Source organism: Streptomyces sp. NPDC044002, assembly GCF_056434525.1.
On the sequence record NZ_JBWKEZ010000050.1, the window covers coordinates 1 to 57,671 of the forward strand.

Annotated in this window: 44 protein-coding genes and 1 other RNA gene (1 of these 45 running past the window's edge); 25 read left to right on the forward strand and 20 right to left on the reverse strand. The window is 72.8% G+C overall.

Annotated features, from left to right (window positions below):
* Positions 1–47: 47 nt before the first annotated feature.
* The 6 genes from AC07A6_RS29730 to AC07A6_RS29755 are packed head-to-tail and all read right to left on the reverse strand — an operon-like array spanning position 48 to position 5,794.
* Positions 48–341 (reverse strand): hypothetical protein, encoded by a 294-nt coding sequence (locus tag AC07A6_RS29730; RefSeq protein WP_478779191.1) that lies wholly within the window; start codon positions 339–341, stop codon positions 48–50.
* Between the two features lie 40 nt (positions 342–381).
* Entirely contained in the window at positions 382–1,692 is a 1,311-nt protein-coding gene (locus AC07A6_RS29735; protein WP_478779192.1) for a DUF58 domain-containing protein, read from the reverse strand.
* Entirely contained in the window at positions 1,692–2,654 is a 963-nt protein-coding gene (locus AC07A6_RS29740) for an AAA family ATPase (protein WP_362471065.1), read from the reverse strand. Before AC07A6_RS29740 ends, AC07A6_RS29735 begins: the two co-directional genes overlap by 1 nt.
* Positions 2,651–3,850, reverse strand: coding sequence for a DUF4350 domain-containing protein (locus AC07A6_RS29745; protein ID WP_386274380.1), 1,200 nt, complete (start codon positions 3,848–3,850; stop codon positions 2,651–2,653). The genes AC07A6_RS29740 and AC07A6_RS29745 overlap by 4 nt, the downstream gene beginning before the upstream one ends.
* A complete protein-coding gene (locus AC07A6_RS29750; RefSeq protein ID WP_478779193.1) occupies positions 3,847–4,509 on the reverse strand; it encodes a DUF4129 domain-containing protein in 663 nt (220 codons plus the stop codon). The genes AC07A6_RS29745 and AC07A6_RS29750 overlap by 4 nt, the downstream gene beginning before the upstream one ends.
* A 7-nt stretch (positions 4,510–4,516) precedes the next feature.
* The gene (locus AC07A6_RS29755) at positions 4,517–5,794 is read right to left on the reverse strand and encodes a hypothetical protein (RefSeq protein WP_478779194.1); all 1,278 of its coding nucleotides are present in this window, start codon (positions 5,792–5,794) and stop codon (positions 4,517–4,519) included.
* Between the two features lie 251 nt (positions 5,795–6,045).
* On the opposite strand from AC07A6_RS29755, the gene mtrA reads away from it, so the two are divergent.
* The 6 genes from mtrA to AC07A6_RS29785 all read left to right on the forward strand — a co-directional run bounded on the left by mtrA (position 6,046) and on the right by AC07A6_RS29785 (position 13,401).
* Positions 6,046–6,735, forward strand: coding sequence for a two-component system response regulator MtrA (mtrA, locus tag AC07A6_RS29760; protein WP_007264442.1), 690 nt, complete (start codon positions 6,046–6,048; stop codon positions 6,733–6,735).
* A complete protein-coding gene (mtrB, locus tag AC07A6_RS29765) occupies positions 6,707–8,698 on the forward strand; it encodes an MtrAB system histidine kinase MtrB (protein ID WP_478779195.1) in 1,992 nt (663 codons plus the stop codon). Before mtrA ends, mtrB begins: the two co-directional genes overlap by 29 nt.
* A complete protein-coding gene (locus tag AC07A6_RS29770; protein WP_478779196.1) occupies positions 8,685–10,589 on the forward strand; it encodes an LpqB family beta-propeller domain-containing protein in 1,905 nt (634 codons plus the stop codon). The genes mtrB and AC07A6_RS29770 overlap by 14 nt, the downstream gene beginning before the upstream one ends.
* A gap of 83 nt (positions 10,590–10,672) precedes the next feature.
* Complete coding sequence (locus AC07A6_RS29775; protein WP_478779197.1) at positions 10,673–11,419, forward strand: ComF family protein; 747 nt, start codon at positions 10,673–10,675, stop codon at positions 11,417–11,419.
* 368 nt (positions 11,420–11,787) lie between these two features.
* On the forward strand, positions 11,788–12,483 hold the full coding sequence (hpf, locus tag AC07A6_RS29780; protein ID WP_185911387.1) for a ribosome hibernation-promoting factor, HPF/YfiA family: 696 nt from the start codon (positions 11,788–11,790) through the stop codon (positions 12,481–12,483).
* 186 nt (positions 12,484–12,669) lie between these two features.
* Entirely contained in the window at positions 12,670–13,401 is a 732-nt protein-coding gene (locus AC07A6_RS29785) for a response regulator (protein WP_042800977.1), read from the forward strand.
* A gap of 64 nt (positions 13,402–13,465) precedes the next feature.
* On the opposite strand, the gene AC07A6_RS29790 is transcribed toward AC07A6_RS29785, so the two are convergent.
* Both AC07A6_RS29790 and AC07A6_RS29795 read right to left on the reverse strand, forming a co-directional pair.
* Positions 13,466–14,632 carry a winged helix-turn-helix domain-containing protein gene (locus tag AC07A6_RS29790; RefSeq protein ID WP_478779198.1) on the reverse strand — a complete coding sequence of 389 codons (1,167 nt, stop codon included), beginning with the start codon at positions 14,630–14,632 and terminating at the stop codon, positions 13,466–13,468.
* 9 nt (positions 14,633–14,641) lie between these two features.
* Positions 14,642–15,232, reverse strand: coding sequence for a GNAT family N-acetyltransferase (locus AC07A6_RS29795; protein WP_362471044.1), 591 nt, complete (start codon positions 15,230–15,232; stop codon positions 14,642–14,644).
* A 226-nt stretch (positions 15,233–15,458) separates the two neighbouring features.
* Here AC07A6_RS29795 and secA point away from each other — a divergent pair, with 226 nt between their 5' ends.
* From secA to AC07A6_RS29825, 6 genes are all read left to right on the forward strand, one after another.
* Complete coding sequence (gene secA / locus AC07A6_RS29800; RefSeq protein ID WP_478779199.1) at positions 15,459–18,254, forward strand: preprotein translocase subunit SecA; 2,796 nt, start codon at positions 15,459–15,461, stop codon at positions 18,252–18,254.
* A 596-nt stretch (positions 18,255–18,850) separates the two neighbouring features.
* A complete protein-coding gene (gene cyaB / locus AC07A6_RS29805; protein WP_478779200.1) occupies positions 18,851–19,408 on the forward strand; it encodes a class IV adenylate cyclase in 558 nt (185 codons plus the stop codon).
* Positions 19,409–20,327: 919 nt separating this feature from the next.
* Positions 20,328–20,777 (forward strand): Rv3235 family protein, encoded by a 450-nt coding sequence (locus AC07A6_RS29810; protein WP_362471039.1) that lies wholly within the window; start codon positions 20,328–20,330, stop codon positions 20,775–20,777.
* 230 nt (positions 20,778–21,007) lie between these two features.
* On the forward strand, positions 21,008–21,508 hold the full coding sequence (locus AC07A6_RS29815; protein WP_385771181.1) for a DUF6912 family protein: 501 nt from the start codon (positions 21,008–21,010) through the stop codon (positions 21,506–21,508).
* On the forward strand, positions 21,505–22,209 hold the full coding sequence (locus AC07A6_RS29820) for an HAD family hydrolase (protein ID WP_362471033.1): 705 nt from the start codon (positions 21,505–21,507) through the stop codon (positions 22,207–22,209). The genes AC07A6_RS29815 and AC07A6_RS29820 overlap by 4 nt, the downstream gene beginning before the upstream one ends.
* A 365-nt stretch (positions 22,210–22,574) precedes the next feature.
* Positions 22,575–27,542, forward strand: a complete 4,968-nt coding sequence (locus AC07A6_RS29825) for an NAD-glutamate dehydrogenase (RefSeq protein WP_478779201.1) — start codon at positions 22,575–22,577, stop codon at positions 27,540–27,542.
* 141 nt (positions 27,543–27,683) lie between these two features.
* Here AC07A6_RS29825 and AC07A6_RS29830 read toward each other — a convergent pair whose 3' ends face one another.
* A complete protein-coding gene (locus AC07A6_RS29830; RefSeq protein WP_478779202.1) occupies positions 27,684–28,451 on the reverse strand; it encodes an ABC transporter ATP-binding protein in 768 nt (255 codons plus the stop codon).
* Positions 28,444–29,352, reverse strand: coding sequence for an ABC transporter permease (locus AC07A6_RS29835; RefSeq protein WP_478779203.1), 909 nt, complete (start codon positions 29,350–29,352; stop codon positions 28,444–28,446). The genes AC07A6_RS29830 and AC07A6_RS29835 overlap by 8 nt, the downstream gene beginning before the upstream one ends.
* A 160-nt stretch (positions 29,353–29,512) precedes the next feature.
* Here AC07A6_RS29835 and AC07A6_RS29840 point away from each other — a divergent pair, with 160 nt between their 5' ends.
* A complete protein-coding gene (locus AC07A6_RS29840) occupies positions 29,513–30,151 on the forward strand; it encodes a TetR/AcrR family transcriptional regulator (protein ID WP_362468336.1) in 639 nt (212 codons plus the stop codon).
* Positions 30,152–30,203: 52 nt separating this feature from the next.
* Here the strand turns inward: AC07A6_RS29840 and AC07A6_RS29845 are convergent, their stop codons facing one another.
* The 6 genes from AC07A6_RS29845 to AC07A6_RS29870 form a co-directional block, all read right to left on the reverse strand.
* Positions 30,204–31,397, reverse strand: coding sequence for a hypothetical protein (locus AC07A6_RS29845; RefSeq protein WP_386271735.1), 1,194 nt, complete (start codon positions 31,395–31,397; stop codon positions 30,204–30,206).
* A gap of 195 nt (positions 31,398–31,592) precedes the next feature.
* A complete protein-coding gene (locus AC07A6_RS29850; RefSeq protein ID WP_478779204.1) occupies positions 31,593–33,848 on the reverse strand; it encodes a bifunctional glycosyltransferase/CDP-glycerol:glycerophosphate glycerophosphotransferase in 2,256 nt (751 codons plus the stop codon).
* 134 nt (positions 33,849–33,982) lie between these two features.
* A complete protein-coding gene (locus AC07A6_RS29855) occupies positions 33,983–34,822 on the reverse strand; it encodes a carbohydrate ABC transporter permease (protein WP_478779205.1) in 840 nt (279 codons plus the stop codon).
* Positions 34,819–36,099 (reverse strand): carbohydrate ABC transporter permease, encoded by a 1,281-nt coding sequence (locus AC07A6_RS29860; protein WP_478779222.1) that lies wholly within the window; start codon positions 36,097–36,099, stop codon positions 34,819–34,821. Before AC07A6_RS29860 ends, AC07A6_RS29855 begins: the two co-directional genes overlap by 4 nt.
* A gap of 58 nt (positions 36,100–36,157) precedes the next feature.
* Positions 36,158–37,543: an ABC transporter substrate-binding protein gene (locus tag AC07A6_RS29865; RefSeq protein WP_478779206.1), complete on the reverse strand. Its 1,386-nt coding sequence runs from the start codon at positions 37,541–37,543 to the stop codon at positions 36,158–36,160.
* A 104-nt stretch (positions 37,544–37,647) separates the two neighbouring features.
* Positions 37,648–40,764 carry an FtsK/SpoIIIE domain-containing protein gene (locus tag AC07A6_RS29870; RefSeq protein WP_478779207.1) on the reverse strand — a complete coding sequence of 1,039 codons (3,117 nt, stop codon included), beginning with the start codon at positions 40,762–40,764 and terminating at the stop codon, positions 37,648–37,650.
* Positions 40,765–41,214: 450 nt separating this feature from the next.
* Between AC07A6_RS29870 and AC07A6_RS29875 the strand changes: the two genes are divergently transcribed.
* Together AC07A6_RS29875 and AC07A6_RS29880 are read left to right on the forward strand one after the other, a co-directional pair.
* Positions 41,215–43,005 (forward strand): serine/threonine-protein kinase, encoded by a 1,791-nt coding sequence (locus tag AC07A6_RS29875; protein ID WP_478779208.1) that lies wholly within the window; start codon positions 41,215–41,217, stop codon positions 43,003–43,005.
* Positions 43,006–43,197: 192 nt separating this feature from the next.
* Positions 43,198–44,463 carry a serine/threonine-protein kinase gene (locus AC07A6_RS29880; protein WP_478779209.1) on the forward strand — a complete coding sequence of 422 codons (1,266 nt, stop codon included), beginning with the start codon at positions 43,198–43,200 and terminating at the stop codon, positions 44,461–44,463.
* Positions 44,464–44,493: 30 nt separating this feature from the next.
* On the opposite strand, the gene AC07A6_RS29885 is transcribed toward AC07A6_RS29880, so the two are convergent.
* On the reverse strand, positions 44,494–45,540 hold the full coding sequence (locus AC07A6_RS29885) for an isopenicillin N synthase family dioxygenase (protein ID WP_478779210.1): 1,047 nt from the start codon (positions 45,538–45,540) through the stop codon (positions 44,494–44,496).
* Positions 45,541–45,857: 317 nt separating this feature from the next.
* On the opposite strand from AC07A6_RS29885, the gene prfB reads away from it, so the two are divergent.
* Complete coding sequence (prfB, locus tag AC07A6_RS29890; RefSeq protein WP_362468318.1) at positions 45,858–46,967, forward strand: peptide chain release factor 2; 1,110 nt, start codon at positions 45,858–45,860, stop codon at positions 46,965–46,967.
* A 120-nt stretch (positions 46,968–47,087) separates the two neighbouring features.
* Here prfB and AC07A6_RS29895 read toward each other — a convergent pair whose 3' ends face one another.
* A complete protein-coding gene (locus tag AC07A6_RS29895) occupies positions 47,088–47,276 on the reverse strand; it encodes a hypothetical protein (protein ID WP_362468316.1) in 189 nt (62 codons plus the stop codon).
* Positions 47,277–47,503: 227 nt separating this feature from the next.
* On the opposite strand from AC07A6_RS29895, the gene ftsE reads away from it, so the two are divergent.
* From ftsE to AC07A6_RS29925, 6 genes are all read left to right on the forward strand, one after another.
* Positions 47,504–48,193, forward strand: a complete 690-nt coding sequence (gene ftsE / locus AC07A6_RS29900) for a cell division ATP-binding protein FtsE (RefSeq protein ID WP_362468314.1) — start codon at positions 47,504–47,506, stop codon at positions 48,191–48,193.
* 17 nt (positions 48,194–48,210) lie between these two features.
* Positions 48,211–49,197 carry a permease-like cell division protein FtsX gene (gene ftsX / locus AC07A6_RS29905; protein WP_386271740.1) on the forward strand — a complete coding sequence of 329 codons (987 nt, stop codon included), beginning with the start codon at positions 48,211–48,213 and terminating at the stop codon, positions 49,195–49,197.
* A gap of 67 nt (positions 49,198–49,264) precedes the next feature.
* The gene (locus AC07A6_RS29910; protein WP_478779211.1) at positions 49,265–50,467 is read left to right on the forward strand and encodes a S41 family peptidase; all 1,203 of its coding nucleotides are present in this window, start codon (positions 49,265–49,267) and stop codon (positions 50,465–50,467) included.
* Positions 50,468–50,485: 18 nt separating this feature from the next.
* Positions 50,486–50,971, forward strand: a complete 486-nt coding sequence (gene smpB / locus AC07A6_RS29915; protein WP_362468308.1) for an SsrA-binding protein SmpB — start codon at positions 50,486–50,488, stop codon at positions 50,969–50,971.
* A gap of 84 nt (positions 50,972–51,055) precedes the next feature.
* Positions 51,056–51,444, forward strand: a transfer-messenger RNA (tmRNA) gene (ssrA, locus tag AC07A6_RS29920).
* Between the two features lie 131 nt (positions 51,445–51,575).
* Complete coding sequence (locus AC07A6_RS29925) at positions 51,576–51,926, forward strand: DUF6247 family protein (protein WP_362468305.1); 351 nt, start codon at positions 51,576–51,578, stop codon at positions 51,924–51,926.
* A gap of 260 nt (positions 51,927–52,186) precedes the next feature.
* Here AC07A6_RS29925 and AC07A6_RS29930 read toward each other — a convergent pair whose 3' ends face one another.
* Both AC07A6_RS29930 and AC07A6_RS29935 read right to left on the reverse strand, forming a co-directional pair.
* Positions 52,187–53,539: an SH3 domain-containing protein gene (locus tag AC07A6_RS29930; RefSeq protein WP_478779212.1), complete on the reverse strand. Its 1,353-nt coding sequence runs from the start codon at positions 53,537–53,539 to the stop codon at positions 52,187–52,189.
* A gap of 94 nt (positions 53,540–53,633) precedes the next feature.
* On the reverse strand, positions 53,634–54,956 hold the full coding sequence (locus AC07A6_RS29935) for an MFS transporter (RefSeq protein WP_478779213.1): 1,323 nt from the start codon (positions 54,954–54,956) through the stop codon (positions 53,634–53,636).
* 84 nt (positions 54,957–55,040) lie between these two features.
* Here AC07A6_RS29935 and AC07A6_RS29940 point away from each other — a divergent pair, with 84 nt between their 5' ends.
* The 3 genes from AC07A6_RS29940 to AC07A6_RS29950 all read left to right on the forward strand — a co-directional run.
* Positions 55,041–56,009, forward strand: coding sequence for a LysR family transcriptional regulator (locus AC07A6_RS29940; protein WP_362468299.1), 969 nt, complete (start codon positions 55,041–55,043; stop codon positions 56,007–56,009).
* Between the two features lie 105 nt (positions 56,010–56,114).
* Positions 56,115–57,494, forward strand: a complete 1,380-nt coding sequence (locus AC07A6_RS29945) for an MFS transporter (protein ID WP_478779214.1) — start codon at positions 56,115–56,117, stop codon at positions 57,492–57,494.
* A 149-nt stretch (positions 57,495–57,643) separates the two neighbouring features.
* A protein-coding gene (locus AC07A6_RS29950; protein ID WP_478779215.1) for a uroporphyrinogen-III synthase crosses the window boundary here: on the forward strand, positions 57,644–57,671 show its 5' end (the start). It continues 1,124 nt past the right edge of the window; only the first 28 of its 1,152 coding nucleotides appear in the window; its start codon is at positions 57,644–57,646; its stop codon lies off the right edge, out of view.

Consider the following 57,671-nt stretch of genomic DNA (forward strand, 5'->3'; position numbering starts at 1 on the left):
GGTACTGCAGGGGGGACCCTGTGGGAGAGTAGGACGCCGCCGAACAATCATTGTGGGAAAGCCCCGCACCTTCTGGTGCGGGGCTTTTCTGCGTTTACGGGCCGAACGGGCCGCAAAAGGCCCTGCTGCTTCACCAGTCGGCGGGGTAGGCCTTCAGGCTGCCCGTGTCGAGCGTCCACCGCGTTCAGGCCGTGTGGTGCCGTGGGGCTCACCATCGTGAGGAAGATCTGACCGTCGGTGGTCTGCACCTTCCACTGGTCTTCCTGGTGCTCGGCCAGTTCTGAGAGCTGCTCCGCGAAATCGTGCAGGCGGCGCATCTGCTCCGGAGTGAGGTCGGCCATGGTGTCCTCCTGGCGGGTGGCGGGTCCACCGTATCCAGGGTCAGAGACGGCCGGCGGCCTTCAGGGCGAGGTAGGTGTCCGCCAGGGCGGGGGCCAGGGTGTCGGGGGTGGCGTCGACGACGTGGACGCCGTGGCGGGTGAGCTGGTCCGCCGTGCGGCGGCGCTGGGACTGGGTCTGGGTGGCCGCGGCGGCCTCGTAGACGGAGTCCAGGGAGCCGCGGGCCGCGGCCATGGCGGCGATGTGGGGGTCGGCCACGGAGGCCAGGATGACCGTGTGGCGCTGCGTGAGCCGGGGGAGGAGCGGGAGGAGGCCCTCCTCGATGGGGGCCGCGTCCAGGCTCGTCAGGAGGACCACCAGGGAGCGGCGCGGGGCGCTGCGCAGGATGGTGGAGACCAGGGTGCGGGCGTCCGTCTCGACCAGTTCGGGTTCGAGGCCGGCCATGGCGTTGACGAAGGCCGGGAGGGTGTCGGCCGCCGAGCGGGCCTGGACCTGGGCGCGGGGGCGGCGGTCGTGGGCCAGGAGGTCGACGCGGTCGCCGGCGCGGGTGGCCAGGGCGGTCAGGAGCAGGGCCGCGTCCATGGCGGAGTCCAGGCGGGGGGCGTCGCCGACGCGGCCGGCCGAGGTGCGGCCGGTGTCGAGGCAGATCAGGATGTGGCGGTCGCGTTCGGGGCGCCAGGTGCGGACGGCGACCTTCTGCTGGCGGGCGGTGGCGCGCCAGTCGATGGAGCGGGTGTCGTCGCCGGGCACGTAGTCGCGGAGGCTGTCGAACTCGGTGCCCTCGCCGCGGGTCAGCAGGCTGGTGCGGCCGTCGAGTTCACGGAGCCGTGCGAGGCGGGACGGGAGGTGCTTGCGGCTGGTGAAGGGCGGCAGGACGCGGACCGTCCAGGGGACGTCGTGGTTGCCCTGGCGGGCGCAGAGGCCGAGCGGGCCGTACGAGCGGATGGTGACGAGCGCGGCCTTGCGGTCGCCGCGCCGGGTGGGGCGCAGGCGGGTCGTGACGCGGCGGCGTTCGCCGGCGGGGACGGTCAGGGTGTGGCGGGAGGCGTCCGTTTCGGTGCCGGGGTGCCAGCTGCTGGGGGGCCAGGCGTCGCGGATGCGGGCCCGCAGGGTGCGGGTGCCGGGGTTGGTGACGGTGAGGTCGACGTCGGCGGTGTCGCCGAGGCGGACTGCGGTGGCACCCGTTCGGGTGAGTTGCAGGCCGCGTACGGGGGCGGCGAGGGCGTAGTCGACCGCGCAGGCGAGGCCGATGGTGCCGTTGACGGCGAGGAGGCCCGTCCAGCTGGGTTCGAGGAGGCCTACGGGGAGGCTGCCGAGGGCCGCGAGCAGGGCGGCGCGTCCGGTGAGGGCCATCAGCGGGGGACGGGGACGTGGGTGAGGATCGCGGAGATGACGGAGTCGGCGGTGACGCCTTCCATCTCGGCTTCGGGGCGCAGCTGTACGCGGTGGCGCAGGGTGGGCAGGGCGAGGGCCTTGACGTCGTCGGGGGTGACGTAGTCGCGGCCGGTGAGCCAGGCCCAGGCGCGGGAGGTGGCGAGGAGGGCGGTCGCGCCGCGGGGGGAGACGCCGAGGGTGAGGGAGGGCGATTCGCGGGTGGCGCGGCAGAGGTCGACGACGTAGGCGGCGATCTCGGGGGAGACGGTGGTGTCCTCGACGGCCTTGCGGGCGGCTTCGAGTTCGCGGGCGCCGGCGACGGGGCGGATGCCGGCGGCGTGCAGGTCGCGGGGGTCGAAGCCGGCGGCGTGCCGGGTGAGGACGCCGATCTCGTCCTCGCGGGAGGGGAGGGGGACGGTCAGTTTGAGGAGGAAGCGGTCGAGCTGGGCTTCGGGGAGGGGGTAGGTGCCCTCGTACTCGACGGGGTTCATGGTGGCGGCGACGAGGAAGGGGTCGGGGAGCCGGCGCGGGGTGCCGTCGACGGTGACCTGGCGTTCCTCCATGGCTTCCAGGAGGGAGGACTGGGTCTTGGGGGGCGTGCGGTTGATCTCGTCGGCGAGGAGGAGGTTGGTGAAGACGGGGCCGTCCTGGAAGGAGAACTCGGCGGTGCGGGCGTCGTAGACGAGGGAGCCGGTGACGTCGCTCGGCATCAGGTCGGGGGTGAACTGGACGCGCTTGGTGTCGAGGTCGAGGGAGGCGGCGAGGGCGCGGACGAGGAGGGTCTTGGCGACTCCGGGGACGCCTTCGAGGAGGACGTGGCCGCGGCACAGGAGTGCGACGACGAGTCCGGTGACGGCGGAGTCCTGGCCGACCACGGCCTTGGAGATTTCGGTGCGGAGCGCTTCCAGGGAGGAGCGGGCGCTGTCCGTGGTGGCCGTCATGAGGTGCGGACCTCTCTTTCGAGGGCGTCGAGGTGGTCGGCGAGCGCGACGAGTGCCGCGTCGTCGGCTGGGGTGGTGCCGAAGAGGGTGGTGGCCGTGTCGGGTCCGGCGGCCCGGGGCCGTCGGGCGGCCACGGCGGGGACCAGGGTGGCGGGGTCGTGGGCCTGGGCGGGCGGTACGCCGACGAGTGCGGCGAGGCGTTCGCGGGCGGCGGCGCGCAGGACGGTGGCGGCGCGGTCGCGGGCGGAGGTCTTGCGGTAGAGGCGGGCGCGGCCCTCGGTGGTCTCGGAGGCGCGGATGGCGACGGGGAGGTTCTCGGTGACGAGGGGGCCGAGCCGGCGGGCGCGCCAGAGGGCGGCGAGGGCGGCGGCGGCGAAGAGCTGGAGCAGGGCCCAGAGCCAGCCGGAGGGGAGGAGGTCGAGGAGGCTCTTCTGGTCGGCGGGGGTGTCGGCGGGCATGTCCGCGAGGGTGGGGAGGTACCAGACGAGGTCGGGGCGGGAGCCGAGGAGCTGGAGGGCGAGGGAGGCGTTGCCCTCCTCGGCGAGGTGTTCGTTGAGGAGGAAGCGCTCGGAGCCGAGGAGGACGGTGTCGCCGCCCTTGGTGGTGCTGGGGAGTACGAGGACGGTGGGGTGGCCGTCGCTGGGGTAGCAGGCGGTGGCTCCGGGGTGGGTGGTGGTGTAGCGGAGGCCGTCGCCGGTGCCGGCGCGGCCGGCGGTGGTTGCTGCGGGGAGGGCGCAGGCGGGGTCGAGGTCGTCGCGGTGGGCGAAGGACCTCGTGTGGGTGGCGGGGGCCAGGTCGGGGAGGCTGAGGCTGCTGGGGGCGATGAGGACGGTGCGGCCGCCGGAGAGGTCGATGGCGGAGCGGATGGCGCGTCGCTGGGGTTCGCCGAGCAGGTCGGGGTCGGTGACGAGGAGGGTGGTGCGGGGGCCGGCAGCGGCGGCGGCTTCTTCGGCGCTGGTGACGACGCGGGTGGTGACGCCGCGTTCTCCCAGGAGCTGGGCGAGGGCGCGGCTGCCGTCGCGGTCGACGGAGCGGGGGTCGAGGCGGCCGTGGTGGTCGCCGGCCTGGAGTGCGGCGAGGGTGACGGCGGCGGCGAGGAGGATGCCGAGGCCGAGGAGGAGGCCGCGGGCGCGGGCCCAGCGCTGGGCGCCGGTGGGGGCGGTGGAGGTCGGGGCGGGGGCGCTGGGGCCGGTCATGCGGAGGGTCCCGTCAGGAGCGGCTTGGCGCGTTCCAGGGTGAGGTCGAGGGTGCGCAGGCGGGCGTAGGCGTCGGCGTCGGCGGTGCGGCCGCCGTAGGTGACGTCGTCGAAGGCGCGGGCGGCGGCGTGCAGGTCGGCGGCGTGCGCGGGGAGGGTGAGGGCGGCTTCGGCGGCGGCCTCGTCGGCGGTGCGGCCGGGGCGGGGGTCGAGGAGGGTGCGTTCCTCCAGGGCGCGGACGAGGGCGCGCATGCGTTCCTGGACGGCGTCGTTCCAGCGGCCGGCGGCGGCGTGGGCGTCGGCCGCGGTGCGGTGGTCGGCGGCGCTGCGGGGGCCTTCGGTGAAGAGGGCGGCGGTGCTGGTGGCGGTGCGGCGGGGGGTGCCGAGCCGCCACCAGAGGGCGGCGATGACGAGGAGGACCAGTACGGCGATGGTGAGCAGGCCGGTCCAGCCGCCGGGGGTGGCTCCGGAGGCGCGGTCGAAGAAGTCCCCCAGCCACTCCCAGAAGCGGTCCAGGGCGCGCTGGAGCAGCCCGGGCTCGTCCTGGTGGTAGGCGGGCTTGGCCAGCTCGCGTTCGGCCGCCTCGCGGGCTGCGTCGCGCGGGGTGGTCAGTGGTGGTGTGTCGCCTCCGGCGATGGTGATGAGTCCCCCCGTGCTCATCGGCGTGTCAGCCTCCGGGTCGTTCGGCGGTGGTGGTGCCGTAGCCGTGGAGGCCGGCGGCGCGGGCGAGCTCCAGGTCGAGGGCTTCGCGGCGGATGCGCTGGTCGATGTAGAGGAGGGTGGTGACGCCCGTCTGCATCGGGACGGTGACGGTGGCGCCTACGACGCCGCCGATCGCGCTGATGAGGAGGAAGGACCAGCTGAGGGCGGCGGTGCCGTCCAGCAAGCCGGAGAGGCCCTCGGGGGACACGATCAGGGCGATGCCGGCGAAGGGCATCACGATCACCATGGCGGTGATGGTGCGGATCAGCCAGATCAGCAGGCTGATGCCGAAGATCCGCCACCAGGAGCCCTTGACCAGCTTCGCGGACCGCTTGAGGGCGGCGACGGCCGAGCCGCGTTCCAGCATCAGTGCGGGCGGGGCCAGCACGAAGGCGACGTAGAACCAGGCGAGGAGGACGAGGCCGACGGGGATGCCGAGGGCGGTCAGTGCGGCGCTGCCGGTGAGGATGCCGGGGAGGAGCGGGAGGAGGACGGCGGCGACGGCGCCCAGGAGCAGCAGGCCGGTGAGGGCGAGCATGCGCGCGGTGAGCGGTCGTACGGCCTTGAGGGTGTCGGAGAGGGTGGAGGCCTGGCCGAGGACCGCGCGGCTGACGACGGGTGCGAGCAGGGCGGTGACGAGGATCAGCCCGAGGATCTCCAGGAAGTACTGGGAGGCGTAGACCACGGCGGTGTCGCCCATGAGGTCGACGGCCTGGGAGGGGGTGAGGTTCTCGTCGGCGGTGGGGAGGTCGTTCAGCCAGGTGCGCTGGATGAGGAGCAGGGCGATCTGGGTGAGGGCGGCGACGACGAGGCTGATGGTGAGGACGGAGCGCCAGTGGCCGCGCAGGGTGCCGACGGCGCCGTCGAGGATCTCGCCGAGGCCCAGGGGGCGCAGCGGGATGATGCCGGGCTTGGCGGCGGGCGGGGTGCTGCCCCAGCCGCCGGGGTACTGGTAGGGGCTGCCGGGCCGGGTGCCCCATCCGGCGGCCTGCGGCTGTGCGGGCGGGGCGGCGGGCTGCGGGGTCTGGCCGGGTGCGGGGCTGGACCACTGGCCGGGCGGCGGCTGGGCGGCGGACCACTTGGCGTCGGCGGCGGGGCCGGGGGCCTGGGAGGGTGTGGTGCCCGTGGTGCCCTCGCCGGAGGCGGGGCCGGTGCCGGACGGCTGAGCGGCCGGCCGGTCGGCGTCGGAGCCCTGGCCGTCGGACGGGGATCCGGGCGCGGCCCAGCCCGGAGAGTCAGTCATCGTCGCTCCTTCACGTGCACCTGCCGTGGCGGGCGCGCTGGTCGGCTGCCATCGTGCCATGGGGGCGCTCGGATCGGTCGGGCCGTCCCCGGATCACCGGTTGCCCCCCGGATCCCGCGCCGCTCGCCCTTCAATTGTCGCGCGGATCCGGGGCAGACTGGTCGTCCTGATCTCCACGCAGGTCCGAGGGGCGATTTCCAGCCCTTTTGGCTGTGGGGCAGCTCACCGCCGGGTAACGATTAGCTAATGGGATGATGTCAACCATGAAGGGACGCGTCCTCGTCGTCGACGACGACACCGCGCTGGCCGAGATGCTCGGCATTGTGCTGCGTGGAGAAGGTTTTGAGCCGTCGTTCGTAGCGGACGGTGACAAGGCACTGGCTGCCTTCCGGGAGGCGAAGCCGGACCTCGTGCTGCTCGACCTCATGCTGCCCGGACGGGACGGCATAGAGGTGTGCAGGCTGATCCGCGCCGAGTCGGGCGTGCCGATCGTCATGCTCACCGCCAAGAGCGACACCGTGGACGTCGTGGTCGGCCTGGAGTCCGGCGCCGACGACTACATCGTCAAGCCGTTCAAGCCGAAGGAGCTGGTGGCCCGCATCCGGGCCCGCCTGCGCCGGTCGGAGGAGCCCGCGCCCGAGCAGCTCGTCATCGGTGACCTGGTCATCGACGTCGCCGGCCACTCGGTCAAGCGCGACGGCGCCTCCATCGCACTCACCCCGCTGGAGTTCGACCTGCTGGTCGCGCTCGCCCGCAAGCCCTGGCAGGTCTTCACCCGCGAGGTGCTGCTGGAGCAGGTCTGGGGCTACCGGCACGCGGCGGACACCCGCCTGGTCAACGTGCACGTGCAGCGGCTCCGCTCCAAGGTCGAGAAGGATCCGGAGCGCCCCGAGATCGTCGTGACGGTGCGCGGTGTCGGCTACAAGGCCGGACCCAGCTGAGGTGCCGCCCGGCAAGTCCCGGGGCGGCTCCTGGCGGGGAGTCCTGCGGGGCGGCCGGCAGCTCCGTCACATAACCGACGGAGCACCCGGCGGCCCCCTCCTGCGGCTGTTCGTACGCCTCGTACGCCGGCCGCTGCTTCCGGCTGTCCGCATCTGGCGGCGCAACATCCAGCTCCGGGTGGTCGCCGCCACCCTGCTGATGTCGCTCGCCGTGGTCCTCGCGCTCGGCTTCGTCGTCATCGCCCAGGTCTCCAAGGGGCTCCTCGACGCCAAGGAGGAGGCCGCCCAGAGCCAGGCCGCCGGAGGGTTCGCGGTCGCACAGGAGAAGGCCAACACGCCCTTCGCCGTCGACGGCCCCGACGCCACCGACAACAAGGTCGGCCGGGACGCCAGCACCTGGATGAACTCGCTCGTCAAGCAGCTCGCCAGCGGCGGCCAGACCGCCTTCGAGGTGGTCGCCCTCGGCGCCGGCACGGGCACCGGCGAGCAGACCGCGCCCGGAGCCCAGGGCGTCAAGGGCGCCCGCGCCTCCGGCAACGTCGACCCGACCGCGAGCGTCCCGCTCACGCTGCGCCGCTCCGTCAACCACGCCACCGGCACCTTCAAGACCTTCTGGCAGATCCGGTACACCGCCGGGGCCGGGGAGAAGACCCCGGAGCCGGCGCTGGTCATCGGCAAGCGGCTCACCGACATCAACGGCGACCCGTACGACCTGTACTACCTCTTCCCGCTCACCCAGGAGGAGGAGTCCCTCAACCTGGTCAAGGTCACCATCGCCACGGCCGGGGTGTTCGTGGTCGTGCTGCTCGGCGCCATCGCCTGGCTCGTGGTGCGCCAGGTCGTCACTCCGGTCCGGATGGCCGCCGGCATCGCCGAGCGGCTCTCGGCCGGGCGGCTCCAGGAGCGGATGAAGGTCACCGGCGAGGACGACATCGCCCGTCTGGGCGAGGCGTTCAACAAGATGGCCCAGAACCTCCAGCTCAAGATCCAGCAGCTGGAGGACCTGTCCCGGTTGCAGCGCCGGTTCGTCTCGGACGTCTCGCACGAGCTGCGCACCCCGCTGACGACCGTCCGCATGGCCGCCGACGTCATCCACGACGCCCGCGTCGACTTCGACCCGGTCACCGCGCGCTCCGCCGAACTGCTCGCCGGACAGCTCGACCGCTTCGAGTCGCTCCTCTCCGACCTGCTGGAGATCAGCCGCTTCGACGCGGGCGCCGCCGACCTCCAGGCCGAGCCCATCGACCTGCGGGACGTCGTACGCCGCGTCATCGACGGCGCCGAACCGCTCGCCGAGCACAAGGGCACCCGGATCCGGGTCCTCGGCGACACCCAGCCCGTCATAGCCGAGGCCGACGCCCGCCGCGTGGAGCGGGTGCTGCGCAACCTCGTCGTCAACGCCGTCGAGCACGGCGAGGGCCGCGACGTCGTGGTCCGCCTCGCCTCGGCCGGCGGGGCCGTCGCCGTCGCCGTCCGCGACTACGGCGTCGGGCTCAAGCCCGGCGAGGCCACCCGCGTCTTCAACCGCTTCTGGCGGGCCGACCCCGCCCGGGCGCGCACCACCGGCGGCACCGGCCTCGGCCTGTCCATCGCCGTCGAGGACGCCCGCCTGCACGGCGGCTGGCTCCAGGCCTGGGGCGAGCCCGGCGGAGGCTCCCAGTTCCGCCTCACCCTGCCCCGCACCGCCGACGAGCCCCTGCGCGGATCCCCGATCCCGCTGGAGCCCGAGGACTCCCGCGGCAACCGGGCCCGCGCCGCGGCCGAGGCCGCCGGGCCCGGCAGCCACCCCGACGGGCGCACCGAGCGCACCGAGCGCGACCCGATACCGCCGAGGCCGGCGGTCACCACCGCCCTGCCGGTGCCCGCCGACCCCACGGCGCTGCCCGGCAACGGCTCCCGCGTCGTGGCCAGGCCCGCCGACCAGAGCGCAGCACAGGAGGATGGATCCGGTGGAGGACGCTGAGCGCGCGTCGGCAGGCGGCCGGGGCGCACCGGGCTCACCGGGCGTACGGAGCGCACTGAGCGCACGGACCCGGGCGGCCGGGCGGCACCGGGGCAGCCTGGTGGCGCTGGCCCTGGGGGCCGTCGGCCTGCTGGTCGGCGGCTGCGCCTCCATGCCCGACCGCGGCGAGATCCGCCGGGTGGAGGCCTCGCAGGGCGTCGACTCGCAGGTCCGCGTCTTCGGCGTGCCGCCGGCCGACAAGGCCAGCCCCGCCGACATCGTCGACGGCTTCCTCGAAGCCATGACCAGCGACGACCCGCAGCTGGCGACGGCCCGCAAGTACCTCACCCAGAGCGCCGCGGCGAACTGGCGGCCCGGCTCGGCCGTCACCGTGCTCTCCGCCGGCCTCGGCCGGGTCCCCGCACCGGGCGACAAGGAGAAGGAGTCCGAGGAACCGCGCTGGAAGATCTTCGGCAAGAAGCTCGCGACCGTGGACGAGCGCAGCGCCTACCAGCCGGAGACCGGCGGCGGACGCTACGAGGAGTACCTCCAGCTGGTCCAGGTCAACAAGCAGTGGCGGATCGCGACCCCGCCCAGCAGCCTGGTCCTGAGCGAGTCCGACTTCCAGCGCATCTACAAGCCCGTCAACAAGTACTACTTCGCGGGCAACACCCTCGTCGCCGACCCGGTGTACGTGCGCCAGCGCACCGACCCCGACTCCCGCATGGACCCGACCACGCAGACCGTGCAGTCCCTGCTGGCCGGCCCGTCCAAGTGGCTCGGCCCGGTCGTCTCCACCGCGTTCCCCACCGGCAGCGAACTGCGCGAGGGCACCAAGTCCCTCTCGTACGACGGCCAGAACACCCTGCGCGTCCCGCTCAACAAGAGCGCCGTGGAGGTCGCGCAGCTGCAGTGCCAGAAGATGGCCACCCAACTCCTCTACACCGTGCGGGACCTGACGACCTCCAAGCTGGACCGGGTCGAACTGCTCAAGTCCGACGGCAAGTCCTCGCTGTGCTGGGTCACCGGCTCGACCGCGGCGGCCATCGCCAACCGGCCGCCGTCGCCGGAGCACCAGTACTACGTGGACAAGGACGCCAGGCTCGTCCGGATGATGCTCGACGCCAACAGCGAGCAGCAGCAGGACAAGCCGGAGCCGGCCCCCGGCCCGCTGGCCACCGCCGCCGGTTTCAAGGTGGGTTCGGCGGCCGTGACGTACGACGAGAAGCGTGCCGCGGTCGTCTCCGAGGACGGGCACAACCTCTTCGTGGTGACGCTGACGACGGCGGGCCCCATGCCGCAGCAGCCGCTGCTGACCAGCAAGTCGGGGAAGCTCACCGCGCCCAGCTGGGACGCGCAGGGCGACCTGTGGATCGCCGACCTCGACCCGCAGACCCAGGGCCTGTGGCGGGTGCCCGCCGGTACCGGCACCCCGCAGAAGGTGGACGTCGCCGGTCTCGACGGCGGGAAGATCAGCGGGCTGAAGGCCTCCTCTGACGGGGTGCGCATCGCGCTCCTGGTGGAGAAGGACGGCACCCGCAAGAACCTGTTCATCGGGCGGATCGAGCGGCCCGAGGGCAAGGGGGACTCCCCCCGGATCTCGGTGCGCGAGCTGCGCCCGGCGGCCCCGCAGATGGCGGAGGTGACGGCGATGAGCTGGGCGCCGCGCGGCCGGCTGCTGGTGGTGGGCCGGGAGAGCGGCGGCGTGGACCAGGCCCGCTACATGCTGTCCGACGGGTCGATGGTCGCCGCGAGCCTGCCCGGCGCGACGGGGCTGAGCGCGATCGCGGCCTCGGAGGACGAGGGCAAGCCGGTGGTGGGCTTCGGTGAGGACGGCATCGTGTGGCTGCCGTCGGGCGCGCAGTGGCGCACGGTCGCGGCGGGCGGCCGGCTGCCGGTCTACCCGGGCTGAGGGCCGGCACCTCCGGCGCGGGTTTCCGGCGCGGGTTTTCCACAGGGGTCGCGGGCCCGCGTCCGGCGCGGCAGGGTGGATGCGTGCGGGAGTGGTGGCGTGAGCTGGCCGGGCTGGTCCTGCCGGCGGACTGCGCCGGCTGCGGGGCCGCCCGCGTGGTGCTGTGCGGGGCGTGCCGGGGCGCCCTGAGCGGTACGGGTGCGGGCCGGGTGCGTCCCGCGGCGCGGCGGGCGGGTCCGGCGGGGCTGCCCGCGGTGTACGCGGCGGCCCGGTACGAGGACGCCGTACGGGCGGTCGTGCTGGCCCACAAGGAGCGCGGGGCGCTGCCCCTGGCCGGCCCGCTCGGGGCGGCCCTGGCGGCGGCGGTGGCCCGCGCGGCCGGGACCGGCGGCGGGGCCGCGGGCGGGGCGGAGCTCGTGCTGGTGCCGGTGCCCTCCGCGCGGCGGGCGGTGCGGGCGCGCGGGCACGACCCGGCGCGGCGGATCGCCCTGGCCGCGTCCGGGCGGCTGCGCGGGGCCGGTGCGGCCGCGCGCGTGGCGCCCGTGCTGCGGCTGCGGCGGGCCGTCGCGGACCAGGCGGGCCTGGGGGCCCGGGAGCGCCGGGAGAACTTGGCGGGGGCCCTGGAGGTGCGTCCGGGCGGGGCCGCGCCGGCGGCGGGGGCTCGGATCGTGCTGGTGGACGACGTGATCACCACCGGAGCCACGCTGGCGGAGGCGGCGAGGGCGTTGCGCGCGGCGGGTCTGCGGGCGGAGGCTGCTGCCGTGGTGGCCGCTCCGGCCGGTTCCTTCGCGCCGAACGGCGGCAACCCGGACAGGGCAAAAATCTTGTGAATAGATTTGGAACCACTGGGGAATGCGCATCGTTGCAGGTAGTAAGAGGGAAGACCCACCTGATCGGAGGTACGTTTCGGTAGCGGGTGCCGACAACCGGCTTTGAGAGATATGTTCGGTTGTGAGGAACTGGCGAACCTTCGGCCCCGGGTATCGGAGCAGCAGTCCGTCTGTTAATTGGAATCTTCGTGTGCAGTACCTGTGAGGGGGGCTCTCTCTACTCCGAAGTCGGTGGGATGTAGATCTTGCCGATGGGGGAGGAGGAGGTGAAAGTCGCCAAGTCCGAGGCTCCGGTGTTCACCGGAGCCTGGTGCGAAAGGGAGACGCTCCGCCGCCCAGAGCGGGGGTCTCCGGGAACGGAGTTCTGCGTGGACATCGTCGTCAAGGGCCGCAAGACCGAGGTGCCCGAGCGGTTCCGCAAGCACGTGGCCGAGAAGCTGAATCCGGAGCGGATCCAGAAGCTCGACGCCAAGGTGATCAGCTTGGACGTCGAGGTGTCCAAGGAGCACAACCCGCGCCAGGCCGACCGTTCCGACCGCGTGGAGATCACCCTGCACTCGCGGGGCCCGGTGATCCGGGCCGAGGCCGCCGCCGCCGACCCGTACGCGGCACTCGACCTGGCACAGGACAAGCTGGAGGCCCGGCTGCGCAAGCAGCACGACAAGCGCTTCACCCGCCGTGGCACCGGACGGCTCTCGGCGGCCGAGGTCGCCGACCACGTGGCCGGCGTCGCAACCCTCAACAGCAACGGCGAGCCGGTCTACGAGGACATGGAGGAAGGGGTCCCGGTCAAGCGGATCGGTTCCCTGGAGGTGCAGGGCGAAGGCCCGCTCATCGTCCGCGAGAAGACCCACTCGGCACGGCCGATGTCGCTCGACCAGGCTCTGTACGAAATGGAACTGGTCGGCCACGACTTCTATCTGTTCGTCGACTCCGAGACCAAGATGCCCAGCGTCGTCTACCGGCGCCACGCCTACGACTACGGCGTCATCCACGTCGACCCCGACGGGGCGTCCAGCTCGGAGCCCTCGGGAGCGGGCGCGGGCGGCGCGCTCGGAGGCTGAAATTCAACCATTGCCCCTGCGGAACGCACGGCGTTCCGCAGGGGCACCTGTATGACTCGTATGAGCCATATGGATTCCGCCAGCACCCCGTCCCGTAGCGCGGGCATGGAATCATGTCGGGCAGTCAACCGGCGGCCGGCCCGGCCGGGTTGGCCCAGCAGCTCAGCACATGCAGGGGGAGGAACGATGGCGGACGGCTTCGGTCCGGCGCGCGACGACGACGGCGCCGACTGTCATGGGGCGCAGGACCCGGCCGGGGAGCCGATCCGGGTGCTCGTGGTCGACGACCACGCCCTCTTCCGGCGCGGACTGGAGATCGTCCTCGCCCAGGAGGAGGACATCCAGGTCGTCGGCGAGGCCGGGGACGGGGCGGAGGCCGTGGACAAGGCCGCCGACCTGCTGCCCGACATCGTGCTGATGGACGTGCGGATGCCCCGGCGCGGCGGCATCGAGGCGTGCACCTCGATCAAGGAGGTCGCCCCCTCCGCGAAGATCATCATGCTGACGATCAGCGACGAGGAGGCCGACCTCTACGACGCGATCAAGGCGGGCGCCACCGGCTACCTCCTCAAGGAGATCTCCACCGACGAGGTGGCGACGGCGATCCGCGCGGTCGCGGACGGCCAGTCCCAGATCAGCCCGTCGATGGCGTCGAAGCTGCTCACCGAGTTCAAGTCGATGATCCAGCGCACCGACGAGCGGCGGCTGGTCCCGGCGCCGCGGCTGACGGACCGGGAACTCGAAGTCCTCAAGCTGGTGGCCACGGGCATGAACAACCGGGACATCGCCAAGCAGCTGTTCATCTCCGAGAACACCGTCAAGAACCACGTCCGCAACATCCTGGAGAAGCTCCAGCTGCACTCCCGGATGGAAGCCGTCGTGTACGCGATGCGGGAGAAGATCCTGGAGATCCGCTGACCGCGTCCGTCCGCTGACCGCTGACCGCTGACCGCTGACCGCTGGCCGCCGCCCGCCCCCGCCGTCAGGCTCCCAGCGTCGCCAGCTCCGCCGTGATCGCGGCCGCCTCCGCCGGCGACTGCGCGCGCTCGACGCGGACCGCGTCGCAGCCCACCCAGCCCGCGGCCTCCCGCAGCGCCCGCGCCATCGCGGGCGCCGCCCGCGGGGTCGTCAGGGAGACCTGGCGGGCCACCAGCGTGCGGCCCTCACGGGCCGGGTCGACCCGGCCCTGGAGCCGCCCGCCGGCCAGCAGCGGCATCGCGAAGTACCCGTGTATCCGCTGCGGCTTGGGCACGTACGCCTCCAGCCGGTGGGTGAACCCGAAGATCCGCTCCGTCCGCGGCCGGTCCCAGACCAGCGAGTCGAACGGGGACAGCAGGGTCGTACGGTGGCGGCCGCTCGGCGCCGCGGCCAGCGCCCGCGGATCCGCCCAGGCGGGCTTCCCCCACCCCTCGACCTCCACCGGCACCAGCCCGGAGTCCGCGATCACCGCGTCGACCTGCTCGCCCTTGAGGCGGTGGTAGTCCGCGATGTCCGCGCGGGTGCCGACCCCCAGCGACTGCCCGGCCAGCGCGACCAGCCGGCGCAGGCACTCGCGGTCGTCCAGGTCGTCGTGGAGCAGCGCGTCCGGGACGGCCCGCTCGGCCAGGTCGTAGACCCGCTTCCAGCCGCGCCGCTCGGCGCAGACCACCTCACCGGTGTCGAGCAGCCACTCCACCGCGATCTTGGTCTCGGACCACTCGAACCACTCTCCGCCGTTCTTCGCGCCGCCCAGCTCGGTCGAGGTCAGCGGACCGTCGGCCTTCAGCCGGTCCAGCACCGCCCGCGTCGACCGGTCCTTGTCCTCCAGGACGTGCCAGCGGTGGCCGCGCGCCCGCCGGGCCCGGCGGCGGAAGGCGAAGTGCGGCCACTCCTCGATCGGCAGGATGCACGCCGCGTGCGACCAGTACTCGAAAGCGTGACTGTCCGACCAGTACGCCTTCTCCACCGCGTCCCGGCCCACCGCGCCCAGCCGCGCGTACGGGATCAGCTCGTGCGAGCGGGCCAGGACCGAGATGGTGTCCAGCTGCACCGCACCCAGATGGCGCAGCACCCCGCGGACCCCGCCCCGGCGGTCGGGCGCCCCGAGGAACCCCTGCGCGCGCAGGGCGATCCGGCGGGCCTCGTCGGCGGACAGCGAGAGCGTCGTCATGCCGCGACCCTAGGGGGTGGCACTGACAGCGGGCAGGTACGGCAGCCGGGAGGGCAGCCCGAGGTCCGAGGGCAGCAGTCCGGCGACCCAGCAGTCGCGCAGGGTGCCGCGGTGGTCGAGCGCGCCGCGCAGGGTGCCCTCGAAGCGGAACCCGGCCTTTTCGGCGGCGGCCCGGGAGGCCGCGTTGCCCACGGCGGCGCGCCACTCCAGCCGGCCGGCGCCGACCTCGGTGAACAGCCACCGGGCGACCCCCGCGACCGCCTCGGCGACGTAGCCGCTGCCCCGGTGCTCCTTCGCGGCCCAGTAGCCGACCTCGTACCCCTGGGGGCCGCGCACGTGCACCCCCACCGCCGCCACCAGCGGCCCCTCGGCGCCCTCCGCGCCGAGCCGCACCGCGAAGCCGTACTCGCGGTCCTCCAGCCAGGCGCTCCGTGAGACGTGCGTGACCCACGCCTCGGCGTGCGCCCGCTCGTACGGGGAGGGCACCAGCGTCCAGCGCTGGATCTCGGGGTCCTGGCAGGCGGCGTACACCTCCTCGGCGTCCGAGGGGGCGAAGGGGCGCAGCAGGAGGCGCTCGGTGGCCAGCGTGACGGGTTCCATGAACGGATTGTTGCCGCGCCGGGTAACCCGGGCGAGGGGTTTTCGTCCACCCCGGCACCGAATCCGTCCCCCGTACGTTCTCATTCCGGGCGCCCGTGCCCTGCGGACACGGCGGACCTCCCGACGCGACCACGTCCTCGCTTACGATGGCCGTTGCGGTGGGGCCCACCTGCCGTGCCCGGCTACGTAAAGTGCCCAGGCCCGACCGGCAAGGAGACCAGCCTCAGTGTCCGTCTTCAACAAGCTCATGCGTGCAGGCGAAGGCAAGATCCTGCGCAAACTGCACCGCATCGCGGACCAGGTCAACTCCATCGAAGAGGACTTCGTCAACCTCTCCGACGCCGAGTTGCGCGCGCTCACGGACGAGTACAAGCAGCGCTACCAGGACGGCGAGAGCCTGGACGACCTGCTGCCGGAGGCCTTCGCCACCGTCCGCGAGGCCGCCAAGCGAGTCCTCGGCCAGCGGCACTACGACGTGCAGATCATGGGCGGCGCGGCGCTGCACCTCGGCTACGTCGCCGAGATGAAGACCGGTGAGGGCAAGACCCTCGTCGGCACGCTCCCCGCCTACCTGAACGCGCTGTCCGGCAAGGGCGTCCACCTGATCACGGTGAACGACTACCTCGCCGAGCGCGACTCCGAGATGATGGGCCGCGTCCACAAGTTCCTCGGCCTGAGCATCGGCTGCATCCTGGCCAACATGTCGCCGGCCCAGCGCCGCGAGCAGTACGGGTGCGACATCACGTACGGCACGAACAACGAGTTCGGCTTCGACTACCTGCGCGACAACATGGCGTGGTCGCAGGACGAGCTGGTGCAGCGCGGCCACAACTTCGCCGTGGTCGACGAGGTCGACTCCATCCTCGTCGACGAGGCCCGCACCCCGCTGATCATCTCCGGCCCGGCCGACCAGGCCACCAAGTGGTACGCCGACTTCGCCAAGCTCGTCACCCGCCTGACCAAGGGCGAGGCCGGCAACCCCCTCAAGGGCATCGAGGAGACCGGCGACTACGAGGTCGACGAGAAGAAGCGCACCGTCGGCATCCACGAGGCCGGTGTCGCCAAGGTCGAGGACTGGCTCGGCATCGACAACCTCTACGAGTCGGTCAACACCCCGCTCGTCGGCTACCTCAACAACGCGATCAAGGCCAAGGAGCTCTTCAAGGCCGACAAGGACTACGTCGTCATCGACGGCGAAGTCATGATCGTCGACGAGCACACCGGCCGCATCCTCGCCGGCCGCCGCTACAACGAGGGCATGCACCAGGCCATCGAGGCGAAGGAAGGGGTGGACATCAAGGACGAGAACCAGACCCTCGCCACGATCACCCTGCAGAACTTCTTCCGCCTCTACTCGAAGCTGTCCGGCATGACCGGTACGGCCATGACCGAGGCCGCCGAGTTCCACCAGATCTACAAGCTCGGCGTCGTCCCCATCCCCACCAACCGGGGCATGCAGCGCAAGGACCAGCCCGACCTCATCTACCGGACCGAGGTCGCCAAGTTCGCCGCCGTCGTCGACGACATCGCCGAGAAGCACGAGAAGGGCCAGCCGATCCTCGTCGGCACGACGTCGGTCGAGAAGTCCGAGTACCTCTCGCAGCAGCTCTCCAAGCGCGGCATCCCGCACGAGGTCCTCAACGCCAAGCAGCACGAGCGCGAGGCCACGATCGTCGCCCAGGCCGGCCGCCGCGGCGCCGTCACCGTCGCCACGAACATGGCCGGCCGCGGTACCGACATCAAGCTCGGCGGCAACCCGGACGACCTCGCCGAGGCGGAGCTGCGCCAGCGCGGCCTCGACCCGGAGGAGCACATCGAGGAGTGGGCGCACGCCCTGCCCGAGGCCCTCGCCAGGGCCGAGGCGGCCGTCAAGGCCGAGTTCGAAGAGGTCAAGGAGCTCGGCGGCCTGTACGTGCTCGGCACCGAGCGCCACGAGTCGCGCCGCATCGACAACCAGCTCCGCGGCCGCTCCGGCCGCCAGGGCGACCCGGGCGAGTCGCGCTTCTACCTCTCGCTGGGCGACGACCTGATGCGCCTGTTCAAGGCCCAGATGGTCGAGCGCGTCATGGCCATGGCCAACGTGCCGGACGACGTCCCGATCGAGAACAAGATGGTGACCCGCGCGATCGCGTCCGCGCAGTCGCAGGTCGAGACCCAGAACTTCGAGACCCGCAAGAACGTCCTGAAGTACGACGAGGTCCTCAACAGCCAGCGCGAGGTCATCTACGGCGAGCGCCGCCGCGTCCTGGAGGGCGAGGACCTGCACGAGCAGGTGCGCTTCTTCATGGACGACACCATCGACGCCTACATCTCCGCCGAGACCGTCGAGGGCTTCGCCGAGGAGTGGGACCTCGACCGGCTGTGGGGCGCCTTCCGGCAGCTCTACCCCCTCAAGGTCACGGTGGACGAACTGGAGGAGGCGGCCGGCGACCGCGCGGGCATCACCGCCGAGTTCATCGCCGAGTCCGTCAAGGACGACATCCACGAGCAGTACGGCGCGCGCGAGAAGGCCCTCGGGTCGGAGGTCATGCGCGAGCTGGAGCGCCGCGTGGTCCTCTCGGTGCTCGACCGCAAGTGGCGCGAGCACCTCTACGAGATGGACTACCTCCAGGAGGGCATCGGCCTGCGCGCGATGGCCCAGAAGGACCCGCTGGTCGAGTACCAGCGCGAGGGCTTCGACATGTTCAACGCCATGATGGAGGGCATCAAGGAGGAGTCCGTCGGCTACCTGTTCAACCTGGAGGTCCAGGTCGAGCAGCAGGTCGAGGAGCTCCCGGTGCAGGACGCGGCCCCGTCCCTGGTGAAGGAGCCGGTCCCGTCGGCCCGCCCCGAGATCCGCGCCAAGGGCCTGGACGCCCCGCAGCGCCCGGACCGCCTGCACTTCTCCGCCCCGACGGTCGACGGTGAGGGCGGCGTGGTCGAGGGCGACTTCGACTCCGACGCCTCCGGCGGCGACGGCCTGACCCGCGCGGAGCGCCGCCGCGCCCAGAAGGCGTCGGGCGGCCGACGCCGCAAGAAGTAACGGCATACGCAGCACCAGACGGCCGGGGCCGGACACCGAGGGGTGTCCGGCCCCGTCGGCGTTACCGGCGGGGGCGGGCTATCTCCCCCTTGGGGGGTGGGGGCGGGGCGGGGGCCGGGTGAGCGGGATCCCCTCGGGCGGTCTCAGGGAGGGTTGGGGGCTTCCCGGCAGTCCCATCGTCCTTCCGGTTCGTGCCGGCCTGTCAAGGGCGCTCCTTCGTCGCGTCGCTTCGCGATGTCGCTTCGCTCCACCCTTGACAGGCCGACCCGTCCCGGAAAGCCGAAAGACTGCCGGGAAACCCCCAAAGAAACGGCACGGTCGATGGTTGGAGGGACGGGTCTCTCAGCGATGAGCGAGGGGCCGGGCGTCGGCCGGCCGGGCATCCGGGCCCGTCCAGTCCCGATTCCGGGCCAGGGGAGCGACTATCCGCACGAGAGGTTGATCAGAGCGACCTGCGGAGCCTTCAGGCGCAGCAGATCGCTACGCGCTTCTCTGATCTCGGCGACCGGCGGCTGTCTCGGGCTGGTCTGGGGCAGGCGTGACGTTGGAGGCGGATGTAGGCCAAGGTGCCGAGCGCACGGTTTGAGGGAGGACGGATGATCGAGGCGGAGCTGAAGGCTCGTGTGCCCGTGCCGCGAGAGACGCTGCGACGGCTGGATGCCCGGGCCGAAGGCCGGGCCGAGGTGTATCGGGACACCTACTACGACACTGTGGACGGAGGCCTTGAAGCCAAGGATCAAGAGCTTCGAGTCCGAACCGTGCACGGTTCGGACTCAACCCGCACGGTTCTCACCTACAAGGGCGCCCGAGTCGATGAGGGGTCGGGGTCCAAGCCGGAGCACGAGACCCGGGTTGAAGACGCTGAGGCCGTGCACGCCATGCTTCAGGGCCTCGGCTACATCCCGGCCGTCGCGTTCGAGAAGTGGTGCAGGAACTACTCCTTCCGGGCACGGGGCCGGCAGATGCTCGCCACCTTGGTCCGCGTGCCCGAGTTGGACGGCACGTTCCTGGAGTTGGAGACCCTCGTCGAGCAGGCAGACGTGGCTGCGGCACTCGATGACGTCCGCACGGTTCTCGCCGAGCTGGGCATCGGGCCGGAGGACTTGACCCGCGAGCTGTACACCGACGCCGTGAAGGCCCGCCGCCGGGCCTAGGAGCAGCCTTCGGACTTCAGCTCCAGACGGCGGCCGGCCGCCGAGATCAGAGGAGCGCGTAGCGATCTGTCGCGCCTGTCGGCTTCCTGGGCTGCCCATTTCGTCCTCTCGTGCAGGTATCAGCCCAAGACGGTCGCCGGACGCTGACAAATGAGGAGCGCGTAGCGATCTGCTGCGTCTGGGGGCTCCGCAGGTCGCTCTGATCAACCTCTCGTGCGGGTAACCGCGCCCGCGACCCGGAATCGCGACATCTGAGGGCCCGGATGCCCGGCGGGCCGAGGCCCGGCCCCTCGCCCATCGCTGAGGGACCCGTCCCTTCTCCTCTGGACCGTGCCGTTTCTTTGGGGGTTTCCCGGCAGTCTTTCGGCTTTCCGGGGCGGGTCGGCCTGTCAAGGGTCGCCGAAGGCGATCGCGTAGCGACGCGACCGAAGGGAGCGCCCTTGACAGGCCGGCACGACACGGAAGGACGATGGGACTGACGGGAAGCCCCCAGACTTCTCTGATCCGGGGCGAGGGGCTACCGCCCCACCCCCCCCGGCCCGCAGACCGGGAGGCGGGTGGGCAGCCGCCGCCCCGCCCCACCCCCTCGAGGGGGAGATAGCCGGCCCCCGCCGGGAGCCTCGTGCGTGCGGAGAGTGATTGCTGCTGCCACCCCCCACCGGCCCCCCGTGGGGCCGGGAGGGTGATCCGGGGGTACTCCATCGGGTTTCCCCGGCGGGGGCTTCGGGCGTCCACTTGAGGCGCGTTGCGGGGGTGCTCGGGGGCTTGGGGGTGGGCTGCCGCCACACGGATAGGTGAACCTCGGCGGGTGCTTCGGCGGGCCCTTCCGGCGGTTGCGGAGCGTGTTCGGCGGTCGTAGAAAACCCGCATCAAGTTACCGCCTGGTACCGCCGGGCTCGGTCTGATCGGGGGAATCGCCATGGACACCACCACGCGCGGCACTGTCGGCGGCGAGGGCAGTCGCAGCAGGCCCGGCGGGGCGGGGCGGACGCGGCCCGCCGGCCGGCGGGACCAGCGGCGGCCGGCGGGGGTGCCCCGGCAGGTGCGCAGGCTGGCGCCCCACGACTGGTTCGCGGAGCGCTTGCTGGCGGTGCTGAGCGGGCAGCGCCCCGTGCACTCGCTGCTCGGCCTCACAGTGGGCGAGGCGTACGAGCAGCTGGTCACCCTCGCCCCCGACGGCCCGCTGCGCGACCGGCTGCGCCCGGTGCTGCGCCACTGCGGGCGTTTCCACCCCGGGCCCGGGGTGATCGAGGCCTTCGCCCGCATCGCGACGGGGGACCGGGTCTCGGCGATGGCGTTCCGGCTGGAGCAGGGCCCCGACCGGCGCTGGCGGTGCGCGGCCGTCGAGGTCCAGGGCCCGCGGCTGTAGGGGTGGCCGTAGCCCGGCGTGCTGTGGTCGGGCCGCCGGGGCCGGGGGCCGACCGCGCGGGGGCGGCAGATTCAGGGCCCCGGCTGTAGGGGTGGCCGTAGCCCGGCCTGCCGGGGCCGGGCTGTCCGTGGCTTCAGGCGCGGGCCCCCGAAGGGGCCGAGGCCGTAGGGTCCGTGCCCGTGACCGGGTCGTATCCTGAGGGCGTTTCCGACTACCGAAAGCAGCCGGCCATGCGCGTGTACGTCCCCCTGACCCTCCCCGGGCTCGCCGAGGCGCACAAGGCGGGGGAGCTGGGGCCCGCCCCGCTCCTTGCGTACGCCGTCACGCCCGGGCTGCGCGAGTGGTACGTGTCGGACGACATCGAGGAGCTGGAGTACGCCGCGCTCAGCCGGGCCGCGCTCGCCTCGCTGCGCCTGCTGGCCGCCGACCCGGCCGCCCCCCGCCGGCGGGTCGTCGTGGCGGTCGACGTGGACGACAAGGCCGCCACCGCCGTGCCCGGGCTGGACGAGGCCGCTCTCGGGCAGGTCACCCTCGGCGCTGCCGTGCGGCTGAAGGTGGCCGCCGCCGTGCACGCCGACGCCGATGACGCCGAGGGCGACGTGGCGGCCGCCGCCGGGGCGCTCGCGGCCGCCGACGCGGGTGACGACGACGCGCAGTTCACCGTGGACGGCGCCGAGGACCACGAGCTGCTGTGGTTCGGGGTGCAGGAGATTCCGGGGCTGCTGGGATGAGCACCGGAACCGACACCGGAATCGACACCGGGACGAACGCCGGTGGGGCCCACATAGTGTGGGACTGGAACGGCACCCTGCTGCACGACATCGACGCCGTCATAGCCGCGACCAACGCCTCCTTCGCCGAGTTCGGCTTCGCCCCGATCACGCTGGAGCGCTACCGCGAGCTGTACGTCGTGCCGGTGCCGAAGTTCTACGAGCGGCTGATGGGCCGGCTGCCCACGGACGCCGAGTGGGCCGTGATGGACGAGGCCTTCCACCGCCACTACTGGGCCGCCGCCGAGGACGCGGGGCTCGCCGAGGGGGCGCGGGAGCTGCTGCGGGGCTGGCAGGCGGACGGGCTCACCCAGTCCCTGCTGTCCCTCGCGCCCCACGAGAAGCTCGTGCCGCTGGTCCGCGAGCACGGCATCGACGGACACTTCCTGCGCGTCGACGGCCGCGTCGGGCCCTCGCACACGTCCAAGGCGGGCCACCTCGTACGTCATATGGCCGCACTGGAGGCAGCCGGTGTGACCGCCCGCCGTACGGTCCTGGTCGGTGACGCCGTGGACGATGCGACGGCCGCGCGGCACGTAGGGGCGTACGCCGTTCTGTACACGGGCGGGTCGCACAGCCGCGCCAGCCTGGAGTCCGCCGGGGTCCCGGTCGTGGACAGCCTGGCCGAGGCCGTCGCCATGGCCCGTGAGCTGGCCGGATAGGCCGGTAACGGACCGTTCCGGCCAAGCCTCTGGCCAGACTGTCCAGGTTTTGCCCCCGGTTTTGTACAGATGCAGTGAATGACGACCGGGGGGTGGGGCGAGATAGCCTGGACCCGTGATCAGCGCGATAGTCATCGGGGGCACTGACGCCCCCGACCCGCGCCCGGCGCGTCTCCGCGGCCGGGCCTTCGCTGATCCCCGCCGCCGGGACCTGTCGATCACGGTCGAAGCCTTTCCCGGCGGCTCTCCCGACGCCGCGGCGTCGAAAACCGATCCGGACGGACATTCCGCCTCATCGCGGCGCTTTGTCATTCCTTCCTTCACCACCTACGTCACGCAATGGCGCGCGACAGGAGCCAGAGGACATGCAGACCAAGCTGGACGAAGCAAAGGCCGAGCTGCTCGCGCGGGCGGCACGGGTAGCTGAGAACAGCCCGGCCGGGGGGCTACTTCCGACTGGGTCCGAGCACGGCGAGCGCCCCGATCAGGGCACGACGCTCTCCTACCTCCAGCGCTACTACCTGCACACCGCCCCCGAGGACCTCGCCGACCGGGACCCGGTCGACGTGTTCGGCGCGGCGCTCTCCCACTACCGGCTCGCCGAGACCCGTCCGCAGGGCACCGCGAACGTCCGGGTCCACACCCCCACGGTCGAGGAGAACGGCTGGACCTCCAGCCACTCGGTCGTCGAGGTCGTCACGGACGACATGCCGTTCCTCGTGGACTCCGTGACGAACGAACTGTCCCGCCAGGGCCGCGGCATCCACGTCGTGATCCACCCGCAGGTCGTCGTGCGCCGTGACGTCACCGGCAAGCTCATCGAGATCCTCGGCCCCGACTGCGACGCCCACGGTCCCAAGACCGCGCGCCCCCACGACTCCCTCGTCGAGTCCTGGATCCACGTCGAGATCGACCGCGAGACCGACAAGGCCGACCTGAAGCAGATCACCGGAGACCTGCTGCGCGTCCTGTCCGACGTCCGCGAGGCCGTCGAGGACTGGGAGAAGATGCGCGACGCCGCGCTGCGCATCGCCGAAGAGCTGCCGAACGAGCCCACCGCGCCGGACCTGCGCGAGTACGAGCTCGAAGAGGCCCGTGAGCTGCTGCGCTGGCTGTCGGACGACCACTTCACCTTCCTCGGCTACCGCGAGTACAACCTCGTCGACGGCGACGCCCTGGCCGCCGTGCCCGGCACCGGCCTCGGCATCCTGCGGTCCGACCCGGTCCACAAGGGCCAGGAGGACGCGCACCCCGTCTCGCCGTCCTTCAACCGGCTGCCCGCCGACGCCCGTGCCAAGGCCCGCGAGCACCGCCTGCTGGTGCTGACCAAGGCCAACAGCCGCGCCACCGTGCACCGTCCCTCGTACCTCGACTACGTGGGCGTGAAGAAGTTCGACGCCGACGGCAACGTCGTGGGCGAGCGCCGCTTCCTCGGCCTGTTCTCCTCCGCCGCGTACACCGAGTCGGTGCGCCGCGTCCCGGTGATCCGCCGCAAGGTGTCCGAGGTCCTGGAGGGCGCCGGCTTCTCGCCGTCCAGCCACGACGGCCGCGACCTGCTCCAGATCCTGGAGACCTACCCGCGCGACGAGCTGTTCCAGACCCCGGTCGACAAGCTCCGCGAGATCGCCACGTCCGTGCTGTACCTCCAGGAGCGCCGCCGGCTGCGCCTGTACCTGCGCCAGGACGAGTACGGCCGCTACTACTCGGCGCTCGTCTACCTGCCGCGCGACCGGTTCACCACCGGTGTCCGGCTGCGCCTGATGGACATCCTGAAGGAGGAGCTCGGCGGCACCAGCGTCGACTTCACCGCCTGGAACACCGAGTCGATCCTCTCCCGCATCCACTTCGTCGTCCGCGTCCCGCAGGGCACCGAGCTGCCCCTGCTGACCGACGCCGACGTCGAGCGCGTCGAGTCCCGCCTGGTCGAGGCGGCCCGCTCCTGGGCCGACGGCTTCGGCGAGGCGCTGACGGCCGAGCTGGGCGAGGAGCGCGCCGCCGAGCTGAGCCGCAAGTACGGCACCTCCTTCCCCGAGGGCTACAAGGCCGACCACTCGCCGCGCGCGGCCGTGGCCGACCTGTGCCACCTGGAGAAGCTGTCCGCCAGCGAGCGCCCCTTCGCGCTGTCGCTGTACGAGCCCGTCGGCGCGGGCCCCGGCGAGCGCCGCTTCAAGATCTACCGCGAGGGCGAGCAGGTCTCCCTCTCCGCCGTCCTGCCGGTCCTGCAGCGCCTGGGCGTCGAGGTCACCGACGAGCGGCCGTACGAGCTGCGCCGCAGCGACCGGGTCAGCGCCTGGATCTACGACTTCGGTCTGCGGATGCCGCTGTCCACGGGCAACGGGGACGCGTACCTCGGCGACGACGCGCGCGAGCGGTTCCAGGAGGCCTTCGCGGCCGTGTGGACCGGCGAGGCCGAGAACGACAACTTCAACACCCTCGTCCTGGGCGCCGGCCTCACCTGGCGTCAGGCGGTCGTGCTGCGCGCGTACGCCAAGTACATGCGCCAGGCCGGCTCCACCTTCAGCCAGGACTACATGGAGGACACCCTCCGCAACAACGTCCACACCACGCGGCTGCTGGTCTCGCTCTTCGAGGCGCGGATGTCGCCGGGCCGCCAGGCCGCCGGCACCGAGCTGATCGACGCGATGATGGAGGAGCTGGACGGGGCCCTGGACCAGGTCGCCTCGCTGGACGAGGACCGCATCCTGCGCTCCTTCCTGACGCTGATCAAGGCGACGCTGCGGACGAACTTCTTCCAGCTCAACGGGGCGGGCGAGCAGCACTCGTACGTGTCGATGAAGTTCGACCCGCAGGCCATCCCGGACCTGCCGGCCCCGCGCCCCGCGTTCGAGATCTGGGTGTACTCCCCGCGCGTCGAGGGCGTCCACCTGCGCTTCGGCAAGGTCGCCCGAGGCGGTCTGCGCTGGTCCGACCGGCGCGAGGACTTCCGTACGGAGGTGCTCGGCCTGGTCAAGGCGCAGATGGTCAAGAACACGGTGATCGTGCCGGTCGGCGCCAAGGGCGGCTTCGTCGCGAAGAACCTGCCGGACCCGTCGGTGGACCGCGACGCGTGGCTCGCCGAGGGCATCGCCTCGTACAAGATCTTCATCTCGGCGCTGCTCGACATCACCGACAACATGGTCGGCGGGGAGGTCGTGCCGCCGAAGGGCGTGGTCCGCCACGACGAGGACGACACCTACCTCGTCGTCGCCGCCGACAAGGGCACCGCGACCTTCTCCGACATCGCCAACGGCGTCGCGGAGTCGTACGGCTTCTGGCTGGGCGACGCCTTCGCGTCGGGCGGCTCGGCCGGCTACGACCACAAGGGCATGGGCATCACCGCCCGCGGCGCCTGGGAGTCCGTCAAGCGGCACTTCCGCGAGCTGGGCCACGACACGCAGACCCAGGACTTCACGGTCGTCGGCGTCGGCGACATGTCCGGCGACGTCTTCGGCAACGGCATGCTGCTCTCCGAGCACATCCGCCTGGTCGCCGCCTTCGACCACCGGCACATCTTCATCGACCCGAACCCGGACGCGGCGACCTCGTACGCGGAGCGCCGGCGCCTGTTCGAGCTGCCGCGGTCCTCGTGGGCGGACTACGACACCGCGCTGCTGTCGGCGGGCGGCGGGATCCACCCGCGCAGCGCCAAGGCCATCCCGGTCAACGCGCAGATGCGCGCCGCCCTCGGCATCGAGGCGGGCGTCACGAAGATGACCCCGGCCGAGCTGATGCAGGCCATCCTGCAGTCCCCGGTGGACCTGCTGTGGAACGGCGGCATCGGCACGTACGTCAAGGCGACCGCCGAGACGCACGCCGACGTCGGCGACAAGGCCAACGACGCGATCCGCGTCAACGGCTCCGACGTCCGCGCCAAGGTCGTCGGCGAGGGCGGCAACCTGGGTCTGACCCAGCTGGGCCGCATCGAGTTCGCCCGTGCCGGCGCCGGCGGCGAGGGCGGCAAGGTCAACACCGACGCCATCGACAACAGCGCGGGCGTGGACACCTCCGACCACGAGGTGAACATCAAGATCCTGCTGAACGCGGTGGTCGCGGACGGCGACATGACCGTCAAGCAGCGCAACAAGCTGCTCGCGGAGATGACCGACGAGGTCGGCTCGCTGGTGCTGCGCAACAACTACGCGCAGAACACGGCCCTGGCCAACGGCTCCGCGCAGGCCCCGAGCCTGCTCCACGCCCAGCAGCGCTTCATGCGCCGCCTGGGCCGGGACGGGCTGCTGGACCGCCAGCTGGAGTTCCTGCCCAACGACCGGCAGATCCGCGAGCTGCTCAACACCGGCAAGGGCCTGACCCAGCCGGAGCTGGCGGTCCTCTTCGCCTACACCAAGATCACGGTGGCGGACGAGCTCGTCCACACCGAGCTGCCGGACGACCCGTACCTGCGCCGCCTGCTGCACGCGTACTTCCCGGGCGCCCTGCGGGCGAAGTTCCCGGAGCAGATCGACGGGCACGCGCTGCGCCGGGAGATCATCACCACCCTGCTGGTCAACGACACCGTCAACACCGGTGGTTCGACCTTCCTGCACCGTCTGCGGGAGGAGACCGGCGCCTCCATGGAGGAGATCGTCCGGGCGCAGCTCGCGGCCCGTGAGATCTTCGGCCTGGCCGAGGTGTGGGACGCGGTCGAGGCGCTGGACAACAAGGTCCCGGCCGACGTCCAGACCCGGGTGCGGCTGCACTCGCGGCGCCTGGTGGAGCGCGGTACGCGCTGGCTGCTGAACAACCGGCCGCAGCCGCTCCAGATCACCGAGACCATCGAGCTCTTCGGGGCGCGGGTGGCGGAGGTCTGGTCGGAGCTGCCGAAGCTGGTGCGCGGCGCGGACCTGGAGTGGTACCAGTCGATCATGGACGAGCTGACCGGCGAGGGCGTGCCGGAGGAGCTCGCGGCGAAGGTGGCCGGCTTCTCGTCGGCGTTCCCGACGCTGGACATCGTCGCCATCGCGGACCGGACGGGCGTGGACCCGCTGTCCGTCGCCGAGGTGTACTACGACCTGGCCGACCGCCTGGACATCACGCAGCTGATGGACCGCATCATCGAGCTGCCGCGGTCGGACCGCTGGCAGTCGATGGCCCGCGCGTCGATCCGCGAGGACCTGTTCGCGGCGCACGCGGCGCTGACGGCCGACGTGCTGGCGGTGGGCAACGGCTCTTCCACTCCCGAGGAGCGCTTCAAGGCGTGGGAGGAGAAGAACGCGGCGATCATCGGCCGGGCGCGGACGACCCTGGACGAGATCCGGGGCTCGGACGACTTCGACCTGGCGAACCTGTCGGTGGCGATGCGGACGATGCGGTCGCTGTTGCGGGCCCACGCGTAGTCGCTCGCGCGGGCGTTAGCCGGAACGGGCCGGGCCCGGAACCCTTTGGGGGTTCCGGGCCCGGCCCGTTCGGGTTTTCGGGTGCGGCGCCGTGGCCGGGGGCTCTGCCCCCGGACCCCCGCGCCTCAAACGCCGGCGGGGCTATTTCGTGAACGCCTCGTAGGCGTCGCAGACTTCCTTTGAGGGGCCGTCCATGCGGAGGACGCCCGACTCCAGCCAGATGGCGCGGTCGCAGGTCTCGCGGACCGTGCCGATGGAGTGGCTGACGAGGAAGACGGTGCCGGCCTGGGCGCGGAGTTCCTCGATGCGGGCCTGGCTGCGGCGCTGGAAGGCGGCGTCGCCGGTGGCGAGGGCCTCGTCGATCATCAGGACGTCGTGGTCCTTGGCGGCGGCGATGGAGAACCGCAGCCGGGCGCCCATGCCGGAGGAGTAGGTGCGCATGGGCAGGGAGATGAAGTCGCCCTTCTCGTTGATGCCGGAGAAGTCGACGATGCCCTGGTAGCGCTCGCGGATCTGCTGTCTGGTCATGCCCATAGCGAGGCCGCCGAGGACGACGTTGCGCTCGCCGGTGAGGTCGTTCATCAGGGCGGCGTTCACCCCGAGGAGGGACGGCTGGCCGTGCGAGTAGACGGCGCCGCGGGCCACCGGCTGGAGGCCGGCGATGGCCTTGAGGAGGGTGGACTTGCCCGAGCCGTTGGAGCCGATCAGGCCGATCGCCTCGCCCTTGTAGGCGGTGAAGCTGACGCCCTTGACGGCGTGGACCTCGCGGACGCCGGGGGCGGGCCCGCGGGAGAAGATCCGGCTGAGGGCGGCGGTGGCGCTGCCCTTGCGGCCCCCGCCGTGGACCTTGTAGACGACGTGGACCTCGTCCGCGATGACGGTCGGGACGCGGGTGTCGGTGTCAGCCACGGCCGTACTCCTCCTCTGCCTTCCAGAAGTAGACGAAGCCGCCGACGCCGGCGAGCAGCGCCCAGCCGATGGCGATCGGCCACACGTGGTGCGGGAGCGAGCCCGCCTTGAAGCTGTCGATCAGCGCGAAGCGCATGAGGTCGATGTAGACGGCCGCCGGGTTGGTCTTCAGCATCAGCGAGACCCAGTGCGGCAGGTGGTCCGTCTTGAGCATGGTGTCGATGGACCACATCACGCCGGACGAGTACATCCAGGTGCGCAGGACGAACGGCATCAGCTGGCTGACGTCCGGGTTCTTGCTGCCGATGCGGGCCATGACCATCGCGCAGCCGGCGCAGAAGACGGCCATCAGGAAGAGCGCCGGGACCGCGATCAGCCAGGAGGGGGAGGGGGTCTGGCCGAAGGACAGGAGCAGGACGACCAGGGCCGCCATGGTGACGAGCAGCTGCTGGAAGAGCTGGACCACGGAGGAGATGGGCAGGCTGGCGCGCGGGAAGTGCAGGGCGCGGACCAGGCCGAGGTTGCTGTGGACGGCGCGGGTGCCGGCGTTGACCGAGCTGCCGATGAAGTCCCAGACGAAGACGCCGGTGATCAGGAACGGCACGTAGTCGGGGACGCCGTGGCTGGCGCGCATGACGATGCCGAAGACGAAGTAGTAGACGGCCGCGTTGAGCAGCGGCGTCATCAGGTGCCAGACCTGGCCGAGCTTGGCCGTGCTGTACGTGGCGTGCATCCGGGCGGTCGCGTACGCCGTCACGAAGTGGCGGCGGTTCCAGAGCTGCGCGACGTAGCGGGGGAGGGAGGGGCGGGCGCCGCTGACGGTCAGGCCGTGGGCTGCCGCCAGCTCCGCGGGGGAGGGCGGCGCGGCATGCGCGGGGTTCGCGGTGGTCACGCTGGTCACGGGATCGCTTTCGACGGGGGTCGCCCCGACAGGGGCCGGGCGTCGTCGGACGACAGGACGGGTCCGTATCGTCGTAACGGCGACAGTAGGGCGTGACGCGTCGGAACGCAACCGTATCGTCGCGACGCGTGGGTGACGGCGTCGCCGCTATGCTCTGTGCATGACCAAGGACTCCGCCGCCCCCGCCGCCGCCCGCCGCGCCCCCGCCGGCGCCGCCGTCCTGCGCGAGGACGTCACCCAGGCGATCCGCGCGGCCGTGGTGGAGGAGCTCGCGGCGGTGGGCTTCGCCCGGATGTCGATCGAGGGCATCGCGCGGCGGGCCGGAGTGGGCAAGACCGCCGTGTACCGGCGCTGGAAGTCGAAGCTGCACCTGGTGCTCGACCTGATCGGCGCCGTCGCCGCGGACGGCATTCCCGTGCCGGCGACCGGGTCCCTCTACGGGGACGTGCGCGCCCTGCTGGAGGTCATGTCACACGTGCTGCGGCACCCCGTGGCCTCGGCGGTGATCCCCGACCTGCTGGTCGAAGCCGCCCGGAACCCGGAGATCGCCGACGCGGTGCGGGGGGCGCTGGTGGAGGGGCAGCGGCGGCTCGCCGAGGGCATCGTCTCCGAGGCCGTCGCCCGGGGGGAGCTGTCGGCGGGCGCGGACCCCGACCACGCCCTGGACCTGGTGATCGGCCCGCTGTACTGGCGTCAGGTCGTCGTGCGCGACGGGGTCCCGGCCGCGTACCTGGACGGCCTGGCCCGCTCGGTGGTGGCGGGCCTGCGGGCGGACGCGGGCCCCGCCGGAACGGCCTAGACGGCCTGGACGGCCGGTGGGCCCCGGGCGGACGGCCCGGGGCCCGGCGGGGTCAGTGGTTGTTGCAGTTCGGCACGTCGCCCTCGCAGTTGGTGGGCCTGTTCCTGGTGATCTCGCTCTTGTCGTTCACCGCGACGCCGGGGGCCACGTTGTTGACGCCGCCGCCGTCATCGCCGGCCCGGTTCTCCTTGACGAGCGCGTGCTTGAGCGTCAGCACCGGGGCGGGGGAGTTGAGCACCGGCTCGTTGTTGATGCCGCCGCCGTCGTCGGCGGCCTGGTTCTTGAGTACCTTGGTCTTCGACAGGGTGGCTCGGCCGTGGTTGTTCAGACCGCCGCCGTCCTGGCCTGTCTTGTTGAGGCGGATCTCGCCGCCGTAGACCTCCAGGGTCCCCGAGGGGTTGTTCTGGATGCCGCCGCCCTGCAGGCCGGCCCAGTTCTCGACGATCTCCGTGTCCTTGATGACCGCCCTGCTGGGGTTGCCCTCGGTGCCGTTGTAGAGCCCGCCTCCGCTGCCCGTCCTGGCCACGTTGTTCTCGATGCGGCTGTCCTTGACGTCCAGCGTCCCCACGTTGATGATGCCGCCACCGTTCTGATCCGCCGAGTTGCCCGACACGGTGGTCCTGATGAGGGTGAGGGTCGAGAGCTCGTTGATGATGCCGCCGCCGGCCGCGCCCGTAGAGGTGCTCTGCGTGACGGTGTTGACCTGCACGGAGCTGTTCACCAGGGTGGCCCGGCCGCCGCGCAGGTTGGCGATGCCGCCACCGGACACCTCGGACCGGTTGCCCGCCACCGTGCTCTCCTCCACACGCAGGACGCCCCCCAGGTTGAGGATGCCGCCGCCGTCGCCGGGGACGTGGCCACCGGTCAGGGTGAGCCCCCGCAGCGTGAGCGTTCCTGATTCGGACACTTGGACCAGCCGGAACCGCGTGCCCCCGGAGGTCCGGATCAGCGTGGAGTCGTCTCCCTTGATGGTGACCTTGCCGGTGATGGCAGGCAGCGCGTTCCCGCTGTCCGCGAAGTCGTCAGCGAAGGGATAGGCGCACCGCTTGGCCAGATGGATCGTGCCGCCGTCGGGATTCGCGTTCGCTTGCTGGACCGCGGCGATGAGGGCCGCGGTGTCGGCGCACCCCACCGTCACGTTCGACGGCGTGGCCTGGGCCGGTGCGGCCAGGACCGGGGTGGCGGTGGCGCACAGTCCGAGACTCACCACCGCGGAGGAGCAGGCGAGGACGAGGCGCAGCTTCATGGGCTTTCCTTCCACTGTTGCCCAGGGGCCGCCGTCGGCCGGACCGGCCGGGCGGTGCCTGGATGACACGTGGGTTGTTACCGGTCGACCCGGGGGAAACCCGGCGTTCGGCCGTGCCGCACCACGAAGTCCAGCCCTGTGGCCTCGCCCGCTAGCCCGCCCGGCCGAAGCGGTCGGAAGACCGGGAAGGCCCGCCTACGGCCACAGGCCCGCCGTCAGGGGGGTCAGGTCCGGGGCCGAGGCCGCGGGGGTGGGGCGGCGGTCTTCCAGGGGGGTGATCGCCGGGACCGGGGCGGACTGGCCCAGGAAGACGCGGCGGACCACGCGCTCGGCCGCGTGGCCGTCGTCGTACGAGCAGAAGCGCGAGCGGAACGCGGCGCGCAGCTGGGCCGAGCGGGAGCCCTGCCAGTGGCCGGTGGCGAAGATGTCCACCAGCTCGTCCTCCGTGCGGGCGATCGCCCCCGGGGGACAGGAGCGCAGGTCGAAGTAGGTGCCGCGGGCGGCCTCGTACGCCTCCCAGTCGTCCGCGTGGATCACGATCGGCCGGTCCAGGGACGCGTAGTCGAACATCAGGGACGAGTAGTCCGTCACCAGCGCGTCCGAGGCGAGGCACAGCTCCTCCACCGACGGGTGGGCGGAGACGTCCAGCAGCCTGGGGTGCGGGTCTCCGGCGGACTCGGTGCCCGCGTACGTCAGGTGGGTGCGGGTGAGGATCGTGAAGCGCGGGCCCAGGTCCCGCAGGACCCGCTCGAAGTCCAGGTGCTCGGGCCGGCTGCGCCGGTAGTCGCGGTGGGTCGGGGCGTACAGGATCGCGGTGGTGCCCGGGGCGATGCCCAGGCGCTCGCGCAGGGCCAGCACCTCCTCCTGCCCGGCCCGGTGGAAGGGGTCGTTGCGGGGGTAGCCGTACTCCAGGGTGGTGTAGGAGGCGGGCACGGCCCGCTCCCACACCAGGGTGGAGTGGCGGTTGGAGGAGAGCAGGTAGTCCCACTGGTCGGCGCCGCGCAGCAGCCCCTCGAAGTCCGTGGTCGGGGTGGCCGCCGGACGGTCCTGGAGGTCGAGGCCGACCCGCTTGAGCGGGGTGCCGTGCTGCGTCTGGAGCAGGATCTGGCCGGGCCGCTTGACCAGGGCGCGGTCGAAGTTCACGTTCGTCGTCAGGTACCCCGCCCGGGCCAGGGCGCTCCAGTACGCGGCCGAGCCCGGCCGCAGCGCGGTGGTCTCGGGCGGCAGGGTGGCCGCGTGCCGGGGGTCGCAGATCCACGCCGTGCGCATGCGCGGGGCCAGCTCGCGCAGCTTCGCCTCGATCGCCGCCGGGTTGCAGGCGTAGCCGCCGTGCCAGTACGCGGAGAACACCGCCAGTTCGGGGCGGAGGGGGAGGAGCCGCTGGATCCGGTAGTGCAGGCGCAGGGTGCTCTCGCGCAGCCCCCGCCACAGCGCGGACCCGGCGCGGCCCGCGGCCAGGGCGCCCGCGCGGACGGCCGAGGCCAGCCCGTAGGCGCGCCGGACGCCGAGGCGCATCAGGGTGTGCCGGAGCCGGTCCGTGCGGGACAGCGACAGCGGCAGCGACCCGGGGCCGCCCGGGACCCGGTGGCGGCGCAGCAGGGCCGAGGCCCGCGCGAAGAACTCGGCGCGGGCGGCGCGCGGCAGGCGGCGCGGGTCCGCGTACACGGCGCAGAAGTGCTCGGCCATCCGCCGGTGCACCGCCGGCCGCCAGCGGTCCAGCTCGGGCCGGGCGGCGAGCTGGCCGAAGACCCGGTCGTACTGGTCGAAGACGTCGAGGTGGCGCCGGCTGGTGGTGGTCAGGATCGAGCCGGTGCGGCGCTGGCGGTAGTGCACGCAGACCCGGTCGAGTACGGCCACCGACTCGGCGGCCAGCAGCGCCGGATAGGTCCAGGGGGTGTCCTCGTAGAAGCCGGGCGGGAACTCCAGGCCCTCCCGCTCCGCGTACTCGCGGCGGTACGCCTTGTTCCACACCACCATCAGCATGCCGAGGAGGGCCGGGCGGTCGGCGAGCCGGAAGCTGGCCGGGCCCTCCTCGGACAGCCGGTGCGCGAGCCGGTTGCGGACCGTCTCGCCGGTCCAGAAGGTGCGCGCGTAGTCGTAGACCAGGACGTCGGGGGAGCCGGTGGCCTTGAGCCGGTCGGTGATCGCCTGGAGGGCGCCCGGGGTGAGGGTGTCGTCGCCGTCGAGGAAGACCAGGTAGTCGCCGGTGGCCCGGGCCAGACCCGCGTTGCGGGCCGGGCCCAGGCCCAGGTTGTGCGCCAGGTGCACCGCGGTGACCCGGGGGTCGCGGGCCGCGTACTCGTCGATGATCGATCCGCAGGCGTCCGGGGAGGCGTCGTCGACCGCGATCAGTTCCAGATCCGGGTACGACTGGGACAGGACCGAGTCCAGGCTCTCCTGGAGGTACGCCTGAACCTTGTACGCGGGCACGATGACGCTGAACCGGGGCACGGCACATCCAGGGGTCGGCGCGGGCATATTGCCCAGGAACCGCGCGCGCGGCGATCGGGTTACGCAGCGTGTGGCATTCGGGTTACTCAGCGTCAACACGCCATGTCGGGCCCGGTCGTTCCGGTGGCCGTGGGTTACTTCACGGCGCCGGCCATCACCCCCGTCGTGAACTGCCGCTGGAACGCGAAGAAGACCAGCAGCGGCACCACCATCGACAGGAACGCCCCGGGCGCCAGGACGTCGATGTTGTTCCCGAACTGCCGCACCTGCTGCTGGAGCGCCACCGTCACCGGCGGGTGCGCCGAGTCGGCGAAGACCAGCGCCACCAGCATGTCGTTCCACACCCACAGGAACTGGAAGATGCCCAGCGAGGCGATCGCCGGACCGCCCAGCGGCAGCACCACCCGCGCGAACAGCCGCAGTTCGCCCGCTCCGTCGAGCCGGGCCGCCTCCAGCAGCTCGCGCGGGATCTCCGCGAAGAAGTTCCGCAGCAGGAACACCGCGAACGGCAGCCCGAACGCGGTGTGGAACAGCACCACCCCCGCCGTCGTCTCGAACAGGCCGATGGAGCCGAAGAGTTCCGACACCGGGATCAGCGCCACCTGCACCGGGACCACCAGCAGCCCCACCACGACCAGGAACAGCCAGTCCCGGCCCGGGAACTCCAGCCAGGCGAAGGCATAGCCGGCGAACGCGCCGAGGACGAGGACGAGCAGCGTCGCCGGGACGGCGATCGCCACCGTGCTCAGCAGCGAGCCGGTGATCGTGCCGTTCTCCAGCAGCCGCGCGTAGTTCGACGTGGTCAGCCGCGCGGGCTCCGTCAGCACCCGCCACCAGCCGCCGCGGTTCAGGTCCTCGGGGGACAGGAGGGAGGACACCAGCAGCCCGAGCGTGGGCAGCAGCCAGAACAGCCCCGCCAGGACCAGGAAGACGCGCAGCAGCACGCTCCCCGCCAGTCGTCGCACGACGCTCATCGGGAGGCCTCCTTCCGCATCCGGCGGATGTTCAGCAGCATCACCGGCACCACCAGCACCAGCAGCAGTACCGCGATGGCGCTGCCGAGCCCCGGATCGGCGTCCGTCCCGAAGGACGTCCGGTACAGCTGGAGCGCGAGCACGTTCGCGTCGTCCTGCACCGCGCCCGGAGCGATCACGAACACCAGGTCGAAGACCTTCATCACGTTGATGACCAGCGTCACCAGGACCACCACCAGCACCGGCGCCAGCAGCGGCACCGTGATCCGGCGGAACACCTGCCACTCCCCGGCCCCGTCCACCCGCGCCGCCTCCAGCAGCTCGCGCGGCACCGCCGCCAGCCCCGCCCCGATCAGCACCATCGCGAACCCGGCCCACATCCACACGTACGCCCCGATCACCGCCGGGGTCACCAGCACCGGGCCGAGCCACTCCACCCCCGCGTACGCCGCCCGGAAGTTCGACTCCGGCAGCCGCAGCCGCGCCCCGTCCGCCGCCGCGGGCAGCGTGAACGTGCCGTCGGGGCCGGCCGTCGCCGAGGCCACCACCCGGCCGTCCTTCACCGCCTCCACCCGCATCCCCGACAGGCCCGACTCCGCCGGATCGACCACGTTCGGCAGCCCGCCGCCGCCCCGGGTGAAGTCCTGCCAGACGGTGCCGGTCACCTTCCCCGGCACCACCGCGGCACGCCCCGCCGTACGGGTCCCCGAGGGCAGGGCCTCCGGCGCCACCCCGACCAGCGGCAGCAGCACCGGCTCGCCCGCCCGCACCGCGCCCCGCGTCACCAGCGCGCCGCCGGCGGCGGGCTCCAGCGGGGAGTCCCGGCCCGGGCGGGCCCCCGGGAAGGCGGAGGACTCCGCGAAGGTGTCGTGGACCCCGACCCACACCGCGTTGGCCACGCCCCGCTGCGGGTCGTGGTCGTACACGAGCCGGAAGATGATGCCCGCCGCCAGCATCGAGATCGCCATCGGCATGAACACCAGCAGCTTGAACGCGGTCCCCCAGCGCACCCGCTCCGTCAGCACCGCGAAGACCAGCCCCAGCGCCGTCGCCGTCGCCGGGGCGAACACCACCCACACGGCGGTGTTCCGCAGCGCCGTGAGGATCACCGGGTCGCTCAGGATCCGCCGGTAGTTGCCCGCGCCGACGAAGGCGTCGCCGGAGCGGTCGAAGAGGCTGCGGTAGAGGGAGTAGCCGATGGGCTGCACCACGAGCGCGCCCAGCAGCACCAGGGCGGGCAGCAGGAACACCGCCGCCACCAGCCGCCGGCGGGACACGTCCCCGCGGCGGTGGGTCCGGGGCGGGGCCCCGGCCTTGGCCGTCGCCGCCACGGCGTCAGTTCCCGAATGCCTTGGCCGCTTCCGCCTCCAGCCTCTCCTGGGTCCCCGCCACGTCCGACGGGTTCGCCAGGAAGTCCTGCAGCGCCTTCCACTCACCGGCGCCCGGCGTCCCGCCGAAGGCCGCCGGAGCCTGGTCGGACATGTCGAAGCGGAAGTCGTCGCCCGCCGCGATCAGCGCCTTCGCGATGCCCCGCTGGATGTCGTTCGGGTACGCGGCCGGGTCCACCGACTTGTTCGGCGACACGAACCCGCCCTCCCGGGCCTGGACCGCCGCCGCGTCCGCCGACGCCAGGAACGTCAGCAGCGCCTGCGCGCCCCTGCCCGGCTTCAGCGCCACCGCCACGTCCCCGCCCGAGACCACCGGCGCCTTCTCACCGACCGCCGGGAACGGGAACACCAGGGCGTCCTCGCCCACCTTCGCCTTGGTCTGCGCGATGTTCACGGCCACGAAGTCACCCTCGAAGACCATCGCCGCCGCCGGCCGGTCCCCGCCCGTGAAGGTCTGCGTCACCGACTTCGGGAACTCCGTCGCCAGCGCCCCGCCCGGGCCGCCCGCCAGGAAGTCCTTGCGGGCGAACAGCTGCCCCAGGGTGGTCAGCGCCGCCTTCACGCTGTCGTCCGTCCACTTGATCTCGTGCCGGGCCAGCCGGTCGTACTGCTCCGGGCCCGCCTGCGACAGGTAGACGTTCTCGAACCAGTCGGTGAGGGTCCAGCCGTCCGCGCCCGCCACCGACACCGGCGCCGTACCCGACGCGGAGAGCGTGTCGGCGACCGACAGGAAGTCCTTCCAGTTCCCCGGGGGCTTCACGCCCGCCGCCTCGAAGGCCTTCGCGTTGTACCAGACCAGCGACTTGTTGGCCGCCTTGTAGTAGACGCCGTACTGGGTGCCGTCCACCGCGCCCAGCTTCCGCCAGCCCGGCGAGTAGTTCTTCTCCAGCTGGGTCCGGGCCTCCGGGCCCGCCGGCTGCGCCCACTTGTTCTGCACCGCCGCCCTCAGCGCCCCGACCTGGGGGAGCAGGGCCACGTCCGGCGGCTGACCGCCCGCGATCTTGGTGCCGAGGAAGGTGACGATGGGGTCCTGCGCCGGGACGAAGGTGACGCTCGCGCCCGTCCGCTTCTCGAACTCCTTCAGCACCTTCGTGAAGTTCGCCTGCTCGGGCCCCGTCCAGACCGCGGCGACCTCCAGCTTCTCGCCGGTCAGCTTCGGTAATTCGACGGTGTGGGCGTTCTGCTGCCCGGACGGGGTGGACCCGCCCGTACCGCCGCCGTCACCGCCCCCGCCTCCGCAGGCGGTGAGCGCGAGCGCGCCCGCCGCGGCCAGTGCCGCCCAGACTCTTGCCGCCGTGCGTTTCGTGTGGCCGGTTCCGTGCTGTGTCCGCATGGTCTCGCCCCCGATGCCGTCGTGCCCGTGGTGTGCCGCGTGCCACAAGGTCTACGCCGACCCGCGCACCCCCGCAATAGCGCGCGGCGGGGAGCCTGAGCGGGTCAGGGGGCCTCGGGGAACGCCACAGGTATGGCCGACACCAGGTGGGAGGCCCGGTCGAGGGCGCTGGCCAGCAGAGCGAGGTCGGTCGGCCCGTTGCCCAGCTCGCGCACCGGGCGGCGGGCCGGCGGGTCGCCCATCCGCTCCCACTCCACCGGCACCACGGTCGGCCTCAGGGTCGCCGTGCGCGGGATCCGGCCGGTGACCCGGCCCGCCTGGAACGGCACCGCACGCCCGTCGGCGTACAGCAGCCGCCCCCGGCCCGGACCCGGCTGGTCGGGCGCGTCCAGTTCGACCCGCAGCGTCGCCAGCCGGGCCGGCTCGGTGTCGGCGGTCCGCTCCGGGCGGGCGCTGGCCACGACCAGGTGCACGCCCAGCCGGGTGCCCTCCCGGGCGACGCCCTCCAGGATCCGCACCAGCGAACCGGCGGCCGGCCGGCCCGGGCTGCCCAGCGCCGGGGCCACCAGCGCGTCGAAGTCGTCCACCAGCACCACCAGCCGGGGCAGCGGGGTCGGCCCGGCGGCCGGCTCCGTGCGGGTGGCGGCGGCGCGCAGCCGCAGGGTGCCGGTGCGCGGGGAGTCGATGTCCCCGCTCAGCTCGCCCGGGGCCGGCCGGCGGGGCGAGACCATCCGGTCGGAGAGCTCGCGGCGGGCGTGCCACTCGGTGAAGGGGACGCCGTCCAGCAGTTCGTGGCGGCGCTTGAGCTCGGCGCCGAGGGCCTGCGCGAACTCGCGCATGCGCAGCGGGTCGGAGGCCACCAGGTGGGCCGACACGTGCGGGAGTTCCGTGCACGGCAGGAGGCCGTCGCCGCGCTCGCCGCCGGCGCCGTCGAGGAGGAGCAGGCCGAGGCGGTCGGGGCGGGCCGCGGCGGCCAGGGAGGCGGCGATGGAACGCAGCAGCTCCGTCCGGCCGCTCCCGGCGGGACCCTGCACGAGCAGGTGCGGGCCGTCGTGGACCAGCTCGGCGCCGACCGGCCCGCGCCGGCCGGAGCCGAGGACGAGCTCGGCGAGGCCGCCGACGCCCTGGCCCTGCTCGGTGGCCTCCGCCCAGCGGGCCATCAGGGAGGCCGGGGTGGCCCGGGCCAGCCCCAGCTCGTCCAGCAGCCGGGACGCCGCCGGGAGGGTGGCCGCGGCCGGGCGGGACGCGCCGCCGCCGGGCTGGGGGCCGTCCGCGCGCAGCGGGGCCAGCGCCCGGGCGAACCGCTCCGCCCAGGCCGCCGAGACGCCGTCGGCGACCGCAGTGCGGCCGTCGGCGACCGGACGGCCGCCGCTGACCGCGAAGCCGCGTACGGCCGTGGCCACGTCGCCGCTGAGCAGGGCGATCCGGCCGCAGTCGCGGAACGCGGGGGTGGCGGCGCAGGCCGTCTCGTACGTCGTGGCGACGGGGGAGGCGGCGGTGGCGGCCGGGGTCTCGGCGAGGACCAGGAGGTGGATGCCGGCCGCGGCCCCGTGCGAGGCGAGCCGGCCGGTGAGGTCGCGCAGGGCCGCGCTGTCCGGGTCGCCGTCCAGGACCACGAGCGTGCGCGGGCCCTCGTACGCGGCGGCGGCCCGCCGCAGCGCCGCCGGGTCGGCGGCCGCCCAGCCGGTGCCGAGGGGGCCGTCCTCCAGCCGCCGGGTCAGTTCGGCGGTGCGGGCTGCCGCCTGGTCGCGGTCGTAGGCGAGCAGCAGTCGGCAGTCCTGGCCGTGCGCGGGCCGGACGTGCGGCAGCCAGCCGAGCCAGCCCCAGTCGCGGCGGCGTTCCGCCACGGGCCGGGCGCGGTCGGCGGCCAGCAGGACGATCTCCAGCCGGGCCGGCGAGTGCAGTGCCGCGAGCTGGGCGACCACCGAGCGGGCCACCCCCGTCAGCCGTGCCCGGGGCCCGGCCACGCCGAGCGAACCGCATTCGGGGAACGAGACGCGGCTGCCCGCGCCGAGCCCCGCCTCCAGGAACCGGGGGTGCCCGGCCCCGCGCGACCACAGCCGTCCGGTGGGCCCGAGCGCCGCCAGGAGCAGGGCCGCGGGGTCGTCCTCGTCGGGGGCGGCCTGCGCGGGCGCCTCGGGCTCGGCCGGGCGGCCGGGGTCGTCCTCCTCGCCGCGCACCCACTTGCGGGCCCACGCGCCGATCCCGCCGGGGCGGCGGGGCCTGGCTCCGCCGTCCGCGGGGTCGCCGGGGTACCCCTCGGCCGCGGCCGCGCCCAGGGGCGCCGACCCGGAAGCGCCGGGGGCCGGGGCGGGGTCGGGGGCGGAGCCCCCGTTCCGGGAAGGGGCGGGGAAGGGCCGCTGCAGTCCGGCGGCCGGGGCCTGCGGCCCCGTACCGCCGCCCGGGGCACCCGCACCCGGGCCCGGCCGCGTTCCGCCGGTGCCGGTGCCGCCGTCGGCCCCCGGGGCCGCGCCCGGCGCGCCGGGGTGGCCGGGGCGGGCGCCGCCGCCGGGGCCGGTGTCCCCGGCGGCGGGGGTTCCCGTACCTCCGCCGGAGGCGTGTGGCAGGCCGAGGTGCCCCTCCAGGTCCGGGACGACCGCCAGCGGCCGTTCGCCGCCCGCCGGGGCGAGCCGGAGGGTGGACTCGCCGATCCGCAGCAGCGCGCCCGGCGCCAGCGGGACCGACGCGGCGCCGACGTCGGCGCCGTCCAGGGTGGTGCCGTTGGTCGAGCCGAGGTCGGCGACCGTGACCCGGCCGTCGGCCAGCACGGTCACCGCGCAGTGCAGCCGCGACACGTCCGGGTCGTCGAGCGGTACGTCGGCGTCCGCGGAGCGCCCGATCCGCACGGACCCGGCGTGCAGCAGGTGGACCCCGCCCGCGTCGGGGCCGGACACCACGTGCAGCTGCGGGGTGCCGGTGCCCGGGCCGTCGGCTGCCGGGACGGCGGCGGTGTCGGGTCCGGGGACGTGCAGGTGCAGCACCGCGCCGTCCACCAGGGGCGGTTCGCCGAGTACGGCGCGCTGCGGGTCGAGGCGGCGCGAACCGGCGTACAGCACGGTGGTGCCGCCGGTGTCGGGGCCGCCCGCGGCCGCCGCGAGTCCGGAGGCCACCGCGGCCAGCGCGGTCCCGGCGGGCGCGGTGACGAGCACGTCACAGCCGGCGGGCGCGGTGGCGGCCTGGTGGCCGCTGCGCGACCCGAGGACGGTCAGCCGGATCTGCATCGCCGTCAGCGGTCCCTTCTGCGCGGAGCGCAGTGCGCGGTGCGTGCGTGCGCCCGGCAGGGGGACGGCGGCAGCTGTCCCGCCCGATCGACCCCCCGCCCGGCACGGACGCCTCGTCCGTTCAGGTCTGCCGGAAGGCAGGGCTCCCGTCCCGGCCGTTCCGTACGGGTGCATCCTCGCACCTGTCGCCCGCAACACGCCCGGCACCCGCCAATAAATGATCTTGGATTCCGTTGGCGGGCTTCGCCCACCGGTGCGAATGCGGCCACCCCCTCGGGGGAAAACCGGGGAAATGGGCCCCCGGCATACCCCGCAAAACTCACCCTTCGCACATATGTGCGGCAACCAACCTCCGTCGACCCGCGTCTTCCACCGGGACACCCCCTAGAGTTGGGCCGGAAACCCACTCGGCGGAATCAGCCGGAAAGACGACAGCAGGGAGCGCGAGACGTGCGGCCAGTCGGCAGCAAGTACCTGCTCGAGGAGCCGCTCGGACGCGGCGCCACGGGCACCGTCTGGCGCGCCCGCCAGCGGGAGACCGCCGGCGCGGAAGCCGCCGTCGCCGGCCAGCCCGGCGAGACCGTGGCCATCAAGGTCCTCAAGGAGGAGCTGGCCCAGGACGCGGACATCGTCATGCGCTTCCTGCGCGAGCGCTCCGTCCTGCTGCGCCTGACCCACCCCAACATCGTGCGCACCCGCGACCTCGTCGTCGAGGGCGACCTGCTCGCCCTGGTCATGGACCTCGTCGACGGCCCGGACCTGCACAAGTACATCCGGCAGAACGGCCCCTTCAGCCCGGTCGCCGCGGCCCTGCTGACCGCCCAGATCGCGGACGCGCTCGCCGCCAGCCACGCCGACGGCGTGGTCCACCGCGACCTGAAGCCCGCCAACGTGCTGCTCGACGAGAGCAACGGCCAGATGAAGCCGATGCTCACCGACTTCGGCATCGCGCGCCTGGCCGACTCCCCGGGCCTGACCCGCACCCACGAGTTCGTCGGCACCCCCGCCTACGTGGCCCCCGAGTCCGCCGAGGGCCGCCCGCAGACCTCCGCCGTCGACATCTACGGCGCCGGCATCCTCCTCTACGAGCTGGTCACCGGCCGCCCGCCGTTCGCCGGCGGCACCGCGCTCGAAGTGCTCCACCGCCACCTCAGCGAGGAGCCGCAGCGGCCCCCCGCCGTGCCCGAGGCGCTGTGGATCGTCATCGAGCACTGCCTGCGCAAGGAGCCCGACGAGCGCCCCAGCGCCGAGAGCCTGGCCCGCGGCCTGCGCGTGGTCTCCGCCGGCATCCGCGTCCACTCCTCGCCCGACGAGGTCGAGGCCGCCCTCGGCGTCGCCGCCCTGCTCGCGCCCGATCCCTCGCCCGCCCCGGTCCCCGGCGCCCCGGTGGCCCCCGGCTCCGCCGCCACCGCGCAGGCCGAGGCGTACGACCCGGACGCCTACGACCCGAACGCCATGACGAGCGTGCTCCCGCCGGTCGGCGGGGCCGACGCCACCACCGTGCTGCCGGCCACCGCCGGAGCCCCCGGCGGCGCGCCCGACCCGACCTCCGTCATGCCCCCGGTGCAGCAGCCCGACGCGCCGCACCCGTGGCAGTCGCAGATGCGGGCCGCGCGCGACCGCAACGAGCCGACGCAGATGCACTACCTCGACCCGAGCGAGGACCCGCTGCGCCGCCGCCCCCAGCGCCCGGCCCCGCAGGTGCCGCCGCCCCCGCAGCGGCCGCCCCGGCAGCAGCACCAGGCCCCGCCGCCGCAGCAGTACCAGCCGCAGCCTCCGCAGCAGCAGTACCAGCAACCGCAGTACCAGCAGCAGCCCCCGCCGCAGCAGTACGCGCAGCAGCCCCCGCAGCACTACCAGCCCCAGCAGTACCAGCAGCCGCCCCAGCAGCCGCAGTACCGCCAGCCCCAGCCGCCGCCCCAGCAGCAGCAGCCCCAGCCGCCTCCGGTGCGCCAGCAGCCGCAGCAGCCCCCGCGCGAGCCCCGCCCGCCGCGCGAGCCGCGCCGCCGCAGCGCCAACCCGGTGCGGATCCCGGGCCTCGGCTGCCTCAAGGGCTGCCTGGTGCTGATCCTGCTGCTCTTCGTCGGCGGCTGGCTGGTCTGGGAGCTCACCCCGCTCCAGGAGTGGATCGGCACCGGCAAGGGCTGGTGGGACCAGGTCTGGAGCTGGGGCACCGACGTCGTCGACTTCGTCACCTCCATCGGCGACAGCGCCGGCGGGAGCAGCGGCAGCGGCTCCTGAGGCTCCCGAACGTCCGCCGGAGGACCCTCCCGAGGGTCCTCCGGAGCCTCCCGTAGCGCCGACCTTGTGGATTTGTCGACATCCAGGACGTGATTTCGCCCGCAGAAGTGAAGGTCACCGCGATCCGGTCGCCCCAACCCCCACACGGCCGCGTAGCTTTGGTCCGTTACGCCAGCCGCTGAGGGAGCAGTCGTGGCACGGAAGATCGGCAGCCGGTACACCGCCCACCAGATCCTGGGGCGCGGCAGCGCGGGCACGGTGTGGCTCGGCGAAGGCCCGGACGGCCCAGTCGCCGTCAAACTCCTGCGCGAGGACCTCGCCTCCGACCAGGAACTGGTCGGACGCTTCGTCCAGGAGCGCAGCGCACTCCTCGGACTGGAACACCCGCACGTCGTCTCCGTGCGCGACCTCGTCGTCGACGGGAACGACCTCGCCCTCGTCATGGACCTCGTACGCGGCACGGACCTGCGCACGCGCCTCGACCGCGAGCGCAGGCTCGCCCCCGAGGCGGCCGTGGCCATCGTCGCGGACGTCGCCGACGCGCTCGCCGCCGCCCACGCCGCCGGCGTCGTCCACCGCGACGTCAAGCCGGAGAACGTCCTGCTTGACATGCAGGGACCGCTCGGCCCCGGCGGCGCCCACCCCGCGCTCCTCACCGACTTCGGCGTCGCCAAGCTCATCGACTCCCCGCGCCGGGCCGGCGGCGGCCGCAGCACCGCCCCCACCACCCGGATCATCGGGACCCCCGACTACCTGGCCCCGGAGATAGTGGAGGGCCTGCCGCCGAGGGCGGCCGTCGACATATACGCCCTGGCCACCGTGCTGTACGAGCTGCTGGCCGGCTTCACCCCCTTCGGCGGCGGCCACCCCGGCGCGGTGCTGCGCAGGCACGTCACCGAGACCGTCGTCCCGCTCCCGGGCATTCCCGACGAGCTGTGGCAGCTGATGGTCCAGTGCCTGGCCAAGGCCCCCGCCTCCCGGCTGCGCGCCTCCGAGCTGTCGGCCCGGCTGCGGGACCTGCTGCCGCTGCTGGCCGGGATGCCGCCGCTCGACGTGGACGAGCCCGACGACGCCGACCCGGAGCCCGAGCCCGAGCGGGAGCCCGACACCGCCGCCGACCCGGTCCGCAGGCGGGGCGTGGTCCCGCTGGTCCCCGGCTCCGCCACCGACTCCAACCGGGACACCCACACCTCCATGCGGGTCCCCGGCCCCGACGAGCTGGCGGGCGGGGCACTGGGCACCGCCCGCGTCCCCCGCCCGGCCGGCGGACACCGGCCCGGCTCCGCCCGGCACCGCGCCGAGGCCGAGCGCAGGCGGCGCCTGGTGCTCTCCGCGTCGGCGCTGGCCCTGGTGGCGGCGGTGGGCCTGGGCAGCTGGATCGCCGTCTCCGGCGACGACCCGGCGCCCCCGCCGCGCGACGGCAAGGGCCGCCAGTCGGCCCCGTCCCAGCCCAGGTAGGACGCCCCGCCCGGCGCCCCGGACCCCGGACTACGCCGCGGTGAGGTCCGGGTGCCAGCGGCGGGCGACCGCCGGGTGGGCCCGTACCCAGCCCTTCAGCTCGTTGCGGCCGTACTCGGCGTGCAGCGGGTTCGACGCGTCGTGCGCCACGCCCGGCGCCGCGCGCAGGTAGTCCCCGGGGACGGTCTCCACGACCGCGTCCAGCCTCGGGTTGTAGAAGAACGGCACCGAGAACCGCTCCACCGCCCCCGGCGGGCTGACCACCCGGTGGTCGGTGGCCCGCAGGTACCCCTCGGTGGCGATCTCCAGCAGCTCGCCCAGGTTCACCACGAACGCGCCCGGCCGTGGCTCGATGTCGACGTAGCCGCCGTCCCGGACCACCTGGAGCCCGCCCACCGAGTCCTGGAGCAGCAGCGTCAGGAAGCCGTAGTCCTTGTGCGCGCCGACGCCCTGGTCGGCTCCCGACGGCGCGGACCCGGGGTAGCGGATCAGCTTCGTGTGCAGGTGGGGGCGGTCCGCGAAGGCCGCGTCGAAGAAGTCCGGGGGAGCGCCGATCGAGGCCAGCAGCTCCTGCAGCAGCCGGTGCGCCACCCCGGCCAGGCGCTCCTGCCAGCCCAGGACCGCCTCCTTCAGCTCCGGCAGCGCCGCCGGCCACTGGTTCGGGCCCTCCAGCCACAGGTACGCGGGGTCCTCCGGCCCCAGGTCCGGCGCCGGCCGCTCCGCGCCCACGTCCAGCTGGTCCCGCCAGTCGGAGGCCCCGCCGGTCAGCTCGTGGCCGATGCGGGTGTAGCCGCGGAAGTGCGGCGAGTTCAGATTGCTCACGGCCAGCCGGTCGGCCTCCGGGAGCGCGAAGAAAGCCCTGGTCAGCTCCAGGATGCGGGAGGTTTCCGCCTCGGTTATGCCGTGTCCGGTCAGGTACAGGAAGCCGGTGTCGCGGGCCGCGGCGTGCAGCTGCTTCAGGAAGTCGGGGCGTTCGGCGGGGTCGTCGGCCCGCGAGAGGTCGATGACGGCCAGCGCGGGCGCGGACGCGGCGGCGGAGGGTGCGGAGGAAGGGGAAGAGGGGTGCGCGGACGGCATGACGGCTCCGTTTCGGATGTCACAGGGTCCTGTGCCCCAGAGATGGCGGGGCGTGCGGAGGGAGCGGACCGCCGGCAGGGATGGCGCCGGGACCACGTGTGACCGCGTGCAGGACCGAAGTCGGATCGGGGTTGATCAGGCTTGTGCTTGGTCCGGCGGCAGACAGCTCGTCGTGGTGACACGCATGTGGTCCACATGGCGGCGCTTCACGAGTAGAACGGTCATACGAGGAGCGTACGCCCGTATCGGCGCTCCTCTGTACGGTCCGATCCGGCCTGCCCGGACAGTGCCGTCCGAGGACCGGCTAGGCTTGACCCGTGGCAGTCGTCGATGTTTCCGAAGAGCTGAAGTCCCTCTCCTCGACCATGGGGTCGATCGAGGCCGTCCTGGACCTCGACAAGCTGAGGGCAGATATCGCCGTGCTCGAGGAGCAGGCCGCCGCGCCGTCCCTGTGGGACGACCCGGAAGCCGCCCAGAAGATCACGAGCAAGCTTTCGCACCTCCAGGCCGAGGTCCGCAAGACCGAGACCCTGCGCGGCCGCATCGACGACCTCGCGGTGCTGTTCGAACTCGCCCAGGAGATGGACGACGCGGACACCCTCGCCGAGGCCGAGGCCGAGCTGGCGTCCGTGCGCAAGGCGCTGGACGAGATGGAGGTCCGGACCCTGCTCTCCGGCGAGTACGCCGAGCGCGAGGCCCTGGTCAACATCCGCGCCGAGGCCGGCGGCGTCGACGCCTCCGACTTCGCCGAGCGCCTCCAGCGCATGTACCTGCGCTGGGCCGAGCGCCACGGCTACCCGACGGAGATCTACGAGACCTCGTACGCGGAAGAGGCCGGCATCAAGTCGACCACCTTCGTCGTCAAGGCCCCGTACGCCTACGGCACGCTCTCCGTCGAGCAGGGCACCCACCGCCTCGTGCGCATCTCCCCCTTCGACAACCAGGGCCGCCGCCAGACCTCCTTCGCGGGCGTCGAGGTGCTGCCGGTCGTCGAGACCAGCGACCACGTCGAGATCGACGAGTCCGAGCTGCGCATCGACGTGTACCGCGCCTCCGGCCCCGGCGGCCAGGGCGTCAACACGACCGACTCGGCCGTGCGCATCACGCACATCCCGACCGGCATCGTCGTCTCCTGCCAGAACGAGCGCTCCCAGATCCAGAACAAGGCCAGCGCCATGAACGTGCTTCAGGCCAAGCTGCTGGAGCGGCGCCGCCAGGAGGAGCAGGCCAGGATGGACGCCCTCAAGGACGGCGGCAGCTCCTGGGGCAACCAGATGCGCTCCTACGTCCTGCACCCGTACCAGATGGTCAAGGACCTGCGGACGGAGTTCGAGGTCGGCAACCCGCAGGCGGTCCTCGACGGCGAGATCGACGGCTTCCTGGAGGCCGGCATCCGCTGGCGCAAGCAGCAGGAGCAGACCGCGTAACACGCGGGAGCACACCAGCACGAGGAAGGGCCCGGACACCAGTGGTGTCCGGGCCCTTCCCCATTACGTGTGATCCGCGCGGCCACACGATGATGCCTGCTGATCGGGACGCGACGCGGCCTACGCGGTCCGTGCCACCAGCGCCAGCGCGCCCACCAGCACCACCAGAAGCGCGATGAGCGTCGCCGGATTCAGCCCGGCGAAGGGGCCCTCCTGCTGGAGGCGCTCCCGGTTCGCCCGGCACACCGGGCAGCGGCCCTGGCTGACGGGTGCGGCGCAGTTCGCGCACACGAGCCGGTCATATGTCATGCGCTCCTCCTCTCGTCCCCTCGACATGGACAACGGTGCGGGGACGCGGTCCGTTCCCCCTACCACTGTGCCAGCTCCGACGACATTCGGCGCGGCCCGTCCGGGCAATCACGGTCCGGCTCCTCCACGCCCGGGGATATATCGGGCAACTCCGATTGCCGGGTCCCCACCCGGCGTCCGGTCGCGTATGGTCACGGTCACCTACTCCCGGCGACCGTGGTGCTCCCGTGATCCGATTCGACAACGTCTCCAAGTCCTACCCGAAGCAGAACCGGCCCGCACTCAGAGATGTCTCCCTCGACATCGCCAAGGGCGAGTTCGTCTTCCTGGTCGGCTCCTCCGGCTCCGGCAAGTCCACCTTCCTGCGGCTCGTCCTGCGCGAGGAACGGGCCACCCACGGCCAGGTGCACGTCCTCGGCAAGGACCTCGCGAAGCTCTCCAACTGGAAGGTCCCGCACATGCGGCGCCAGCTGGGCACCGTCTTCCAGGACTTCCGCCTCCTGCCCAACAAGACGGTCGCCGAGAACGTCGCCTTCGCCCAGGAGGTCATCGGCAAACCGCGCGGCGAGATCCGCAAGGCCGTACCGCAGGTCCTGGAGCTGGTCGGCCTCGACGGCAAGGAAGGACGGATGCCCGGCGAGCTCTCCGGCGGCGAGCAGCAGCGCGTCGCCATCGCCCGCGCCTTCGTCAACCGCCCCGCCCTGCTGATCGCCGACGAGCCGACCGGCAACCTCGACCCGCAGACGTCCGTCGGCATCATGAAGCTCCTGGACCGGATCAACCGGACCGGCACCACCGTCATCATGGCCACCCACGACCAGCAGATCGTGGACCAGATGCGCAAGCGCGTCATCGAACTCGAACAGGGCCGGCTCGTGCGCGACCAGTCGCGCGGCGTCTACGGCTACCAGCACTGAAAGGCCCCTGAGACGTCATGCGCGCCCAGTTCGTCATGTCGGAGATCGGCGTCGGCCTCCGCCGCAATCTCACCATGACCTTCGCGGTCATCATCTCCGTGGCCCTGTCCCTCGCCCTGTTCGGCGGCTCCCTCCTCATGCGCGACCAGGTCAGCGCCATGAAGGGGTACTGGTACGACAAGGTCAACGTCACCGTCTACCTCTGCACGAAGAACGACGCCCTGGACGCGGCCGGCGCCGCCGCCCCGGGCGCGGCCGCCGGCGCACCGGCGGCTTCCGCTTCCGCCGCCGGCAGCGGCCGGCCCTGCTCCAAGGGGGCGGTCACCCCCGAGCAGAAGCAGGGCATCGAGTCCGAGCTGAAGAAGATGGACCTCGTCCAGACCGTCATGTACGAGTCCTCGGACGAGGCCTACAAGCACTACAAGGAGCGCTTCGGCCACACCGCGCTGGCCTCCGTCGTCACCCCCGACCAGATGCCCGACTCCTTCCGGGTCAAGCTGAAGAACCCGGAGAAGTACGAGGTCATCACCTCCGCCTTCGCCGGCCGCGACGGCGTGCAGTCGGTCGCCGACCAGTCCACCGAGCTCGACAACCTCTTCGCCCTGCTCGGCACCCTCAACTGGGCGGCCCTCGGCATCATGCTCGTCATGCTGATCGTGGCCCTGCTGCTGATCGTCAACACGGTGCGCGTCTCGGCGTTCAGCCGTCGGCGGGAGACCGGCATCATGCGGCTGGTGGGAGCCTCCGGCTTCTACATCCAGGTGCCGTTCATCATGGAGGCCGCCGTGGCCGGCCTCATCGGCGCCGTCTTCGCCTGCGCGATGCTCGGCACCGGCCAGTACTTCGTGATCGACCACGGCATCGCGCTCCGCGACAAGCTCCAGCTGATCAACTTCATCGGCTGGGACGCGGTCCTCGCCAAGCTGCCGCTGGTGCTGGTCATCGGCCTGCTGATGCCCTCCCTGGCCGCGTTCGTCGCGCTGCGCAAGTACCTGAAGGTATGACGAGCGCCTCCTGCGCTCTGTGCTCAACCGGACTTGCCGCGGCGGGGCTTGTCCTAGACTCGGCGGCATGCCGGGTCTGCCCGCCTTCTGTCTGAGGCCCCGCGACCTGCGTCGCGGGGCCGTTCTGACGCTGGTCTTCCTCGTCTGCGTGGGCACCGCCGCCGGCACGGGGTGCTGGTCCCCGCGCGAGGCCGAAGGGACGGGCACGGCCTTCCTGGCGGGCGCCGGCGAACCGGACCCGCCCCCCGCTCCCGCTTCCGCTTCCGGCCCCGGGACCGCCGACCGGGAGGCCGTCACCCGGGCCGCCGCCGAGGCCGTCGCCGAGGGGAAGTCGGGCAAGAAGGCCGCCGAGGAGGTCGTCAGCCGCAGCGGCGACCGCTGGGGAACCGTCTACGACCGGGGCGAGTACGCCGCCTTCGCCGAGGAACTCGACGGCCGCTGGACCGGGGTCGGGCTCTGGGCCGGACGCCGCCGGGACGGCCGGATCGAGGTCGACCGGGTCCAGCCGGACAGCCCCGCCGACCGGGCCGGCCTGCGCGCCGGGGACCGGCTGCTGAGCGTGGACGCCCGGAGCGTGACCGGGCTGGCGGTGGCCGACGTGGTGGCGCTGCTGCGCGGGGAAGCCGGCACTCCGGTGGTGCTCGGCCTCAGCCGGGACGGCGCCGACCGCACCGTCACCGTCCGGCGCGCGCAGCTGCGTACCGAGCCGGTGACCGTACGCCGCCTCGCGGGCGGCATCACCGTGATCAAGGTGGCCTCCTTCACCCGGGGCTCCGGGGAGCGCGTCAGGGCGGCCGTCCGGGAGGCCCCGCCCGGCGGCGGGGTGATGCTGGACCTGCGCGGCAACCCGGGCGGGCTGGTCACCGAGGCGGTGGCCGCGGCCTCCGCGTTCCTGGACGGCGGGCTCGTGGCGACGTACGACGTACGCGGCTCCGAGCGCGCCCTGTACGCCGACCCGGGCGGGGACACCGCACGCCCCCTGGTGGCCCTCGTCGACGGCGGCACGATGAGCGCGGCCGAGCTGGTCACCGGCGCCCTCCAGGACCGCGGCCGCGCGGTGACGGTGGGCACCCGCACCTTCGGCAAGGGCTCGGTGCAGATGCCGACCGAGCTCCCGGGCGGCGCGGTGGCGGAGCTGACGGTGGGCACGTACCGCACCCCGGCGGGCCGCAGCCTCGACGGCGGGGGCATCACCCCGGACCTGGCGGCCGGCGACGGGGCGGAGGAGCGGGCGCGCACGGTATTGGGTGGCCTCGGGGTGGGGTCGTAGTGCGAAAATGACCGCACTATGGCTAAGGAAAAAGGGCGCAAGCTGATCGCCCAGAACAAGAAGGCCCGGCACGACTACGCGATCATCGACACCTACGAGTGCGGGATCGTCCTGACCGGCACCGAGGTCAAGTCCCTGCGCCAGGGCCGGGCCTCGCTGGTGGACGGCTTCGTGTCGGTGGAGGGCCGCGAGGTCTGGATGTACAACGTGCACGTCCCGGAGTACAGCCAGGGCACCTGGACCAACCACAGCGCCCGCCGCAAGCGCAAGCTCCTCATGCACCGCGAGGAGATCGACAAGCTGGAGCGCAAGTCCGAGGAGTCGGGCCACACGGTCGTCCCGCTGTCCCTGTACTTCAAGGACGGCCGCGCGAAGGTCGAGATCGCGCTGGCGAAGGGCAAGAAGGAGTACGACAAGCGGCAGACCCTGCGCGAGAAGCAGGACACGCGCGAGACGCAGCGCGCCATCTCGGCGGTCCGGCGCAAGCAGCGGGGCACGGTTTAATCTCCTGGCACCCGGTGGTCCACTTCGCGTACCATGGGGTTCAGCACCGCCCCCCGGGGTCGGCGCTGCTTGATAAAACAACATGGGGATGATCGGTTTCGACAGCGGCTGTCGATGCAGGGGAAGCGAGCCGAGGAAGCGGCAATGATCTCGCTAACCACATGTCGCAAAAAATAATCGCCAACTCCAAGAGCGATAACTCCCGCTTCACCCTCGCTGCCTAATAACAGTGAGCTGAAGCCTCTGTGAGGAGCGTCAGCCCGGAAGTGGTCCCGGTCCGGATCCTGGCGTCAACTAGGGATCTAAACCTCTAGCCCCGGTCACGGGGGTTGGAGGGAAACCAAACAGTGACTGAGCCCGTCGGAGACTTGTCCGTGTGATCTCCGGGGCCGAGAAAATCGCAGCGGACTGCGCTCGGAGAAGCCCTGCTTCTGCACCGTTGGACGCGGGTTCGATTCCCGCCATCTCCACTCATCCCATGTGGGCGAAGGCCCCGCAGCCTCCTGGCTGCGGGGCCTTCGTCATGACCGAAGCTTCCGCGTGATGGCGGGCACGGCGGTAGCGTGGGATCCACTCCCGAGTGGAACCTGACCAAGGAGGACACGTGAGTACGCCGATCGCCGCCGGGAGCGGTCCCCTGATCCCCATGCCGGAACGCACACCTGCCGCCCTCCGCGAGGCCGTCGCGAAGATCGCTCCCAGCCGCGTGCCCGACTTGACCCAGCACCTCTTCGAGGCCACGACGAATGCCCAGCAGGCTCAGTCCCTGGCCCCGTTGCGAGCCTTCATCCACTCCTGGTCCGTTTTCGTGGAGATCGAACGCCATCCCCGCACGGCGGCACGCCTACACGCCCTGGAGCGGCTGATCCAGGAGGGGGCGGACGATCCGGTGTCCGCGCTGGCGGAGATCCAGCAGATCCTCGACAAAGCAGAGGCCGAGATCGGCCGTGAGTAACTGGACCTGGGACTACAACACGGACGATCATGCCCATGTGACCGGCGGTCTGCCGCCCGGCGTGGTCGCGGAAGTCGAGCGGATCGCCACCGAATTGTCGGTACTGGGCCGTGACGCCGAAACCGTTGGTCGGCCCATCGGAAGATCGGGTGGCCTGCGCGAGTTCGACATTCTCGGTGGACGCGGTTTCATCAGCCAACCAAGTGGGCGAAGGCCCCGCAGCCTGCCGGCTGCGGGGCCTTCGTCATGCCGGGGGTCCGTCAGCAGTACGGGACCTTGTTGAGGTTCAGGGCGTAGCGGGCGGCGATCCAGCCGCGGCCGTCGGCGAGCTTGTACCAGATCGAATTGTCGCCCACGGTCTGGCCGTTGACCTTGCACTGGAGCGCCACGACGGTGTTGGCCGGGATCTTGCCGGTCTTCTTGTAGCCCGTGCCGGGGCCGGAGCGGATGCCGAGGCCCTGGCCGGACGTGACGATGCGGGCCTTCGGGCCGTTGCCCTTGCCCTTGCCGTGGTGGTCGCCCTTTCCGCCCTTGCCGTGGTGGTCGTCCTTGCCGTGGTGGTCACCGCACTTCTTGCAGGTGCCGCCGGGCTTGCCGTCCTTGCCGGGGTCGCCCTTGGGGCCCGCGGGGCCCTCCGGGCCGCGGATGCCCTGGAGGCCCTGCGGGCCGGTGGCTCCGGTCTTGCCGTCGTGGCCCCGGGGGCCGCGCTTGCCGTCCTTGCCGTTCTTGCCGGGCTTGCCGTCCCTGCCGGGGTCGCCCTTGTCGCCCTTCTCGCCTCCGGAGGGGCCGGGGTCGCCCTTCGGGCCCTGGATGCCCTGGATTCCCTGGATGCCCTGGCGGCCTTCCTTGCCGTCCCTGCCCTTCTTGCCCTCGGGGCCGCGGGTGCCGGGCTCGCCGTTCTTGCCGGGGTCCCCCTTCGGGCCGGGGATGCCTTGGATGCCCTGGCGGCCCTCCCTGCCGTCCTTGCCGTTCTTGCCGTTCTTGCCGGGCTGGCCCTGCGGGCCGGGCTCGCCGTCCTTGCCGGGGTCGCCCTTCTCGCCCTTCTCTCCCTGGGGGCCCGGGCGGCCCGGCTTGCCGTGGTGGCCGGGCTTGCCGTCGTGGCCCGGGCGGCCGTCGTCGCCCTTCGGGCCCGTCACCGGGGTGGACACGGCGAACAGGGCAGGGGCGTCGGTGTCGTTGGACCACTCGCCGCCGTCCAGCGTCGTCCCCTGGGGGGCCTTCGGGTCCACCTTCACCGTCACCGCCAGCCGCGTCTGCGTGTCGGCCGGGAAGGCGAAGCCGGCGCGGGTGCCCGCGTCGCAGGTCAGCAGGCGTGCGTCCGCCGAGCGGGTGCACGAGGCCGCCGCGCGTTGGCCGTTCCAGTAGAAACGGGCCTCCGGGAAGGTGGTCCGCTCCGGGGCGGTGATCCGGAAGGTGCTGCTGCGTGCCGGGTCCTGGCCGTTCACGGCCGCGATGACGACCCGGCCCGTCTTGCCGGGGGCGATGGAGGGGACGTACGGCTGGAAGAACCGGATCTGGGACGCGTCGGCCAGCGCCGGTACGGCCGGCACCAGGCAGGACGCGGTGACGGCCGCGACGACGAGGGCCGAGGAGACGGAACGGGAAGCAGGCAAGGGGAGTTCCTCCGCGAAGGGAAGGGCCGCTGGGGGAAAGCACCCCCAGTTATGCGGGATCGCGCGGAGGAGTGGTGCGTACCACGCGGGCGCGTCACTCGCCCGCCGGAACAATACGGATAAATCGGGATGTTGCGGCGGAGAGGGCCAGTGCGAGCAGGGCGGCGGCGGCCGGGAGGGCGTAGGCCGCGGTGGAGCCCAGCCGGTCGACGGCCTGGCCCGCCGTGGCGGAGCCGGCGGCGATGCCGGTCATGATCGCGGTGACGGCCAGGCTCATCCCCTCGTTCAGGCGGCCCGGGGGAGTGGCCCGCTGCACCAGTGCCATCGCGCCCACCATTACCGGCGCCGTGGCCATCCCGGCCAGCAGCAGGGCACCCGCCAGCAGGGCGAGGGAGCCGGTGGCGGCGGCCGCCCAGGGCAGGGCCATCGCCGCGGCCAGCGCCAGCAGGCAGGTGCGCAGGCTCCGCGGGCGGCGGGTGCCGTAGAACAGCCCGGCGGCGCAGGATCCCGCCGCCTGGAGCGCCAGCACCGGGCCCGAGGTGCCGCCGAGGCCCAGGGCGGCGAGGTGGGCGATGGAGGCCACCTCCATCGAGCCGAACACCGCACCGGTGGCCGCCAGCAGGCCCAGCAGCGGGAGCAGGGCGCGCAGCGGCGACGGGCCGAGGGCGGCGGCCGGAGCCCCGGTCGCCGGGGGTTCGGTGGCCCGGTGTGCGGTGAAGACCAGCATGCCCGTCAGCAGCAGGGCCGCCCCGGCGAGGGTGCCCGCCTCGGGGAAGGCGGCGGTGCACAGGAAGGCCGCGAGGACCGGGCCGAGCATGAAGCACAGCTCGTCCGCGGCCTGTTCGAAGGACATCGCGGTGTGGTGCTCGGAGCGGGGCAGCAGGTGGGTCCAGCGGGCCCGCGACATGCCGCCGATGTTGGGGGTCGTCGCGGTGGCCGCGTACGAGGCGAACAGGGTCCATGCGGGGGCCTGCGTACGCACGCACAGGACCAGGGAGAGCGAGCCGAGGACGGCGATCACGGTGGCCGGTACGGCGACCCGGGCCTGCCCGTGGCGGTCGACCAGCCGGGCCGTCCAGGGCGCGACGAGGGCGGTGGCGGCCAGCCCGGTGGCGGTGACCGCGCCGGCCAGGGCGTACGAGCCGCGCTGCCCGGCGATCATCATCACCGCGCTGACTCCGAACATGCCCATCGGCAGCCGGGCCAGCAGGTTCCCGGCGGTGAACCCGCGCGTGCCGGGGCGGGAGAAGAGGCGGGCGTACGGGCCGCGGGTACGGGCCCGCGCGCGGGTGGGGGCCGGGGACGGGGCCGGGGACGGGGAAGCGGCCGGGGCCGGGGCCGGGGAAGCGGCGGGGGACGGGGCGGCCAGGACCAGGGTGCTGCCGGTCACGGCCATCAGCGGGGATTCTTGCGGCATGCACCGAGCCTGCGGCCCGCCCCCGCCCGCGGTCCAACACCTGTTCCGGGGCCATTCACGCGCCCGCGTTGTTAATCTCCGGGGATGACCGCCCGAGACGTCGACCCCCGCCTGCTGCGCGGCTTCCTCGCGGTCGCCGAGGAACTGCACTTCTCCCGCGCCGCCGCCCGCCTCTACGTCGCCCAGCAGGCGCTCAGCCGCGATGTCCGCCGCCTCGAACAGGCCCTCGGCACACCCCTGTTCCTGCGCACCACCCGCGCCGTCGAACTCACCCCCGACGGCGAACGCCTGCTGCCCCACGCCCGCGACGTGCTCCGCGCCCACGAGGAACTCGCCGCCGCCTTCGCCGGACCGCCCCGCGCCCTCCTCGTCGACATGAACACCGACGGCCCCAGCACCGGCCGCCGCGTCCTGGAACGCGCCCGCGAACTCGCCCCCGGCTGCGAACTGATGGCCCGCTTCGAGAGCGGCCTCACCCACGCCGCCGGCGAGATCGCCGCCGGACGGCTCGACGTCTCCTTCGGGTACGCCGCCGGACTGGCACCCGCCCTGCGCGCCCGGCTCGACCACCGCCCCGTACGCCACGAACCCCTCGCCGTCCTGCTCCCCGAGGACCACCCGCTGGCCGCCCTGGACCGCGTACCGCTCGCCGCGCTCGCCGGGGAGAGCGTGTACGCGGGAGCCGGGAACCCCCGCACCCTGGAGTGGACCGGCCTGGCCCGTGAGCTCTTCGCCGGACGCGGCATCGCCGTCGCCCCGCCCGCCCCCGTGGCCATGGGCAAGGAGGAGTTCGTCCGGGTCATGGCCAAGACCCGCAACCCCGTCCTGGTGGCCGTCGGCTTCCTCGACATGCCCGGCAGCGTCAAACGCCCCCTCGTGGAACCCGCACCGCTGTCCCCGCTGTCCATGGTGTGGCGCAAGGGCTTCGACCACCCCGGCCTCGACGCCCTCCACCGCGCGGTGACCGAACTCCAGAACGCCGGCGGCTGGCTGGAAGTCCCCCCGGACAGCTGGCTCCCCGCAGCGCTCACACCCGGCCCGGACGGCGGGTGAGTGCAAGGTTTCCCACCGGTCATCCGGCGGGGACCGGGGCCGAAACGCGCCGTTCCTAGCCTCCTCACCACGGAGCACGACAGCTGTGGAGGGTGGAGGCGTGTGATGACCGGAACGACGACCGCACCGCGCAGGGGAGGCCGCTGGATCGAGCGGTGGGACCCCGAGGACGAGACCTTCTGGAAGGAGACCGGGGAGCGGATCGCCCGCCGCAACCTCCTCTACTCCGTGCTCTCCGAGCACATCGGCTTCTCGATCTGGACCCTGTGGTCCGTGATGGTCCTCTTCATGGGCCCCCAGTACGGCATCGACCCGGCGGGCAAGTTCTTCCTCATCGCCACCGCCACCTTCGTCGGCGCCCTCGTCCGCATCCCCTACACCTTCGCCGTCGCCCGCTTCGGCGGCCGCAACTGGACCGTCGTCAGCGCCCTGCTCCTCCTCGCGCCGACGATCGCCGCCCTCGTCGTCATGGAACCCGGCACCTCCTACGGCACCTTCCTCGCCGTGGCCGCGCTCACCGGCGTCGGCGGCGGCAACTTCGCCTCCTCCATGACCAACATCAACGCCTTCTTCCCGCTCCGCAAGAAGGGCTGGGCCCTCGGCCTCAACGCCGGCGGCGGCAACATCGGCGTCCCCGTCGTCCAGCTCGTCGCCCTGCTGGTCATCGGCACCGCCGGAGCCGGACACCCCCGGCTGCTGCTGTGGGCCTACCTCCCGCTGATCGTGCTCGCCGCGGCACTGGCCCTCGTACGCATGGACAACCTCGCGCCGGTCCGCAACGACGGCGGCGCCGTCCGCGAAGCCGCCAGGGACGCCCACACCTGGATCATGGCCTTCCTGTACATCGGAACCTTCGGCTCCTTCATCGGCTACAGCTTCGCCTTCGGGCTCGTCCTCCAGACCCAGTTCGGACGCACCCCGCTCCAGGCCGCCTCCCTCACCTTCATCGGCCCGCTCCTCGGCTCCCTCGTCCGGCCCGTCGGCGGGGCACTCGCCGACCGCTTCGGCGGGGCCCGGATCACCCTGGCCACCTTCGTGGCGATGGCCGCCGCGACCGGAGTCGTCCTGCTGGCCTCCGTACGGGAATCCCTGCCCGTGTTCCTCGTCGGCTTCGTGGCGCTCTTCGCCCTCAGCGGCCTCGGCAACGGCTCCACCTACAAGATGATCCCCGGCATCTTCGCCGCGAAGGCCCTCGCCCGCGGCCTCGACGGCGAAGCGGCCGCCGCCCACGGAAGGCGGCTCTCCGGCGCCTCCATGGGACTCATCGGAGCCGTCGGCGCGCTCGGCGGCCTCGGCATCAACCTCGTGTTCCGCTCGGCCTTCCTCGAATCCGGCTCCGGAACGGCCGCCTTCGCCACCTTCCTCGGCTTCTACGCGGTGTGCTGCGCGGTCACCTGGGCGGTATACCTTCGCCGGCCCGTCGCCGCCCCGGCCCCCGCCACCGACGGACAGGCGGAGAGGAAACCGCAGCTCACCTCGGTGTGAGGTGGGCGTGAGGCAGGCGTGAGGTACGGCCGGGGTGGGTGCGGGCCGGTTAACTGGCCCGAAATGCGATGGAACCGAGCCTGACACGACGCCTTGGCAGGCTCGGAACATCCCCGACGCAAACCTTCTGGGCAAGGCAGGCAACCACGATGGACGACGCTACCCACGGCCCCCTCG

Coding starts and splice junctions, on each gene's coding strand:
- AC07A6_RS29730 (WP_478779191.1), bottom strand. CDS start 341: ATGGCCGACCTCACTCCGGAGCAGATGCGCCGCCTGCACGATTTCGCG.
- AC07A6_RS29735 (WP_478779192.1), bottom strand. CDS start 1,692: ATGGCCCTCACCGGACGCGCCGCCCTGCTCGCGGCCCTCGGCAGCCTC.
- AC07A6_RS29740 (WP_362471065.1), bottom strand. CDS start 2,654: ATGACGGCCACCACGGACAGCGCCCGCTCCTCCCTGGAAGCGCTCCGC.
- AC07A6_RS29745 (WP_386274380.1), bottom strand. CDS start 3,850: ATGACCGGCCCCAGCGCCCCCGCCCCGACCTCCACCGCCCCCACCGGC.
- AC07A6_RS29750 (WP_478779193.1), bottom strand. CDS start 4,509: ATGAGCACGGGGGGACTCATCACCATCGCCGGAGGCGACACACCACCA.
- AC07A6_RS29755 (WP_478779194.1), bottom strand. CDS start 5,794: ATGACTGACTCTCCGGGCTGGGCCGCGCCCGGATCCCCGTCCGACGGC.
- mtrA (WP_007264442.1), top strand. CDS start 6,046: ATGATGTCAACCATGAAGGGACGCGTCCTCGTCGTCGACGACGACACC.
- AC07A6_RS29785 (WP_042800977.1), top strand. CDS start 12,670: ATGGCGGACGGCTTCGGTCCGGCGCGCGACGACGACGGCGCCGACTGT.
- AC07A6_RS29790 (WP_478779198.1), bottom strand. CDS start 14,632: ATGACGACGCTCTCGCTGTCCGCCGACGAGGCCCGCCGGATCGCCCTG.
- AC07A6_RS29795 (WP_362471044.1), bottom strand. CDS start 15,232: ATGGAACCCGTCACGCTGGCCACCGAGCGCCTCCTGCTGCGCCCCTTC.
- cyaB (WP_478779200.1), top strand. CDS start 18,851: ATGATCGAGGCGGAGCTGAAGGCTCGTGTGCCCGTGCCGCGAGAGACG.
- AC07A6_RS29810 (WP_362471039.1), top strand. CDS start 20,328: ATGGACACCACCACGCGCGGCACTGTCGGCGGCGAGGGCAGTCGCAGC.
- AC07A6_RS29815 (WP_385771181.1), top strand. CDS start 21,008: ATGCGCGTGTACGTCCCCCTGACCCTCCCCGGGCTCGCCGAGGCGCAC.
- AC07A6_RS29820 (WP_362471033.1), top strand. CDS start 21,505: ATGAGCACCGGAACCGACACCGGAATCGACACCGGGACGAACGCCGGT.
- AC07A6_RS29825 (WP_478779201.1), top strand. CDS start 22,575: ATGCAGACCAAGCTGGACGAAGCAAAGGCCGAGCTGCTCGCGCGGGCG.
- AC07A6_RS29840 (WP_362468336.1), top strand. CDS start 29,513: ATGACCAAGGACTCCGCCGCCCCCGCCGCCGCCCGCCGCGCCCCCGCC.
- AC07A6_RS29845 (WP_386271735.1), bottom strand. CDS start 31,397: ATGAAGCTGCGCCTCGTCCTCGCCTGCTCCTCCGCGGTGGTGAGTCTC.
- AC07A6_RS29855 (WP_478779205.1), bottom strand. CDS start 34,822: ATGAGCGTCGTGCGACGACTGGCGGGGAGCGTGCTGCTGCGCGTCTTC.
- AC07A6_RS29865 (WP_478779206.1), bottom strand. CDS start 37,543: ATGCGGACACAGCACGGAACCGGCCACACGAAACGCACGGCGGCAAGA.
- AC07A6_RS29870 (WP_478779207.1), bottom strand. CDS start 40,764: ATGCAGATCCGGCTGACCGTCCTCGGGTCGCGCAGCGGCCACCAGGCC.
- AC07A6_RS29885 (WP_478779210.1), bottom strand. CDS start 45,540: ATGCCGTCCGCGCACCCCTCTTCCCCTTCCTCCGCACCCTCCGCCGCC.
- AC07A6_RS29895 (WP_362468316.1), bottom strand. CDS start 47,276: ATGACATATGACCGGCTCGTGTGCGCGAACTGCGCCGCACCCGTCAGC.
- ftsX (WP_386271740.1), top strand. CDS start 48,211: ATGCGCGCCCAGTTCGTCATGTCGGAGATCGGCGTCGGCCTCCGCCGC.
- AC07A6_RS29910 (WP_478779211.1), top strand. CDS start 49,265: ATGCCGGGTCTGCCCGCCTTCTGTCTGAGGCCCCGCGACCTGCGTCGC.
- smpB (WP_362468308.1), top strand. CDS start 50,486: ATGGCTAAGGAAAAAGGGCGCAAGCTGATCGCCCAGAACAAGAAGGCC.
- AC07A6_RS29935 (WP_478779213.1), bottom strand. CDS start 54,956: ATGCCGCAAGAATCCCCGCTGATGGCCGTGACCGGCAGCACCCTGGTC.
- AC07A6_RS29940 (WP_362468299.1), top strand. CDS start 55,041: ATGACCGCCCGAGACGTCGACCCCCGCCTGCTGCGCGGCTTCCTCGCG.
- AC07A6_RS29945 (WP_478779214.1), top strand. CDS start 56,115: ATGACCGGAACGACGACCGCACCGCGCAGGGGAGGCCGCTGGATCGAG.